We start from the raw sequence: 57,671 nt of genomic DNA on the forward strand, positions 1-57,671 counted from the left end.
TCTGCCGCAACACCCGGCAATGGAGCGTTACTCGCGCGCGACGACCTTCAGCCCGCCCATATAGGGCTGGAGCACGTCGGGGACCGCGATCGAGCCGTCCTCCTGCTGATAGGTCTCCATCACCGCGATCAGCGCGCGGCCAACCGCCGTGCCGGAGCCGTTCAGCGTGTGCACGAAGCGCGGTTTGCCGTCCGGCCCACGCGAGCGCGCATCCATGCGGCGTGCCTGGAAATCACCGCACACCGAGCAGCTTGAGATCTCGCGGAACGCGCCGCCGCCGCCCTGCCCGGGCATCCAGACCTCGATGTCATAGGTTTTTTGCGACGAAAAACCCATGTCTCCGGTGCACAGCGTCATCACGCGGTAGTGCAGGTCGAGCTTCCGGAGCACCTGCTCGGCACACGAAAGCATCCGCTCCAGCTCGTCCTTGCTCGTCTCCGGCGTCGTAATCGAGACCAGCTCGACCTTGGTGAACTGATGCTGGCGGATCATGCCGCGGGTGTCGCGCCCGGCAGCGCCGGCTTCGGCGCGGAAGCACGGCGTCAGCGCCGTCAGCCGCATCGGCAATTGCTTCTCGTCGAGGATGGATTCGCGCGCGAGATTTGTCAGCGAGACCTCCGCCGTCGGAATGAGCCAACGACGGTCAGGATTCTGCTTGTACTCAAAGCCTAACACTTCGTGCTTTGCTTCGCGTGCAGCCTGGACGCCGTTCCCTTCGGCAAAGTCCAGGATGTGCTGCTTAGCTAGTTCGAAATTTACGTAGGCGTTCCTTATTTGATCATCCTCAGTTTCTACTCGGAATTGATCCGCGCTGAACTTAGGTAGCTGTGCAGTGCCATACATCACTTCGTCGCGAACCATGAGCGGCGGATTGATCTCGGTGTAGCCGTGCTCGTTGGTGTGCAGGTCGAGCATGAACTGGCCGATCGCGCGCTCGAGGCGCGCCAGCCCCTTCTTCAGCACGACGAAGCGCGCGCCGGAGAGTTTTGCTGCCGTTTCGAAATCCATGTAGCCGAGCGCGGTGCCGAGGTCGTCATGCAGCTTCGGCGCAAACGCGTAGTTGCGCTTGGCGCCGAAGACGTGGTGCTGGACATTGCCGTGCTCGTCGACGCCATCGGGCACTTCGTCGAACGGCAGGTTCGGGATCGCGGACAGCTCTTTCGTCAGCTCCTCGTCGGCTGCCTTGGCGGCGGCCTCGAGCTGCGGCATCGTGGTCTTGAGCTCCGCCACCTCGGCCATCAGCATGGCCGCCCGCGCATCGTCCTTCGCCTTCTTGGCGTCGCCGATCTCCTTCGAGGCGGCATTGCGCCGTGCCTGCGCCTGCTCCGAGGCCAGGATCGCCGCCCGCCGCGTCTCGTCGATCGCGAGCAGCGAAGCCGACAGCGGCTTCGATCCCCGCCGGGCGAGGCCGGCGTCAAAAGCTTGCGGATTGTCGCGGATCGATTTGATGTCGTGCATGGCCGTGGTCCTGAGGCTGGTTGCAAACTTTCAGCTTCCGAGTTGCAAGTTTGCAGATAGCGGGTCTCCCTAGCACGGCTGTCATCGCCCGCGAAAGCGGGCGATCCAGTATTCCAGAGACGGCAGTGATTCTTCGAGGGGCCGCGGCGTACTGGATTCCCCGCTTTCGCGGGGAATGACATCGGGGCGGCGGCGCCCTACTCCGCCGGATTGGCGTCCGACGACGCGTCGGTGCCGGAGGGAGCCTTCGCGGCGGCTGCCTTCTTCTCCACCATCGAGACCGCAATGATCGAACCCTCATAGAGCGCGAGCAGCGGAATCGCGAGCGAGCACTGGCTGAGCACGTCCGGCGGCGTCAGCACTGCCGCGATGATGAACGCGACGACGATAAAATAGCGTCGCTTCTCGCGCAGCATTTTCGAGGAGATGATGCCGATGCGGCCGAGCAGCGTCAGGATTACCGGAAGCTGGAAGGCAATGCCGAAGGCGAAGATCAGCGACATCATCAGCGACAGATATTCGCCGACCTTGGGCAACAGCTGGATCTGCGCGGTCTCGTCACTGCCGGCCTGCTGCATACCGAGCGAGAAGCGGACCAGCATCGGCAGCACGACGAAATAGACCAGCGCCGCGCCCAGCACGAAGAAGAACGGTGTCGCGACCAGATACGGCAGGAAGGCCTGCTTCTCCTGCTTGTAAAGGCCCGGTGCCACGAACTTGTAGATCTGCGTGGCGACGATCGGGAACGAGATGAAGCCGGCGCCGAACAGCGCGAGCTTGAGCTGCGTGATGAAATATTCCAGCAGCGCCGTGTAGATGAATTTCGAGTTCTCCGGCCCAGCGATCCACACGAACGGCCAGACCAGCACGTTGTAGATCTGCTTGGCGAAGAAGAAGCAGAAGATGAAGGCCAGGCCGAAGCCAAGCAGCGCCTTGATCAGCCGCGAACGCAGCTCGATCAAATGGTCCATCAACGGCGCCTTGCTGGCTTCGATATCGGCGTCGCTCATGACGCTTTGGCGTCCTTGATCGCCTCGGATGGCGCGGTGTCCTGGCTGACCTCGGCCGGTTCGACCTCGCGGGCGATCGCGAGCGGCTCGTTCACCGCAGCGTACGCCTCGGCTTCCACAAACGTCTCGGGCGTCGGGGCTTCCGGCGTAGTCGGTGTGGCCGGCGCTTCACTTGATGAAGTCGCCGGCGCTTCACTCGGAGTCGCTGACGCTTCGACGGCAGCGGCCGTGGTCGTCTCGGCCGGCTTGTCGAGCGCATCGACGCGGAGCGCGTCGCTGACGTCCTTCTGGAGCGAGGTCATCAAATTGTTGCCGGCAAAGCCGGACGCGGCTTCCTTGACCTCGTCAAAGCTCTTCTTGAGGTCGGCCATCTCGGCCTCGCGCATCGCTTCCTGAAACTGGCCCTGGAATTCGGCGGCCATCTTGCGGGCCTTGCCCATCCATTGACCGACCATGCGCAGCACGCCCGGCAACTCTTTCGGGCCGATGGCGACCAGGGCCACGACCCCGATCAGGACCAGTTCACTCCACCCGATGTCGAACATGACGTCTTCCGTTCACGCGAAATCACGATCGGCCCAATCCCTCACGCGCAGGATCGGGGCCACTACCCGCGTCTCGCGTGCTCCTGGCTCAGACGGCCTTGCTGCCGACGTCGGTTCGCGCCGCGGTCGGCGCAGCCGTGTGCTCGATGGACTTGGACGGCTCGGGCTTGTCGGCGACCTTGTCGTCGTCCTGCATGCCCTTCTTGAAGGCCTTGATGCCCTGTGCCACGTCGCCCATGAGATCCGAAATCTTGCCACGGCCGAACAGCAGCAGGACGACTGCGATCACCAGGATCCAGTGCCAAATGCTAAGCGAACCCATCCTGCAACCCTCCAAACACGCATGGCCGGGGACCCCGGCCGATCTTCACCGAAACCTAGGCTTCGCAGGTGTCAAAAACAAGGACCAAGGCAGCGCCAATTCGCTGTTGGCGCTACGTAATCTTGCTAGTGTTAACTGGTCGCAGGGGCCCCGTAGAAGGCGAGGTTATCAGCCCTCTTCGCCACCCTCATTGCCGCCTTCTGGCGTCTCGGGTTCGACCGCAGGCGCCAGCGCGAGATCGAGATCCTCACCCGGTTCCAGCGGATCCTCGTCCTCGCGCAGCGTCGGGTCATCCGACGGCGTGGGGACGCTGAATCCGGTCGGCAGACGTGAATCCAGCAGGCCCGTGCCCTTCAGCTCCTCGAGGCCCGGCAGATCGCCGAGTTGTTCCAGGGTGAACTGCGACAGGAAGTCCTCGGTGGTTCCGAAAGTCAGCGGACGGCCGGGCGTCTTGCGACGGCCGCGCGGCTTGATCCAGCCGGTCTCCAGGAGCACGTCGAGCGTACCCTTCGAGGTGACGACGCCGCGGATCTCCTCGATCTCGGCACGCGTCACCGGCTGGTGATAGGCGATGATCGCCAGCACTTCGATCGCCGCACGCGACAGGCGCCGGGTCTCGGTGCTCTCACGCGTCATCAGCCAGGCGAGATCGCCGGCGGTGCGGAACGTCCATTTGTTGGCGACGCGCACGAGGTTCACCCCGCGCAACGCATATTCGGCCTGCAGCTGTTCGAGCGCGGCCTTGACGTCGATGCCCTCCGGCATGCGCTTGGCCAGCGTCGCGGTATCGAGCGGCTCATTCGAAGCAAACAGCAGCGCTTCGAGCAGTCGCAATTCTTCGGGGCGCGCCTGGGATTCATTCTCCATCGGCTCGACCTCTTCTACGCGAACTTCCGCCAAAGCCATGGCAGCTTCTCCTTCTTGCACTTAGCCGACCGGCGCATCGGGCGCAGGAGCTGCGTCCGGAACCGGTTGATGGCGCCCCTTCCGGAAATAGATGGGCGCAAACGCCTCTTTCTGGTTCAGCTCCAGCTGACCTTCACGCACCAGCTCGAGCGCGGCGGCAAAGCTCGAGGCGAGCACCGTCGCGCGCTGCGTCGGATCGGCGACGTGCCGGAGCAGATAGTCGTCGAGAACGCCCCAATCATCCTGTTCGGTGATACTGCCGACCAGCCGCTCCAGCGTGGCGCGCGCCTCAGCAAGCGACCACACCGTGCGCTTGGCGAGATGCACGCTCGCCAGCACGCGCGACTGGCGCTGCGAGGCGTAGGCCGTGAGCAGGTCGTACAGCGTCGCCGTATATTTCGGATGCCTGATCTCGGCGATGTGCTCGGGCTCGCCGCGCGGAAAGATGTCGCGCAGCAATTGCTGCCTGTTCATCAGCCGGTTGGCCGCTTCGCGAATGGCTTCCAGCCGGCGCAGACGGTTGGCAAGCGCGGTCGCCATCTCCTCCGCGCTCGGACCTTCCGCACTCGGCGGCTCCGGCAGCAGCAGGCGCGACTTCAGGAAGGCGAGCCAGGCCGCCATCACGAGATAGTCTGCGGCGAGCTCGAGCCGGATCTTTCGCGCAGCTTCGATGAAGTGGAGATACTGGTCGGCCAGCGCCAGGATCGAGATCTTGGACAGGTCGACCTTCTGCTGCCGCGCCAGCGCGAGCAACAGGTCGAGCGGGCCTTCATAGCCCTCGACATCGACCACCAATGCCGGCTCGCCCTCGGCGAGCTCTGCGGGCCGCCCGGTTTCAAACGATAGGATTTCTGCGGTCATGCGGATGCCGTGCTTGCCCGTGCGATCAATGCGTCCAGTTCCGCGCGTGCGGCCGCCCGGTCGAACGGCTGCGGCGCCTTGCGCGCGGCGAGTGCGGCGTTCGCCCGCGCCAGCGCCCGGCCCGACAATTCCGGCGTCTGGCCGGCAACGTCACGCATCTCCTCGATGTTGCCGTTACAATGAAGCGCCATGTCGCAGCCGGCCGCAAAGATGGCCCGGGTCCGCTCGGCGAGGTTGCCCGCCAGCGCGTTCATCGACACGTCATCACTCATTAACAAACCCTGGAACCCGATTGCGTGGCGAATCACCTGAGCGATCATTGTCGCAGAAGTCGTCGCCGGATGGACGGGGTCGACGGCGCTAAACACAACATGTGCAGTCATCGCCATCGGCAGATCCGCGAGCGGCTTGAATGCCGCGAAATCGGTCCGGTCCAGCTCGTCCCGCGGCGTATCGACGGTCGGCAGCTTGAAATGGGTGTCGGCGGTCGCCCGGCCATGGCCGGGAATGTGCTTCAGCACCGGCAGCACGCCGCCCTGCTCCAAGCCCTCCGTGACCGCGCGGGCGATGGCCGCGACCTTGCCCGGCTCGGTGCCGTAGGCGCGGTTCCCGATCACGGCGTCAGCGCCCGCAACCGGCACGTCAGCCAGCGGCAAGCAATCCACGGTAATGCCGAGATCGGCGAGATCGGCCGCGATCAGGCGGGCGCTGAGGCGGGCTGCGGCGAGCCCGAGCGCCGAATCAGTGTCGTACAAGTTCGCGAACACGGCGCCCGGCGGATAGACCGGCCAGTGCGGCGGCCCCAGCCGCTGCACCCGTCCGCCCTCCTGATCGATCAGGATTGGCGCGTCGGCAGCATGCGCGACGCTCCGTAATTCCGCAACAAGTGCAGCAACTTGAGCCGGCGTGTCGATATTGCGCTTGAAAAGGATGAAGCCCCATGGGCGCTCAGCACGGATGAACTCCCGCTCAGCGGCGGTCAGTCCCGTTCCGGAAACGCCGGTAATGAAGGCCCGCGTGCTCATAGGGCCGATTAACCCTGCCCCGTGAGAGGGTCAAGGAATCCGCCGCTAATTCCTCTGGACGAAGCACGACGGCAGGCCAGCAGACTTCAGATTGTTGCAGGCCTGCACCGCCTCATCGGCCGAGCCAAACGGCCCCGCGAAGGCGCGGTAGACGATTCCCTTGCCCTTGTCGGTCAGATCAACCCGCTTGATCACCGGGGAGCGCGAGCCGAGGACGCTGCCATATTTGCTCTGAAGCACCCGATACGAGGCCTGCGCGCTGTCCTCGCTCTGCTGCGAGGAGACCTGCACGACAAAGCCGCCACCGGCACCGCTGCTCGCAGGTGCAAGCTGCGTCGGATTGGTCGCGGCCATCCGCTGCGGCGGCTCGGACGGCGCTGCCTGCGGTGACAACGAGAGCGGCTGGTTGGCGCTGGCATTGGCCGAGGTCGGCGGCGTACGCGGCGCGGCCGGTGCTGCGACCGGCTTCAGCGGTGCTGCCGGCTTGGTGGCCGACGGCGCGGCGACTTGCGGAGCGGTGCCGTCGGTCTGATCGCCTCTCACGGCCACAGTCTTGATCGAGCGCGGCGCGCTGTTCGGCATCGTTCCGTTGCTTGGAATCGAACCGCCAGTCGGCGGCGGAACGGTGGACGGCGAGACGCTCGCGACCGGCGGCGGGTTCGCGTTCTGGTTCAACGGCGGGAACACCACGCGGGGACCGGCCGCCTTGGTGTTGACGTCGACAGGCGCCTCCTCGCGCGGCACGATTTTCTCGCTGCCGTCACCGCTCACCATGCGGTCCGGCACCTTGGCCGAGGAGTCCGCCGGCGCCGGCACGACCTTGGTCGGCGTGTTGTCGGCCTTGATGATCGGCGGCTCGCCGCTACGGGGCGAGCNNNGAGCCGATATAGGTCTTGTAGGCGAACGCGGCGCCGGTTCCGACAACTGCGAGCGCCAGGATTGCCGCAACCGTTATCATGCCGCCGCGCGACTTCCTGGGCTCTTCGAGATCGGCCTCGGGATAGTCGCTCTGGAACGCGTAGGGATCGTCCGGATAGGCCGGCTCGCGCTGGAAATCCTGCTCGCCCGCCTCGAGCCGGCCGTAGAGCGCATCATCGTAGCGCGCCGGATCGGGCTGCTCCTGTGGCTCCTGGTAGGCCTGCTCCTGATGGTAGGCTTGGGCTTGGTGCGCCTGGTCTTGGTAAGCGTGATCCTGATAGGCCTGCGGCTGATGAAGATCAGGCTCGGGCGCCGTCGGCTGGGCCGAATAGCGATGCAACGGATGAACCGGGTTCACAGAGACGGGATAGTCAGGCTCGGGAGCGGGTGCCGGCTGCACATTGGCGCGCCGCATCCATGACGGCGGCCCGGGCTGAGGCGGCGCGGCCTGCTCGGCATAGTCCTGCTGAGAGTCGTCCTGCGGATAATCGTCTTCCTGATAGCTCTGCGTGGGTGCAGGCGCTGCCGGTGGCCGTGCACTCGGCCGGCCTTGCGCGGCGAAGGGATCAGTTTGCCCGATTAGGCGGGCGAGTTCAGCCAAGGGATCGCTTTCCGCTCTCCCATGCTGATCGCCACCGCGACCAAAGTCATCGGAAGGAAACGGTCTGTCCTGATATCGATCGGCCATCGTGATGATGCGTCCCTTCGGGAAAGCCGCGCGCCCCTCGACCAAGGCGCGGCTTTCGACCCACAAGGCTTTCAACCAAGTCTAAGCGATCCGGCTTCTGCCGGTATCCCCAAAATTCCCCTTAAGTAGTTCACCCCAAACTACCGCATCTCGTCCGGGGCATGGACGCCGAGGATGGCGAGGCCCGATGCCAAGACTGAGACGACGCCCTGGACCATGGCCAGCCGCGCCTTCGTTAGATCTGCATCATTATTGATAATGAAGCGTAAATAGGGCAAATCGCGCCCCTTCGTCCAAAGTGCGTGAAATTCGCTCGCTAAGTCATAGAGATAGAAGGCAATTCGGTGCGGCTCGTGGGCGCTGGCTGCCGCTTCCAGCATGCGCGGAAAAATTGCGAGCCGCTTGAGAAGGTCGAGCTCCACCGGGTCAGACAGCCGCTCCACCGCCGACTCACGAAGCCAAGCGATGCGCTTGTCTGCATCCTCTGGCAGGTCTGGGAACACCTCGGTCCGCGCGTTGCGGAAGATCGAGTGGCCGCGGGCATGGCCGTACTGGACGTAGAACACCGGGTTGTCGCGGGACTGCTCCATGACCTTGGCGAGGTCGAAGTCGAGCACTGCGTCGTTCTTGCGGTAGAGCATCATGAAGCGGACGGCGTCCTGGCCGACTTCATCCACCACCTCACGCAAGGTGACGAAGTCTCCGCTCCGCTTGGACATTTTCACCGGCTCGCCATTGCGCAGCAGCTTGACCAGCTGGACGATCTTGACGTCGAGCGCGCCCTTGCCGGAGGTCGTGGCCTTCACCGCCGCCTGCATGCGCTTGATATAGCCGCCATGATCGGCGCCCCAGACGTCGATCATCTCCGCAAAACCGCGGTCGAACTTGTTCTTGTGGTAGGCGATGTCGGAGGCGAAGTAGGTGTAGGAATTGTCCGACTTGATCAGCGGACGATCGACGTCGTCGCCGTAAGCTGTGGCCTTGAACAGCAACTGCTCGCGGTCCTCCCAGTCCTCGACCGGCGCGCCCTTCGGCGGCGGCAGGCGCCCCTCGTAGACGTCGCCTTTGGCCTTCAGGAAATCGATGGTCTCGGCAACCTTGTTGTTGCCGGTCTCGATCAGCGAGCGCTCCGAGAAGAACACGTCGTGGCGGATGTTGAGAGCGGCGAGGTCGCCCTTGATCTCGTCCATCATCATCGCGATCGCCTTGGCACGCACCGTCGGCAGCCATTGCGCCTCGCTCATCGCGCGGAGCTTGTCGCCATGCTCCTTCGCCAGTGCCGCGCCGACAGGCTTGAGATAATCGCCGGGATAAAGCCCTTCCGGGATCGCGCCGATATCCTCGCCAAGCGCCTCGCGATACCTGAGGAAGGCGGAGCGCGCGAGCACGTCGACCTGCGCGCCAGCGTCGTTGATGTAATACTCGCGCGTAACATCGTGGCCGCCGAACTGGAGCAGGCTCGCCAAGGCGTCGCCGAACACAGCACCGCGGCAATGGCCGACATGCATCGGTCCGGTCGGATTGGCCGAGACGTATTCGACATTGACCTTGGAGCCGCCGCGGACGCGGCCGTAATCGGCGCCCTCGCGCAGCACCGTCCGCAGCGCCTCCGCCCAGGCGGCGGGCTTGAGCGTCAGATTGATAAAGCCGGGACCGGCGACATCGACCTTGGCGATCAGCGCGTCGGCACGGAGCCGTTCGGCGATCTGCTCGGCGAGGTCGCGCGGCTTCGCCTTTGCCTCTTTCGCAAGCACCATGGCGGCGTTGGTCGCCATGTCGCCATGGGAGGCATCGCGCGGCGGCTCGACCACCACGCGCGAGAAATCGATGCCCTCGGGCCAACTGGCGTCGGCCGCGAGCGCGCGGCAGACAGCGTGCACGCGCCCGAGCACGTCGGCGAACAAATGCAGGGATGAGGATGTGTCGGGCATGGCCGCCGCCTAACGCAAATCCGGGGTCGAGTCAAAGAGCCGCTGGTGCTCGGTCAGGGCGAAACGGTCGGTCATTCCGGCAATGAAATTGCCGATCCGGCGGGCCCGGTCGGCCTCGTCGTCCCCCTCCGCTTCCACCAGCCATTCCGGCGGCAGCTCGCCCGGCGATGTCAGGTATTTTGCGAACAGGTCGAACAGGATCTGCTCCGCCTCCGCCATCACCCGCATCACGCGCTTGTGGCGGTACATGTGCTGGAAGAGGAATCGCTTGATGGCGGCCTCCTCATCGGCGACCTCGGCCGGGAACGCGACCAGCGCCCGGCTCTGCTGCCGGACGTCCTGGGCCGATTGCGGTTTCACGGCGGCGAGGTTCCTCTTGGCTTCCGCGAAGACCGCGCCGATCAGGTGCGAGATCAGCTCGCGTACCAGCTCGGCGCCACGCCTGACGTCTTCGAGATCGGGATAATGCGCCGAGGTCTCGGCGATGATCTCTGCCGTGAGCGGCATCACCTTGAGATCGTCGAGGTGAAACAGGCCGGCGCGCAGGCCATCGTCGATGTCGTGGGCGTCGTAGGCGATGTCGTCGGCGATCGCGGCCACCTGCGCTTCGAGCGAGGCGAAGCTCCAGAGCTCGAGGTCGTATGACTTGATGTAGTCGGCGATCCCGACGGGAATGCCGTGCTCACGATAGCGCCCGACCGGCGCGCCGCTGCGATCCGCTAGCGGCCCGTTGTGCTTGACGATGCCTTCCAGCGACTCCCAGGTCAGGTTGAGCCCGTCGAATTCGGGGTAACGATGCTCCAACGAGGCTACGACGCGCAACGCCTGGGCGTTGTGGTCGAAGCCGCCAAAATCCCTCAGGCAGGCGTCCAGCGCCCTCTCGCCGGCGTGCCCGAACGGCGGATGACCGAGATCATGGGCGAGCGCCAGCGTTTCCGTGAGGTCCTCGTCGAGCCCGAGCTGCCGGGCCAGTGCGCGGGCGATCTGCGCCACTTCCAGCGAATGGGTCAGCCGGGTCCGGTAGTGGTCGCCCTCGTGGAACACGAACACCTGGGTCTTGTACTTCAGGCGGCGGAACGCGGTGGAATGGATGACCCGGTCACAATCTCGCCGGAACGGGCTGCGGGTCTGGCTCGGCGGTTCCGCGACCAGCCGGCCACGGCTGCGATCGGGGTCGCAGGCATAGGGCGCACGGGTGGCAGCCATTCCGACGGACACGGCGAATTTAGTCCCTATCCATTTGATTCTGCGTATGGTGACACTTAACTATGCCGGGTGCGGGATACCAAATGAATTGGGCAAATGAATTTGGTATGACCGCGGGACTAGCGGAGACGAAGATGACGACTGACGTGACCATCAGTGACAGGGCCGCACGCCGGATTGGGGAGATCCTCAAGGGTGAAGGGTCTGGCGCGATGCTGCGGATCTCCGTCGAGGGCGGTGGCTGCTCCGGCTTCCAGTACAAGTTCGACATCGACCGTGCCCGCACCGACGACGATCTCGTGATCGAGCAGGCGAATGCAGTGGTCCTGGTCGATTCCGCCTCCCAGCCGTTTTTGGCGGGATCGCAGGTCGATTTCGTGGACGATCTGATCGGCGCCTCGTTCCGCGTCAACAATCCGAATGCGACCGCCTCGTGCGGCTGCGGGACCAGCTTCTCGATCTAGCCCGATTCAAAATCTGAAAAACAACCCCATGCACAGTAGCCGGGACGCCGGCGCGGCCAGTTTCGGCTTTTGCGAAGTACATTTGACCCGTCGGGCAAAACAGGGGTAGGATGTGATCATCGCGATATCCCCAAGGGCTGGGAGCTAGACCGGGCACACCCACGATCGCGAAAGTTTTGTTTGAGCGAGTCTGCCGCAGCACATCAAGTGATTAGGTGTCAGTCGTGACGTGGTCCCACGCTTGTTCATTGTATCCGATAAGCCAGTTCAAAGCGTAGTGCCTTTCTTGCGTCACGCCAGGATCGAGACCCGCCGGTACCTCCTGTCCCCCAATACGGGCATTTCTAACAGCCCAGTGGTACCTGTAGATCAGATCGGCCTGATCAAGAATGTCGGCGATCGGACGAAGTTCGGAGTCTTCGATGAACTGAGAGGTTGTCCTTTCGGCCATTGTCCCAGCGGCGAATTCCACGTCGCAAATCTGAGCTGGCTTTCCTAATTGCGCCACGAAGCCCAATGCCCAAAGCAGAGTCCAGGCGGCTTCGTGCCTCCAAGTGAATTGAATCCGGTCGTGCTGCGAGGGGGAATGGTCGAGCACGAAGGCGAGCTCCTGGGGAGTCAGATGTGGCCGGAGTTCGTATGATTCCAGAAGTTGTTCAACTAGCTCTTCCCCAAGCCCTTCGCCCTTTGCAGCAACGAAAAGGACGCAAAGAGTGCGCAGCGCGACTTCTTCTTTTGATCGTTTCAGCGCCTCAGCCGCGCTCTCAATAACGGGTAATGTGGCAAGGACAGGTACGCCCTCGGCTCGAAGGATCCCTTCTGACCTGAGCCTTCTATCAATAGCTTCCGCTGAGACCCCGCCATTGTCCGCTGCCAGCCCCTCATTCATCGCGCCCCCCAACACTTGTTGAACCTGCAATATTACGAGGCACCTTCGGCAGCGACAAGATCGAGCATTCCCATCGCAGCCGCTTGGAGCGCATGCCAGACTGCGGCATCGCCGTGGCGCGCCAGTAGCGGAAGACAGTTATCCAATGCGCATGATCAATCGTCTGTTCTGTTGCCTCGTTCTATTCGTTGCAGTCGCTGCCGTCCCGGTGCTCCCCCTGCACGCTGCCGAAACATGCCCGTTCATCAGCGCCCAGGAGCTCGCCGGTGCGATGCCGACGCTCAAATGGTCGCTGATTTCAAATCAGGACGGCCGCGGCTGCATCTACCAGGCCGGGCGCGGCGATACGATGATGCTGACCGTGTTCCGCAATCCCGACAAGGACCGCGCCAGGGAATTGTACGCGACCTTCGTCAAGACGCTTGGCGAGCGCATGCCGCTTAACGCAGTGTCCGGGATCGGCGACGAAGGTCAGGGCGGAACGAGCGCCGCCGGCGCGGAGCGCCAGGAGGCCTCGGTCGTCGCCTTGTCCGGCGATTACATTCTGCAGATCAGCGTCTATCCGATCGGCCGCCGTGCCGACGACGCGCTGCTCGGACCGATCACCCAAGCCGCGCGCGTCGCCATTGGCAATGTGAGCAAGACCAGCGAGCGGTTCGGCACTTGCGAATGGCTCACGCCTGGGGATGCCGACGGCTTCCTCGACAAGAGCACGCTGCAGGTCCAGCGGACCGGCGCGGGCAGCTGCATGATGTTCGATCGTGAGGCCAACACCATGACAGTCGCGGTGATTGCGATCTCGCGCGACACGTTCATCAGCATGATGAAGCGCACGGGCCCGTGCAAGCACGTGGCCATCCCCGAGCTCGGCAGTGAAGCGTTCGGCGAGCATTCCTGCACCAAGGGCAACGGCAATGCCGTCAACATCTTTGTCTGGAAGAACGGCAGGCAGGCCTCGATCCTGTTCGCGCCGGTCAAGCCGCATCCGGAGTCCGGCTCGGTCGAGCGCCTGAAGGTGATCGCCGGGCGAGTCTATGGAAAGCTTTAGGCGCCCGTCATCTGCCTTTCCTCGTCCGTCCACTCCACCTCGTCAGGCATCAGCTCCGGCTGGAGCGGCGCGTCCTCCGCCATCACGTGTCCGTCCAGCGCACGCAGCAAGGCTGCCACCAGCGCCGGCTTGCGTAGCGGTTTTGCCAGAAAGTCCGACATGCCGGCCTCGCGGCAGATCCTGACGTCCTCGGGGAAGGCGTTGGCGGTGAGCGCGATGATCGGCAAGGCTTCGAAGCGTCCACCCTGCGCGCGGATCGCCCGGGTCGCGGCAAGGCCGTCCATGTCGGGCATGCGGACGTCCATCAACACGACATCGTAGTCGCCCTCGGAGGCCGCCTCGACGGCCTCGACGCCGTCGGTGACGACGCGCAAATCGACATCGAAGGCGCCAAGCATCTTGCTCACGACCATGCGATTGACGGCATCGTCCTCGGCGACCAGCACCTTCAGCGGCCGATCGAGGCCGGCGATACGGGCCTTGAGCTCATCGGCTTCATCGCGGTCTGCATTCTGGTCGGACGCCTGCGCCTGGCTCCAGGGCAGCACCAGCGTGAAGCGGAAGGTCGAGCCCTCACCCGACGTCGAAGTGACGCCGATGGTGCCGCCCATCTGCTCGATGATGCGGCGTGAGATCGCAAGCCCAAGCCCGGTGCCGCCGAAGCGGCGGCTGATCGAAGCGTCGGCCTGCGCGAAGTCGGAGAACAGCTGGCCGAGCTTCTCGGGCGCGATGCCGATGCCGCTGTCGGTCACGGTCCATTCAACGGTCGCGAGCAGGTCGCGGCGCGCCTGGCAGGTGGCCTTGATTGTCACCTCGCCTTCGTCGGTGAATTTTACCGCGTTGGACGCGAGGTTGAGCAGCACCTGCCGGATGCGGGCGACATCGCCACGCAGTGTCGGCGGCAAGTTTGGATCGAGCTCGACCTTGATCGCGAGCCCCTTGCTCTTGGCGCTTGCGCGCACGACGGTCGCGACCGTTTCCACCAGCGCTTGCGGGGCGAAGTCGATGGCCTCGAACGCGAAGCGCCCGGCCTCGAGCTTGGAGAGATCGAGGATGTCGTTGAGGATGCGCTGGAGATTGTCACCGGACTCGTGAATGCTGGTGACGGCCTCGTGCTGCTCCGGATCGAGCTTGGTCTCGAGCAGCATGCTGGCAAGCCCGAGCACGCCGTTCATGGGCGTGCGGATCTCATGGCTCATCACCGCCAGGAAGTCGGACTTGGCGCGGCTCTCGGCCTCGGCCTTCTCCGCGCGCCAGCGCTCGGTAATGTCGCGCCCGAAGCCGCGATAACCGAGGAATTGGCCGTCGCGGTCGTAGGCCGGCTTCGCCGTCAGCGACCATAGCCGCGCCTCGCCACCGGCGACGACCTTGAGGTTCATCTCGTGCAGCGGCTCGGCGTGCTCCATCAGGCCGACGACGTTGTAGGCGGCCGCCTTGTCTTCGGGGCAGAGCATGTCGAGCACGTCGGCGAAATGCGATCCCTTCAGCAGCGGAAGCGGCAGCTGCGCGACGTCGGCGAAGCGTTCAGGCACGTCGGTGAGATGCCCTTCGGCGTCGGTCTGCCACAGCCAGTCGCTGGCGTTCTCCTGGAAATCCTTCAGCAGCAGCGAGATGATTTCGGTCTGCCGTTCAAGCTCGAGCTGGGCCTTGAGATTGCCGAGAAACAGATTGCCCTGCGAGACGATGTTGCGCGCCATGAAGAACGCGAACAGCAGCAGGAACACTGCGGTCAGCGCATATGGACCAGCACCGCACAGCAGCATCGCTCCGGCGCAGGCAACCGTCATGGTCGCGAGATAGACGAGGCCGGCGCGCGGGAAGGTCGAGAGCGTGAAGGCACCACCCGACATCATGCCGACCATCAGGCAGGCCAGGATCAACTGGCTGGTCGGCCCGACCCGGCTGAACAGCGCCAGCGGCAGCGTGCCCCAGATCGCGGCGAGGAAGAATGCCTGCCGGAGCATCTGTCGCGCAGCGCGCGGTGAAGCTTCCTCCGGCGGGTTCTGATGCGAACGCCGCCACGCGCGCACCGCGAGCGACGCAGAGGTGGCGAGCGTCAGGCCCCAGATCGTGAGGAAGTCGTTCCAGCCCCTGCCCCAGAACAGGATCAGCACGATGGCGACGTTGAGCATGGTCACAGCCATCGTCACCGGAATCAGCCGCGTCACCGCGTCGATCTGCTTGGCGCGGATCCGGCGCAGCTCGCGCTCGCTGAGACCGGCGGTCAGGCCGTCCTCGATCTCGAAGCCGCCGAGCCAATACAGGAACGCGCCGATCAGGCCGTCATGCGGCTCAGTCTGTTGTGTGGATTTGTCCGGCCATCCCATCCGCGGAACCTTTTCCGCATCAATGGCCTGCGGCCTGCTTAAGCCGGGTTAATTTTGTGGGAGATTTTGCGGCGTCCTTGACGGGCGCGTTTACATTTTGTTCTAACGAGGCCCCGTTTGGAGCGCCCCGCAATGCCGATCAGAGTAGCCACCTGGAACGTGAATTCGGTCCGGCAGCGGATCGATCTTCTGCTGACCTGGCTCAGGGAGTGCCAGCCGGACATCGTCTGCCTCCAGGAGATCAAATGCGTCGACGAGGCCTTCCCGCGGCTGGAGATCGAGGCGCTCGGCTATAACGTGGTCACTCACGGGCAGAAGACGTTCAACGGCGTCGCCCTGTTGTCGAAATTGCCGTTCGACGAGACCAAATCGGGGCTGGCCGGCGACGACGAGGATGCGCATGCCCGCTTCCTCGAGGGTGTGGTGACACTCAAGCGCGGGGTGCTGCGCATCGCCTGTCTCTATCTGCCCAACGGTAACCCGGTCGGAACCGAGAAATATCCCTATAAGCTCAAATGGATGTCTCGGCTTCTTGAGTATTCGAAGGAGCGCCTTAAGACCGAGGAGCCGCTGATCCTCGCAGGCGACTTCAATGTCATCCCGGCTGCCCGCGACGTCCACAATCCCGCCGCCTGGACCGAGGACGCCCTGTTCAAGCCCGAGACGCGGGAGAGCTTTCAGTCGCTGCTTGGGCTCGGCCTGACCGATGCGCTGCGGGCGGTGACGGACGAGCCCGGGCTCTACACCTTCTGGGACTACCAGGCCGGCGCCTGGCAGAAGAACCACGGCCTGCGCATCGACCATCTGCTGCTGTCGCCGCAGGCCAGCGATCGGCTCGCCAATGTCGGGATCGACAGCTATGTGCGCAGCTGGGAGAAGCCGTCGGATCACGTGCCGGTGTGGGCGGATCTGGATCTAGAGGCGGCGTGACGCCGCCTCTACAGGCCTACTCGCGGCGGCCTTGCACCCACTGTTCCAGCATTTGCAGGCACATGGCGCGGTCGTCATCGGAGGCCTTGGAGAAGGCGCGGTTGTAGTTTTCCTTGATCCAGGTCTCGTCGGTTCCGGCGCTGTCACGCGCCAGGGTCAGCCACATCAGACCGCGTGCGGCCTGCCGCGGCAGGCGGTCACCGTTGAACAGCATCTGGCCCAGCAGCGCCTGGGCTTCATGCTGGCCCTTCTGGGCGGCCAGGCCGAGCCAACGCGCGCCGTAGCGGAAATCCTCGCGCGAGGCGTCCGGGGTCTTCAGATAGAGCCGGGCGAGATCGTATTGCGCATCCGCATTGCCGAAATAGGACGCGGCATAGGAGAACATCTCCCGCGCCCGGTCCGGATCCGGTTTGATCTTCGAGTTCGGGATGCCGCTCAGATAGTAGCGGCCGAGCGCGACGAAGGCATTGGCCACGACCTGCGCCTGCGGCGCCGACGGGCTGTCCTCGGCATGCGCATTCGCGATCCGGCTGAAATATTCGAAGGCGCGCACGTCGTCCTGGGCGACGCCGTCGCCATTGGCGTACATGCGGCCGAGCTTCCACTGCGCAATCGGGTGGCCGCCCTCGGCGGCATATTGCAGGGCGCTGAGCGAGGTTTCCTGGCCGGTCACGGCCGGCGGCGCAGCCTTGCGCACCGTGCCCGCGGCACCCGGCAAGGTGGTCACCACCGGGATGGTCGCATCCTTCTGGTTGACCGGCGCGCCGTCGAAGGCGAGCGCCGGCGCGGCCAGCGCGGTAGCCCCCAACACAAACGCAACGATGGTACGCCTAGATGTCCGCATAACACTGTTTCTCGTGCGCGCCGCCAGGATGGGTTACTGCCCCATCGACCGCTGGTCCAACCTGCTGAGCATATTTCCAGAGCGCACCCGACGTATGGTTAGTCGCGCGAGGGCTCCATTTGGTCTTGCGTTGCGCGAGCTCGGCGTCGCTCAATTTTACGTTAAGGATTCCGGCCACGGCGTCGATCTCGATGATGTCGCCATCCTGCAACAGTGCGATCGGGCCGCCGATGGCGGCCTCGGGCCCGACATGGCCGATGCAGAAGCCGCGGGTGGCACCGGAGAAGCGGCCGTCGGTGATGAGCGCGATCTTGCCGCCCATGCCCTGCCCGGTCAGCGCCGCGGTGGTCTGGAGCATCTCCCGCATGCCGGGGCCACCCTTGGGGCCCTCGTAGCGGATCACGATGACTTCGCCTTCGCGGTATGTGCGGTTCTGGACGGCCTCAAAGGCGTCCTCTTCCCGGTCAAAGCAACGCGCCGGACCGGTGAACCTCAGATTGGACATTCCCGCGACTTTCACGATCGCACCTTCTGGCGCCAAATTGCCCTTCAGACCGACCACACCGCCGGTGACGGTGATGGGGTGGTCTGCCGGGTGCACCACGTCCTGGTGCGGATTCCATTTAACGCTTTTGAGATTTTCGGCGATCGTTCGACCGGTGACCGTAATGCAGTCGCCGTGGAGAAATCCGTTGTCGAGCAGCGTCTTCATCAGAAGCGGTATGCCGCCAACTTCAAACATGTCTTTGGCGACATAACGGCCACCCGGCTTCAAATCCGCGACATATGGTGTCTTTTTGAAGATTTCGGCGACGTCGAACAGGTCGAACTTGATTCCGGCCTCGTGCGCGATCGCAGGCAGGTGCAGTGCAGCATTGGTCGAGCCGCCGGACGCGGCGACCACAGCGGCCGCATTCTCGAGCGCCTTGCGGGTGACGATGTCACGCGGCCGGATATTGGACGCGATCAACTCCATCACCTTCTCGCCCGCGGTCGTGCAGAAGGCGTCGCGGATTTCATACGGTGCCGGGGCACCGGCCGAGTACGGCAACGCCAGGCCAATCGCCTCGGAGACGGTCGCCATGGTGTTGGCGGTGAACTGCGCGCCGCAGGCGCCGGCCGAGGGGCATGCCACGCGCTCAATTTCGTCGAGATCCTCGTCCGACATGGCGCCGACCGAGTGCTTGCCGACCGCCTCGAACATGTCCTGCACGGTGACCTGCTGGCCGCGGAAATTGCCGGGCAGGATCGAGCCGCCATAGATGAAGATCGAGGGCACGTTGAGGCGGACCATCGCCATCATCATGCCCGGCAGCGACTTGTCGCAGCCGGCGAGCCCGACCAGCGCGTCATAGGCGTGGCCGCGGACGGTCAGCTCGACGGAGTCGGCGATGCATTCGCGCGACGGCAGCGAGGAGCGCATGCCGTCATGGCCCATGGCGATGCCGTCGGTGACGGTGATGGTGCAGAATTCGCGCGGCGTGCCGCCGGCCGACGCCACGCCCTTCTTCACCGCCTGCGCCTGGCGCATCAGGGAGATGTTGCAGGGCGCGGCCTCGTTCCAGCAGGAAGCGACGCCGACGAAGGGCTGGTGGATCTGCTCGGTGGTCAGACCCATGGCGTAGAAGTAGGAGCGATGGGGCGCGCGCGTAGGGCCTTCCGTCACGTGACGGCTTGGCAGCCTCTGCTTGATGTTGGTCTTCGCGTCCATGCGCCTAGTTTCCTTGGCGACCAGTTTCCTTGGCTAACCCTTGTCAGACCCGGAACATCAGACCCAAGATTTGAATCGACCTTGGGATTTCCCGTCGCCCTTCGCCGGCTGCCGTCGCCCCTAAACATTAGAGCGATTTTATTCATGTTCAGGTGTGGCCAAAAAGCGGCGTGGATGCGAACGGACTGCGATAAGGGTTAAATCGCGCGGGAATGTTGCATAGACAGCACAATCGTGGCCTGGAGGACACGAATAAGACTACTGCGATACCCTCACGGAGAGGGCAATCCACAACTTCAGATTTTGGAGCAGGCTCGGCGCGCCCGGCACTCAGCTCAATGAGGGGGTTCCTTGAGCTGAGTCGCGAGCGGCACTGCCAGCTCCGTCATTCCGGTGAGCGCTCATCGTCATTGTGAGCGCAGCGAAGCAATCCAGAATATTTCCGCGGAGGAGTGCGTGGTAACGTCGTTCATTTCCAACTCCCACCTTCCCTCGCAGACACACCTTCGCGTTCTCGCGGCCCAATTCGCCCGAGCTTTGCTTGATCTCTCCACCCTCTTATCCAAGAGGGCGCAGGGAAGGCCGGGTGCCGGCTGGCACCCACGGTCCGCTGTGCGCGGGTAGCGCAAAAGGAATTGCACAGCGGCATACAGGTGAAGCCGAACACACGGCCTTCCCTGCGCGATGGGTTGACGGCTTATGCCGTGCTCTCCCGGGAGCCGAGTTCGTTCTGGCCTCCCTCACCTTCGCGAAAGTCGCCGACACCGCGCCGGTTGACGCGAATGCCGCCTCCGCGAAAGCTTGACCGTAGCAACGACGGCCAGGACCACACGGTTTTGCCGTACGCGCGTTCGCTTGTTCGCCACAGAGCCCGACGGCGTGGTGCACACAGCCACCGGGATATTGGCGAGACGAACTCTCAGCGCCGCTCGTCGGCGTGAAGCCTCGGGCTCACGGAGAGCAATCCGCCCTGCCCGCACATCTCACGCCCGACGCTGCTGCGTCCACCGCAAGCCCGGCTCGCGAAAAATGACGACACATGATCGCCCCTCAAGGTCGAGCCGGGATGGCCGACACATACGACAAATCCGAATTTCGGTAAAGTGGAATATTTTCAGGCTCACGGCTTGACGGACTTCGCAAGTGTTTTGCCCGTCGGGCAACCGAGACAGCATCGTGAAGTCAGATCAGCCGCGGTGGGCCAAAACGAGGCCTAACCAGATCTAGACGCGCGCATCAGCACCATGATCGAAACGCGCGAAGATCGCGCTCGTCACCGCACCAAGCGAACTCCAGAACACCAGGCTGGTTACCGTGACAGCCGTGACGAACTGATGCGTGAGCGAGGACGGCACGTTGGTCTCGACCTGCGCGAGCTCGGGCGCACCGATCAAGTGGGGCAGGATCAGGAGGATCACGCCGGCAATGACCGCCGGCACCGAACGGCGGAACACGATCAACGCGAGGCCCGCAGCAGTCGCCAGCGCAGCCGCCGTCCACCAGATCTGGCGTGACACGAGCGGCGCGGCCGGCACGCCCGGCAACTCCGGCGCCAGGCCGAGGCCGGGGGCAATGGTGAAGACGGCAAAACCCGCCAATCCCCACATCAGTCCTTCGTGCCAGGAGACGCGCTCGCCGGTCGCACCGCTACGGACGGCGAAGAATCCGGCCAGCAGCAACGCGAAGCCGATCGCGGTCAGCACGTTGGCGGCAGCCGTGTAGGCGTTGCGCTCGAACCCGTCTCGCGGCTCCCACGCTTCAGCGCCATGATCATGAGAAGCGTGGTCATGACCTGCGTGTTCAGGGCTTGCATGGTCATGGCCAGCTGCGGCCGGCTGCGGCGCCGCCTCATGCTGATGGGTCTCCGTGGCCTTCTCGAAGACCTCGGCTTTCAGGATCAGGGGAACGGTGCCGAACTGCTGGGCGACCGTGACGAGGAGACCAACGATGAAACCGGCAATGACCGACGAGAAAACGATCGAACGAAACGTGCTCATGCCGCCCCGGTTAGTGGCAGGGGAAGGCGTTCGAATGGCGCACGTCGTGCGCGGCATTGTGGACGACGTCGATATGCGAGAAGCCGACGACTCCGACGACGAACAGGCCGAGCACCATGGCCATCAAGGCTTGCGAAAGCCGGCCCACCTGCCCGGCGGCGACCGGGAAATGCGTGACCTGAGCATTCGAGAGCTGGGATTGGCTCATGACTTTTCTCCGTTAGCGATTTGGTAGTCTTCTAGCAGCTTCCGGGCGACGTCGCGACTGGTAAGATGCAGGCTCATCCCCACAGAAATGCCCTTGCGGGCGATCTTGGCGCTGGCCGCCTCCCGGAATGCAGCCTCGAAACGGCGGAAATAGCCGAGGCAATCCTCCGGCGAGGGCTCTACGCCGATCAGGGTGCGGAATGCGCCGCGATGCACGGCGCAAATCGCGCCGTGTCCCCGGACCGGAAAGACCACGGACGCGATGTCGTCACGCCATCGGACTTCGTCGTTCAAGCCGACATCGCGCGGCCGCGCCCGAACGGATCGATCATACGGACGATCTCACAGGCAGCGACGAGGCCGCCGAGCCACACGGCGCTGGTCAGCCCAATCCGCGTCACGATGGCCAAGGTGAAGGCGCCCTCTCCGCCCAAAAACGGCGCCGCGGCCAGCAGCGTGAACTCATAAGCCGCATAGGCAACGACGAGGGTGAGCGCGAGCACCAGCGGTGTGCGGCCCTGTGGCAGCGCGCGGAGCATGGCCGACGATGCCGCAGTCGCGGCGAGCGCAGCGGCGCCGATGACAAAGCCCCAGGCGATCGTGCTGACGTCGATGGGATAGTGCAGCGCGCCGAAGCCGATGGTCTGGTTGACCAGCCACGCCCCGGTGACGACCAGCAGCGCCGGCCGCAGCGGCAGCATCGCCGGCGCAACCACCGCGAACGCCGCAAACGGTGTCGCGCAGGCGAGCGCGAAGCTTGCGAGCGCACATGAGATCGTCAGCAGCGCAAAGCAGAACATCGTGGCATGGCGCGGCGCGACCGGGTGAAGCCGGAAACGGTCGGCGTGGGACGAAAGCATGTCGGTGGCCATCATTGATCTCCTGACCGCGACGCTACCACATTTGCCGGGAGGTGAACCGCCCCGATGTGGCTCGCACGCGACCAGCGGACCGGCCCTAGGCGGACGTCCTCTCCGAGCGAGTCTTGATCACCGCCCGCTCGCCGGCATCGACGAGCTGGCCGAGACCGGTGCGGCCCGTGAGCGCGCAGCGGATGATGTTTTCGGCGACCGATTTGCGGAAGCCGTGATCGTCGCCGCTGGGGCGATTGCGGCAAATCCGATCAAGCGCCAGCTTCATGTTGATCCGTGTGCGGGTGTCGAAATGCTCGCTGATCATTCGCCCAGCCTCGATGTATTGATGTCAGGGCAGGAACGTCTGAGGGACGCCCGGGTTCCAAACCGGGATCACGCGAGGTCCGATGCACGGCTGCCTATGATCGCCCGCGCGGTCGCTGGGCCTGAGCCCAGGCTGTGGTGACGTCGCGCGGCGGAGTGTCGATGCGCCGGATCGGCGTCAATTCGCCAGAGGCGGAGACGATCGCGGTCTCCTCGCGGCAGCAGCGCGGGCACACGAAGCGGACCTCGTGCGGCTGCGCCGACCAGCTCGCACGTTTGACGTTGGCCGCCATCGGCCATGCCTCGCAATGCGAGCACGACACCAGAAATCGACCAGGATCGAGCATACCCATTTCATCGGACTCCGCGTCCTGCCTGCTCCTTCAATGACGATCTCATGGAAATCGTTCCGGTGCCGGGGCACCGTCAGCCTATCGGGTGGCGTCCCAGCGTCCGCTGTTCCCCGACCGCGGCCACATCCGCGCCAGTGTTCCATCGCGCGTCACCACGGCGTGCCAAGCGGTCGCAGCAATGTGCAACGCGACGGCGGCATAGACGACCCAGGCGAGCGCGTCGTGCGTCACCTCGCCGGCATGAGCAATCGCCGGACTATCGGTCACCAGCCGCGGCCAGCTGAATGTCCAAAAGTATTTCAGCGAGTAGCCGCCGGCCGAGGAGAACGCGTAGCCGGTGAGCGGCATCGCGAACAGGATGGCATAGAGCGCGACGTGATTGAGTCGCGCCGCGAAGCGCACCAGCGCGCCGAACGACGACGGCTCAGGCGGCACCTGCGTGGCCAGCCGCACCATCAGCCGCAGGGCCGACAGGAACAGCAACGTCATGCCGAGCGACTTGTGCACCTCCAGCAGTTCGCGGCGCGGCGACGTGCCCGGCGGCTGGAGGCCGCAATAGAAACCGATCAGCATGGCTGTGATGAACAGCACCGCCGTCGCCCAGTGAATCCTGCGCAGCAGCGGCGCATAGGCCGTCGTCTCATCCACCGGCATCAGGCTTCGTCGGCAATTCCGTTGCGCAGCAGGCCGACCTTGTCGATCTCGACCTCGACGACGTCACCGGCCTTCATCCAGATCGGCGGGGNGGGGTGCGCCGCGAGCCGACACCGCCGGGCGTGCCGGTGGCGATGACGTCGCCGGGCTCGAGCCGCGTGAACTGGGAGCAATATTCGATCTGGCGGGGGATATCGAAGATCATCTGGTCGATGGTGGTGTCCTGCACCAGCTCGCCGTTCAGCCGGGTTTGGAGCCGCAAGCGGCGGACATCGCCGACCTCGTCGGCCGTCACCAGATATGGGCCGAAGCCACCGGTTGCGGGAAAATTCTTGCCCGGCGTGAACTGGTGGGTGTGGCGCTGATAGTCACGCACGCTGCCCTCATTGTAGCAGGCATAGCCGGCGATATGGCCCCACGCCTCGCTGCGCGGGATGTAGCGGCCGGCCTTGCCGATCACGACCGCAAGCTCGCCCTCGAAGTCGAGCTGGGTCGAGACCTTCGGGCGGATGATATTGGTGAGATGCCCGGTCTGGCTGTTGGCGAAGCGGCCGAACACGGTGGGGTTCTCGACCTCCGTGCGCCCGGTCTCCTTGCGATGGTTTTCGTAGTTCAGGCCGATGCAGAGGATCTTGTCCGGGTTCGGGATCACCGGCAGGAAGGCGATCTTCGACAGCGGATGACGCTTGGCCTTGGCAGCGGAAGCTGCGGCCTCGGCCAGCGCGCCTGCGGCGATCGCCGATTTCAGGTCGGGGTAGCGGCTCCCCGGGACGGCACCGAGATCGGCGACGTCATTGCCCTCCACCAGGCCCCATGAGGCGGCGTTGTCGATTTCAAAGCTTGCGAATTTCATCCGATGTCCCCTGACGCTGGAACCAGCCTATCAGGTCGATCCATCCGGAACGATGGCGGCAGGGAGATGGCGCGGTTGCGATCCGTGCAACGATCCTTGCAAAGCCCCCGATGCGCCGCTCAGTGCGCACCCCTGAGCGTGCAGGAGGTGGTGCAAGTCACCGTATTGCCGTGGTCGCACGATTTGCAGGCATTGACGCACTGGTTCATGTCGCGGGCATTGTAGGAGCTGTAGTTCCGCACCGGGCAAGACGCGGTCGAGCCGGTGATATCCTGCTCCTGATTACACGCTGCCGTCATGAGGGCAAACACAATGACCACAAGGAGACGCATGGGACCGCACTCCGTGGGACTGCTGCATCGCAACGAGCCCCGGCATTCCCAACATGAGGAATTGCATGGGCATCCCTCACATCCGCATCGAGGATGCGTGCCAAACGTTAAGAACGGCTTGCGATCGCGCGAAATCCCGCAAAGGCAGGGATGCCCGGCATCGCGCCTCGATCCGACTGTCACCCTTCCGCGGCGTCAGGCTGCGGCCTTGGTCGCAATTGCCTGCCGCATATCCACCGCCAGCTGGCGGTATTGCTCGGAAAGTTTCAGGTAAAATTCGCGCTTCTTGCTGTCGGTGGCGAGCTTGGTGATCAACTCGCATTCGGCGGTGAGCGTCTCGAACCGTTCCAGCCTGTCCTCAAGATCTGTCATCGGCGTATCCCCATCAAACGCCTCAAGGACGACAAATCTAAGCCCGGGAAATAGGTCACGGCCAACATCATTATGGAGTAGAATCTCTTTTTGTCCGGAAAGACACACTTGGCAGGCGCGTTGCGCCGCAGGCATTCCCGATATTGACGCATCCCAAAGCAGGTGCCAGTTTCGTGATCGGTAGTGTCTGCAAGGACTCTCCAAGGGAATGCGGTGCGCCCGTCTCGGCGGGCTATTCCGCGGCTGCCCCCGCAACTGTAGGCGGATAGCCGACGACCAGAAAACCACTGGAGCCCGTTTGGGTCTCTGGGAAGGTGGTCGAAGGCAGTGACCCGCGAGCCAGGAAACCTGCTACCAGCCATGGTCACGCGCGAACGCATTGGGCGGGGTGCCTCGATGTCGGACAAGTAGCCGGTGCATCTGCCGCCTGGGGCGAAGGCAGATGACTAGGCAACCGCGGTGACATTTTGTTGCGTCGCCGCAGAGTATTGTTGTGCAAAATCCACATTTCGCTTCTGGCGTCACGCCAGGGTTTTCGCGTGCCTTCCTGATCGCCCTGCTCTCGTCCGCATCGCTGTCTTCCACGGCGATCGCGCAAAGTGCGACCCAGGATAAGCCCTCCCGGGAGGTCGGCCCGATCGTCGTCTCCCCGTCCGGTCCGAGGCCAGCTGCCGCCGTGAGCCCCGGCAATCAGAGATCACGTACAGCGCGCCGGGCCGCAGGGCGCAAGCCCACAGCTCCGGCCGTTGCGGCCCCGGCAAGTCTGCCTCCGAGCGGCACGGTGCAGACGCCGCTGAACACGGCCGCCGTCACTGACGTCGGCTCCCGGCTCGGGATCACGGCACGCGAGGCGCCGGCCACCGTCGAGGTCATCAGCCAGCAGACCATGCAGGACCGGGGCATCAGAACCACCACCGACGTTGCCAAGGCGGCGGTTGGCGTGACCGGCGGCGATGCACCTGGCGCGCCCGCCATCTTCTCGATGCGCGGCTTCAGCGGGGATCAGCTCACCACGCTCTACAACGGCATCCCGATCGGGCCGTCGACCATGACCGGCCGCCCCATGGACGTCGCCGGCTTGCAGCAAGTGGAGATCATCAAGGGACCGGACTCGCTGGTGGCGGGCCTCGGCGCAACCGGCGGCGCCGTCAACTACGTCACCAAGGCGCCGCACATAGGGCCGATCGTCAACGAGGCCTTCACCTCCTACGACTCATTCCACGGCTACCGCGCCGGCTACGGATCGGGCGGCAGCATGCTGGTCGACGGCCTCGACTATCGGTTCGACATCAGCCATTCCAACGACAAGGGCTTTATCGACGACACCTACTCCAAGCTCAGCAACGTCTCCGGCCAGCTGAATTATCGCGTCAATGAAAGCTTCAAGATCTGGGGCGCGGCCGAGTACAAGCAGGACAGCGACCGCTTCTATTGGGGAACGCCGCTGGTGCCGGTCAACGCACCGGGCATCGTGCCGACCAACGGCATCGTGTCGGGCCAGTGGAGCAACTATTATCTCGGCGGCGGCACGCCGGTCCCGGTCACCGTTGACGCGCGCACGCTGACAACGAACTACAATGTGCTCGACAATCACAGCGGCGCCAGCGAGCTCTGGCTGCGCAGCGGCTTTCAATGGGACATCACCAACAACATCTCGCTGAAGAGTCAGGTCTACGGCTATGATGCCCACCGGCACTGGTTCAACAACGAGATCTCGTCGTTCGACCAGACCGTAGGCAACTTCGCCGGCGCGCAAAGCATCTATCGCGAGCGCCTGGCGCTCGATCACGCACAGCGGCTCTACGGCAACATCACCGACCTGACGATCAATTCCAACATCGGCGGAATGGACAATCGATTTGTCGCCACCGTGGCGGCGAGCAGCAGCCAGTTCAACGTCTCGCAGGATACGCTGTTCTTCAATGATTACGTCGACCTCCTCAATCCGGACCGCGGCCTCTATGGGCCCCGCAGCGACGAGAAGATCTACACGCATCTCGACATGACGGCGCTGTCGTTCGAGGACCGGCTCAAGCTGACCTCGACCTTCGCCCTGATCGGCGGCATTCGCTTCGAGGATATCGAGCTGGCGCGGACCCGCTTCTTTCCCGACGGCACCCTGGAGTCGGCAAAGGGCTACCCGTTCTCGAAGAAATTCAATCCGATCACTGGACGGGTCGGCTACACCTGGGACATCGCGCCCGGCGTGATGCTGTACAGCCAGTATGCGACCGCCGCCGATCCGACCGTGGCCAACATCTTCATCCTCGCGCCGTCAGTGCCGCTGCTACTGACGACGTCGCGGACCTACGAGACCGGGGTGAAGGTGCAATCGGCCGACAAACGGGCGGAGTTCACGTTCTCGGCCTTCGATATCGAGCGCAAGAACGTCTATGTCCCCGAAAGCGGCATCGAGTTCAACGTGGCTGGCAAGATGGAATCCAAGGGCATCGAGATCGCAGGCGCGATCAACCCGGTTGGCGGGCTGAAGCTGTGGGGCAATGTCGCCTTCGTGCAGTCGCGGTTCATCGATTTCAACTATGTCGACGACAACGGGGTGTTCCAATCCTATTCCGGCAAGACGCCGCCAAACGTGCCGAACTTCATCGCCAATGCCGGTGCGTCCTATCGCTTCGACACAATACTGCCGGTGGAGATCGGGGGCTCGGTCCGTCACGTCGGCGACCGCTTCAACTTCCAGGACAATCTGGTCATCATGAACGCCTACACGATCTTCGACGCGTTCGCGTTCGTCGACATCCCGAAGGCCTATTTCCCTGGTGTCGACCAGACCCGGATCAGCTTCCGCGTGAAGAACCTGACCAACAAGCTTTACGCCGCCTGGGGCGACCCTGGATACACCGACCAGATCATCCTGGGCGCACCGCGCAGCTATGAGGTGGCCGCTTCGTTCAAGTGGTGATCTGCGCTCGGCCTGAATCGGTTATTTCTGCTCCATCCGCCAGGCGCCGTCCCAATCAGCAGCAGGCGGACTGGTGTCGAACTGCACAATGCGGGTGAGCATGGTTTGCGAGGGGCCGTCGCCGGGGACGCTCTCCAGCGCGGCGTTGAACGCCGTGCGCGCCTCATCGAAACAGCGCGCGCGATAGGCCGCGAGCCCCGTGGCATAGTGCTGCCGCAGGCTCTCCTGTGGCGCGGTCAGCGCACCCGTCCTGCCCATCACCTCGAAGACGGGTTGCGGTGCACTCTGGCCCACCACTGCGAGACGATCAATCTCGCGCAATTCGAGACGCGATCCGATCGCATCTGCGGTCGCCTGCGCGATCAGGATGCGGGTGCCGTAGACCTTGTTGGCTGCCTCCAGCCGCGAGGCGAGGTTCACCGCGTCGCCCATCACGGTAAAGCTCATCATCAGCTCAGAGCCGATGCTGCCGGTCAAGACCTCGCCGGTGGCGATGCCGATCCTCAGGTCGCAGAGCGCGGGCATGGCACGGATGCCGAGCAGATCCGGCAATTGCTTCTGGAGCGCCGGCACCTGCTCGATCATGTCGACGGCGGCAAGGCCTGCAAGAACGGCCTGCTCGTCCTCCTCGATGAAGGGCGGGCCCCAATAGGACATGATGGCGTCGCCGATATATTTGTCGATGACGCCGCGGTTGTTCCGGATCGGGCCGGACATCACCGTGAAATAGTGGTTCATCACTTTGACGAGGCCGCGCGGGGTCATGCCCTCGCTCATCGAGGTGAAGCCGCTCATGTCGCAGAACATGATGGTCATCACCCGGCGCTGGCCGTCGATGGCGACCTCCGGCCGGTCGATCAGGCCCTGCACCACCTTGGGATCGATGTAGCGGCCAAAGGTCTCGCGGATGCGCTCGTTCTGGCGCAACTGCTCGACCATGCGGTTGAAGGCAGCGGCAAGCTCACCGATCTCGTCCTGGGTCGAGACAGTGATGGCCTTGTCGAAGCGGCCGGCCTCGACCTCGCGGGTGCCGGCGAGCAGCAGCCGCACCGGACGGGTGATCCCGCTACTGACCAATAGCGCAAAGACAAATCCGACGATCGCCGCGAGCAGGGTCACGATGCCCGAGATGATGATCGCCTGCCGCTGGTGGCGGATCACCTGCGACGTAGAGGCGAAGACCTGCTTGAGCATGTCGGAACGGATCGCGTCGATCTTCTGGTTGAACTGGTCGCGCAGCGCGTCGATGTGCTCGAGCGTGCCCCTCGCCTCCGCCATCTGCTTGGCGTCGATCTGCTTGAGGAGCTTTGCATGGTCCTCGTTCTGGTCGCGGCGCAGCTCGGTGACGGCGGTCTCGATCCGGGTCTCGATCCGCGCCAGCGCGGCATTGTCGGAAGGCGTCCGTGTATCGTCGATGATCGCGTTGATGTGCTTGCGCGCGGCCTCGGCCTCCTCGTCGATCTTCCGGTCCGCCTCCTCGAACTCGCGAAGACGCGCCGCATAGGCCTCCTCCTCGGAAGGCGCCTGCATCTTCATCATGACCATGCGCCGCAGTGCGACCGATCGCTCCAGCGAACGGATATTGGCGCGCGCCAGATCCCCATAGGCCGGGATGTAGCGGTCGGTCAGCTCGTCAAGGAGGATTCCGACCTGGCTCGACATCACCATCGACAGGATCGAGGTGACCAGCATCAGGACGATCAATCCGAGGGCGATGCCGACGATTTTGCGCCGGATCGTCTGGTTGAAAATCGGCATATGTGCGGAACAAAAGCTGAAAAAGGACGGGTCCGGGAACTCATTACACCGGTTTTTGGTGCGGGAATATGCGCAATCTGGCCATTCGTGGCGCCCTCGACCGCCCACAACCGTCGCGCCAGCCTTAATCGTTAACAAAGATTAAAGGCCTCATTCTATCCCCCGTTGCACAAGTTCCCGCGTTCCATCCGTATTTTGCCGCATTGTTGCGACAGCGTGAGGAATGCGAAACGATGCTGTGTCACGGTTTTTGATAGCGTTCTGATTCTCGAGCCGCATGTCGTCGCGGACTTTGGTTTGTACTGGTTTCGCAGGGGGACCACGGAATGAACCAGTGCCTACGCTCGCTCGCGTGTGTCATTGCCATGGCCGCTGTGGCGCTCCTTCCGACGGAGCTGGCAGCGAAGAGCAGTCACAAATCGTCAGCGTCAAAGAAGACGCATGAGGCCAAGGCCGGCAAGCACGGCAAACATGCCGAGGCCAAACGCAAGTCGAAGAAGCAGGACGACGAGCCCGCAGACAAGCCGGCACCGCCGCCGCTCACCGGCGACCTCGCCGCGCTGAAGGACGCCATCGACCTCGCGCGCAAGGGCAAGACCGATGACGCGAGCGCGGCACGCGACCGGATCGCCGATCCGGCCGGGCAAAAACTCGCCGACTGGTTCATGCTGCGCCATTCCGAGAGCACCGCGAATTTCAAGCGCTACGCCGGCTTCCTCGCCGCCAATCCGGACTGGCCGAGCAGCGCACTGCTGCGCCGGCGCGCCGAGGCGCGGCTGTGGCAGGAGAAGAGCGACGCGGCCACCGTGCACAAATTCACGATGGATCGGCCGACCAGCGCCAAGGGCAAGTTTGCGCTCGCCCGCGTGCTGCTCACGGAAGGCGACAGCGACAGGGCCACGCGTCTCGTCCGCGAAGCCTGGCGCATGGATGAATTGTCCGAGCGCAGCGAAGAGGATTCCTACGAAGCATTCCACGATCTCCTGACCGCGGACGACCATCGCGCACGCATGGACAAACGTCTGGGCGCCAAGGACTACGCCGGTGCGCGGCGCGTGGCAAAACGTCTCGGCGAGGATGCGCTCGCGATCGTCAAGGCCTGCGCTGCGGTCAATGGCAAGGAAAACAAGGCCAAGGATTATCTCGACGACGTATCAGCCGATGCGCGCCGCGACCTCGGCTACGTTCTGTGCCGCACGCAATGGCACCTCCAGAAGGACCGCATCGACGATGCGGCCGAAGTGATTTTGGCCGCATCGCCCGACACGATGGCGGCGCAGGATACGGACGCCTGGTGGCGCGAGCGGCGCCTGCTCGCGCGAAAACTGCTCGACCAGGGCAAGTCGAGGACCGCCTATGACGTGGTGCGCGCCGCCGCGGTGCCGGAGATGGAGGTCTACCGCGTCGACTATCACTTCATGTGCGGCTGGATCGCGTTGCGCTATCTCGACGATCCCAAAACCGCATTAATGCACTTCGCCGCGATCGACGAGGGCTCGGCCAATCCGATCGCATTGTCTCGGGCGCATTATTGGCGCGGCCGAGCGGCGGAGGCGATGAACGCAACGGCCGACGCACGCCTGAGCTATCAGGCCGCCGCGCGCTATCCGACCGCCTATTACGGCCAGCTCGCGCGCGCAAGGCTTGGCCTCGACCGGATCGAGCTGCGCCCGCCCTCGCCTGTGCTGGCTTCAGCCGACACGCCACCCGCGGACGAACGCGTGCGTGCCGCCGACATGCTGTACGGGATCGGCGAGCGCGACACGGTGTTCTATTATGCCGAGGACTTTGCCAAGGAGAGCACCGACGTCGCAGCCCTCGAAGGGCTCGGCGAACTCGCCGGCCAACGCAATGACGCGCGCGTCATGCTCGAGATCGGCAAGTCGGCGCTGGCGCGCGGGCTCGCGCTCGACCATTACGCCTTCCCGACCATCGGTATCCCCGAGCACAAGCAGGTTGCGCCGGCCATCGAGACCAGCGTGATCTATTCGGTGGCGCGCACCGAAAGCTCGTTCAACCAGCGTGACAAGTCGGCCGCCAACGCGGTCGGACTGATGCAGGTGACGCCGGAAGCCGGCCGCGACACCGCCAAGCGCTTCGGCGTGACCTATGACTGGGACAGGATGGTCTCCGATCCCGTCTACAACACGCAGATGGGCGCAGCCGAGCTCAGCGCTCTGCTGTCGGAATATCGCGGCGACCAGATCATGACCTTCGCCGGCTACAATGCCGGCCGCGGTCGTGTGCGCGAATGGGTGCAGGCGCATGGCGACCCCAGGGATCCCAAGGTCGATCCGGTCGACTGGGTCGAGCGCATCCCGCTGTCGGAGACGCGCAACTATGTGCAGCGCGTGATCGAGAATGTGCTGGTCTACCGCGCGCGGTTCGAGGGCAGCGGTGCGATGGCCGGCAAGAGCGATCAGCGCGTGGTGACGCAGGATGCCGCTGCCGCCCCGCGCGCTGCGGCGACGCCAGTGGGGTTTACGGGATCGGAGTGAGGTCGAACTCCTCATCCTGAGGAGCCTGCGCAGCAGGCGTCTCGAAGGATGAAGGCCCTGCTGTCGCGCACATCCATCCTTCGAGACGGCCGCTACGCGGCCTCCTCAGGATGAGGTCCGAGAATGAGGCGACATAGCTGAGCGCGCCTCACTCCACCGTAATATTCGCCGCCTTGATGATCGGCCACCACTTTGCAATCTCGGCCTTCTGGCGAGTGCCGAGCGCATCAGGCGTGAGCTGATCCTGCGGCGTCATCTCCAGGCCCTGGCTCTCGAGCTGCTTCTTCACGGCTGGATCGTTCAGCGCCTCCACGGCGGCGGCGTTGAGCTTCGTCACGATCTCCTTCGGCGTGCCCTTGGGCACCCACATGCCCGACCACAGCGTCATGTTGAAGCCCTTCAGCCCCGCCTCCGCCGCGGTCGGAATCTCTGGCGCCGACGCGAGGCGCTTGTCGTCGGTGATGGCATAGGCGCGGATGGTGCCGGCGCGGACCTGGTTGATGGAATTAGAGGTCTGGTCGACGATGACGTCGATCTGGCCAGCGATCAGATCGTTCAATGCAGGCGCCGTGCCGCGATAGGGCACGTATTGCAGCTTGATGCCGGAGACACTCTCGAAATAGACGCCGGCGATGTGGCTGCCGGAACCGGCCCCGGCTGTACCGGCCGTTGGCGGCGACGGGCGCGACTTCAGCCAAGCCATCAGCTCCTTCAGCGAGGTCGCGGGCACGGCGTTCTTGCTGACGACGATCATCGGGTTGCTCGGCAGCAGCACCACCGGCTCGAGATCGGCGACGAGATCATAATTGAGCTTGTAGACGGCGCCGTTGGCCACATGGGTGCCGAGATGGCCGAACGAGATGGTGTAGCCGTCGGGCGGTGAATGCACGGCGCGGCCGACGCCGATCGAGCCGCCGGCGCCGGTCACGTTCTCGATCACCAGCGGCTGGCCGAGCGTCACGCGCATGCGCTCAGCAAGGACCCGCGCCATTGCATCCGACGGGCCGCCGGCCGCAAACGGGACGATGATGGTGATGGGATGCGAAGGATAATCGTCGGCGCGCGCCGTGCCTGCGAACGCGACAATGCCGATCAGCGCAGCCCAGACGGCTTTCTTCATGGTGTCCTCCCGACGACGTCATTCTTATTTTTGCCCTCTCCCCGCAAACGGGAAGAGGGGTCGTTGGTGACGTATTGCCGCGCTAGAACTGGGAGAAGTCGATCGGCTTGTGGCGGTCCAGCGTGCGCGTGACCGGCGGCAGCGGATATTTCAGGCCGGTCGCGCAGTTGAACAGCATAACGCGGTCGGTCTTGCTGACGCGGCCGTCGGCGAGGCTGTCCTTATAGGCGGCGTAGGTCGCGGCGCCCTCGGGGCACAGCAACAGCCCCTCCTCACGCGCGACCTCGTTCAGCGCCGACGAGATCTTGTCGTCGTCGACGGCGATGGCAAAGCCCTTGCTCTCGCGCACGGCACGCAGGATCAGGAAATCGCCGATCGCCTGCGGCACCCGGATGCCGGAGGCGATGGTGTGGGCATCCTCCCAGCGCGTCGCATGCTCGGTGCCGGCTTCATAGGCCCGCACCATCGGCGCGCAGCCGGACGCCTGCACCGCGACCATGCGCGGGCGTTTTGAACCGATAAAACCGATCTTTTCGAGCTCGTCAAAAGCCTTCCACATGCCGATCAGGCCGGTGCCGCCGCCGGTCGGATAGAAGATCACGTCGGGCACGTCCCAGCCAAGCTGCTCGGCGAGCTCCAGCCCCATCGTCTTCTTACCTTCGATGCGATACGGCTCCTTTAGCGTCGAGGTATCGAACCAGCCGACCTTGGCCTTGCCCTCGCCGACGATCTTGCCGCAATCGTCGATATAGCCGTTGACGCGATAGACCGTCGCGCCCTGGAGCTCGATCTCGCTGACATTCACCTCCGGCGTGTCGGCCGGGCAGAAGATCGTGGTCTTGATTCCGCAGGAGGTCGCATAGGCCGCGAGCGCCGCGCCGGCATTGCCGTTGGTCGGCATCGCCATGTGCTTGATGCCAAGCGCCTTGCCCATCGACACCGCCATGACGAGGCCGCGCGCCTTGAACGAGCCGGTCGGCAGCCGTCCCTCGTCCTTCACGATGATCTCGCCGCCGCCGAGCTTCGCGCCGAGCTTGGGCAGCCGGATCAAGGGCGTCGTCACCTCACCGAGCGAGACGATGTCCTTGCATTTGCGCACCGGCAGCAGCTCGCGGTAGCGCCACATGTCGGCGGGGCGCTGCGCCAGCGCATCCTTGGTCAGCGTTTTCTTCACGCCGGCGAGGTCATAGCGCACCAGCAGCGGCTTGCCGACCTTGGAGAGATTATGGACCTCATCGGCCGCGTAATGATCGCCCTCCATCGCGCATTCGAGATGGGTGACGAAGGTGGGGCGTTCGATGGTGAGGTTGTCGTTGTCGTGCATGGGGTGAGCCCTCTTCTTGTTCTGATCCGTTCGGTATTAGACCGTCACTCTGAAGTGCGAGCCATGCGGCGCAACGCGCCGGATGGGGAGCCTCGAAGGGCGACAGCCCGGCTGCTACGTCTCGGCCGTTCATCCTTCGAGGCTCGGCCAACGGTGCTCCGCACCGCTGACCTCGCACCTCAGGATGACGGGTCTGACGGGTGCCTCGCGCACCCATCAAATATTCAACACCCGCCCGTAAGCATCGAGCACGGCTTCCTTCATCATCTCCGACAGCGTCGGATGCGGGAACACCGTGTGCATCAGCTCTTCTTCCGTCGTCTCCAAATTCATGGCGACGACGTAACCCTGGATCAGCTCGGTCACTTCCGCACCGACCATGTGGGCGCCGAGGAGCTGGCCGGTCTTCTTATCGAAGATCACCTTGACCAGACCCTGGTCTTCGCCAAGCGCGATGGCCTTGCCGTTGCCGACGAAGGGGAAGCGACCGACGCGGATCTCGCGGCCACCTTCCTTGGCCTTGGCTTCCGTCAAACCAACCGAGGCGACCTGCGGGTTGCAATAGGTGCAGCCGGGGATCAGGAGCTTGTCCATGGGATGCGGGTGCAGACCCTTGATCGCTTCGACGCAGACCACGCCTTCGTGTTCGGCCTTGTGGGCCAGCATCGGCGGACCTGCGACGTCGCCGATGGCATAGATGCCGGGGATGTTGGTCTTGCCGTAGCCGTCGATCACGATACAGCCGCGATCGGTTTTGACGCCGAGCTTTTCCAGGCCGAGATTTTCGATGTTGCCTACGACGCCGACCGCCGAGATCACGCGCTCGAACTCGGTCGTGACCGGCTTGCCCTTGCCGTCGTCGATGGTGGCGACTACGCTGTCGGCCTTCTTCTCGAGCTTCGTCACCTTGGTCGAGGACATGATCTTGAGGCCCTGCTTCTCGAGGCGCTTGCGGGCAAGCCCCGCGATCTCGGCGTCCTCGACCGGCAGGATCTGTGGCAGCACCTCGACCACGGTCACGTCCGAACCCATGGTGTGGAAGAAGGAGGCGAACTCGATGCCGATCGCGCCGGAGCCGACCACCAGCAGCGACTTCGGCATCTTCTCCGGCACCATCGCCTCAAAGTAGGTCCAGATCAGCTTCTTGTCGGGCTCGAGCCCCGGCAGCACGCGCGGGCGCGCGCCGGTCGCGATGATGATGTGCTTGGCCTGATAGGCGCCCTCGCCCAGCGCGCCCTTGGGCGCCTCGACGTCGGACTTCTTCACTGTGACCTTGCCGGGCGCGTCGATCGAAGCGGCGCCCCAGATCACGCTGACCTTGTTCTTCTTCATCAGGAAGCCGACGCCGTCGTTCAGCCGCTTCGAGACGCCGCGCGAGCGCTGCACCACGGCCTTCGGATCGAACGAGACGTTGTCGGCCGACAGCCCGTAATCCTTGGCATGCTGCATGTAGTGATAGATCTCGGCCGAGCGCAGCAGCGCCTTAGTCGGAATGCAGCCCCAGTTCAGGCAGATGCCGCCGAGATAGGATTTCTCGACGATCGCGACCTTGAAGCCGAGCTGGGCGGCACGGATCGCGGTGACATAGCCGCCGGGACCAGAGCCGATGATTATGACGTCGAAGGATGTGTCGGCCATTGCGGCTCCCATTCAACTGAACTTCGTAGGGTGGGCAAAGCGAAGCGCGCCCACCGCCTTCCAACGCTATGAAATAGGGTGGGCACGGCGCCTTGCGCCTTTGCCCACCCTACGTATTCACCGTCCGCGGCTCACACCATCATCATGACGGGGTTTTCGATCAGCTGCTTGAACGCACCGATCAGCTCGGCGCCGAGCGCGCCGTCGATGGCGCGGTGATCGCAGGAGAGCGTCACGCTCATCATGTTCGCGATCTCGATCTTGCCCCCGCGCACGACGGGGCGCTCCTCGCTGGTGCCGACCGCAAGGATGGTCGCATGCGGCGGGTTGATCACGGCGGTGAAGTGGCTGATGCCGAACATGCCGAGGTTGGAGACCGCGGTGGTGCCGCCCTGGTACTCTTCCGGCTTCAGCTTGCGCGAGCGGGCCCGCGCCGCAAAATCCTTCATCTCGTTGGAGATGGTCGACAGCGTCTTGGTCTCGGCCTTGCGGATGATCGGCGTGATCAGGCCGCCAGGCATCGCCACGGCGACGCCGACGTCGGAATGGTGGTGCTTGACCATTCCGCTTTCAGTCCAGCTCACGTTGCAGTTCGGAATCTTCTGGAGCGCGACCGCCATCGCCTTGATGACGAAGTCGTTGACCGAGATCTTGTGGAGCGGCTTCTTCTCCTTGTCCTTCGGCGCGGCGGCGTTGATCTCCTCGCGTGCGGCGAGCAGCTTGCCGATGTCGCAGTCGATGGTGAGATAGAAGTGCGGGACGTTCTGGATCGATGCGGTCAGGCGCTGCGCGATGGTGCGGCGCATGCCGTCATGCGGGACGACCTCGTAGGAGCCGGGCTCGAACAGCGACAGGATCTGCTTGTCCGACATGGTCGGCGCGACCGAGGGCGCGGCGGACGGAGCTGCCGCGGGTGCCTTGAGGCCCTTGCCGGATTTGGCCTGCTCGACGTCGCGCGCGACCACGCGACCGTGCGGGCCACTGCCGGTGACCATCGCAACATCGATGCCGGCGTCCTTGGCGAGACGGCGTGCCAGCGGCGACGAGAACACGCGGCCGCCATGGCCGTTGCTCTGTGCGGCCGGTGCGGCAGCCTGCGGTGCCGGAGCAGCAGGCGGCGGCGCAGCCTTGGGCGCGGCCGGCGCGGGCGCCGGTGCGGCAGCAGGAGCCTGAGCAGCCTTTGGCGGTGCAGCCGCGGCGCTGGGCTTCGCAGCTCCGGCACTAGCGGCCTTCACGTCCTCGCCTTCGCCGGCCAGCACCGCGATCACGTCGTTGACCGGGACGTCCTGCGTGCCCTCGGGCACCAGGATCTTGGCGATCGTGCCCTCGTCGATGGCCTCGACCTCCATGGTCGCCTTATCGGTCTCGATCTCGGCGATGACATCGCCGGATTTGACCTTGTCGCCTTCCTTCTTCAGCCACTTGGCGAGGTTGCCCTTCTCCATCGTTGGCGAGAGAGCGGGCATCAGGATGTTGATGGGCATGCTGACCTCAAGAAGAACTTTGCAAAAATCCGTCTCCGACAGCGAAGACGAACAGACCAGGTTTAGTTGCCGATGTCGCCCTGCCACAGGCGCTCATTGGCAGGGATGGAACGCCAATTCTTCATCATGGTGATGGAGCGGTCGTCGGCAAGGTCGATCCAGGGGATTCCGAACTTGTCGAGGATGTCCTTGGAGCCCGGGAAGGTAACGGATTCCCCGATCACCACCAGTTGGACCTTGAACAAAGCGAGCGCGCCGGCACACATCGAGCATGGCGACAGCGTGGTGTACATGACGGTATCGTGGAATGTGATCGCGCCGGCCTCGCGCAGGCAGCTCATCTCGCCGTGCAGGATCACGTTGTTCTCCTGCACGCGGTTGTTGTGGCCGCGGGCGATGATCTTGTTGTCGCGGGTCAGCACGGCGCCGATCGGCAAGCCGCCCTGCGCGATCGAGGCTTCCGCCTCGCGGATCGCCTCGAGCATAAGATCGAAATGATGGGCTTCGATCGCCACTGTCAGTGCCCCTTCCCGCGCGGTGTCGTGGTGCCGGTGTCGGTCGGCCGCTCGATCTCGGCCTGGAACATATCGAGGATCCGGTTCATGGCGTCCTCCTCGGTATATTCGCTCTCGCGCGCATAAGCACGCGCGGCGTGGCGGGCGAGATCGACCAGCAGCAGGCCCCACATGTCGGGCTCCTCGAAGGCCCGCTGGAACGCCATCGACAGCCCGCCGTCCAGCACGAATACGCGCAGAATCTCGACCGCATCATCGCGGGCGAGGACGTCGGGCGGCAATGGCTGCTCCTTCGGGCCCGCCATGGCCTACCTGTAGCAGACAGCTTTGGCGGCCTCGACAACTTCGGCCACTGACGGCAGCGCGAGCTTTTCCAGGTTCGCGGCATAGGGCATCGGCACGTCCTTGCCGGTGACACGCGCGACCGGTGCATCCAGATAGTCGAACGCGTTTTCCATGATGCGCGTGGCAATCTCGGCGCCGACGCCGCTCTGGGCCCAGCCCTCTTCCACCGTGACGGCGCGACCGGTCTTCTTGACCGAGTTGATGATGGTCTCGGTGTCCATCGGCCGCAGCGTGCGCAGATCGATCACCTCGGCCTCGATGCCGTCCTTCGCAAGCTCGTCAGCCGCCTTCAGCGCATAGGACATGCCGTTCGACCAGGAGATGATCGTGACATGGCTGCCTGAGCGGACGATGCGCGCCTTGCCGATCGGGATCACGAAGTCGTCGAGCTTCGGCACCTCGCCGGTGTGGCCGTAGAGCATCTCGTTCTCGAGGAAGATCACCGGATTGGGATCGCGGATCGCAGCCTTGAGCAGGCCCTTGTAATCGGCGGCCGAGAACGGCGCGACGACCTTTAGGCCCGGGATGTTGGAGTACCAGGACGCGTAATCCTGGCTGTGCTGGGCGGCGACGCGCGCGGCAGCGCCGTTCGGGCCGCGGAACACGATCGAGCAGCCCATCTGGCCGCCGGACATGTAGAGCGTCTTGGCGGCGGAGTTGATGATCTGGTCGATCGCCTGCATGGCGAAGTTGAAGGTCATGAACTCGACGATCGGCTTCAGCCCGGTCATCGCGGCGCCAACGCCGATGCCGGCAAAGCCGTGCTCGGTGATCGGCGTATCGATCACGCGCTTGGCGCCGAACTCCTGGAGCAAGCCTTGCGTCACCTTGTAGGCGCCCTGATATTCGGCGACCTCTTCGCCCATCACGAAGACGTCCGCATCGCGGCGCATTTCTTCGGCCATGGCATCGCGCAGCGCTTCGCGGATGGTCTGCGTCACCATCTCGGTGCCGGCGGGCACTTCCGGATCGGGCTCGGCGACGTGCGGCGCGGGGGCAGCCTTGGGTGCAGGCGCCTCAGCCTTTGCGGCGGCCGGTGCTGCGGACTCCGCAGCCTTCTCTGGCTTGGCCGGTGCGGGCGCTTTCGCAAGATCAGCCGCGGTCTCGCCATCGGCAAGAATGGTCGCGATCGGCGTGTTGACGGGAACGTCGGCGGTGCCCTCGGCGATCAGGATCTTGCCGAGCGTGCCCTCATCGGTCGCCTCGACCTCCATGGTGGCCTTGTCGGTCTCGATCTCGGCGATGACATCGCCGGACTTGATCGTCTCACCCTCTTTTTTCAGCCACTTGGCAAGGTTGCCCTTTTCCATCGTGGGCGACAACGCGGGCATCAGCACTTGAATTGGCATATCGACTCCAAAAGAAAGCTTGCGCGCGTTCAGCGATAAACGTCGGTCCAGAGCTCGGCGGCATCCGGCTCGGGATCATGTTGGGCAAAGTCGGCAGACGCGTTGACGATGTCGCGCACCTCGGCGTCGATCGCCTTCAGGTCGGCCTCGCTCACCTTGGCAGCCAGGAGGCGATTACGGACCTGCTCGATCGGATCCTGATCGTGGCGGACCTTCTCGACTTCCTCACGCGTGCGGTATTTTGCAGGGTCGGACATCGAGTGGCCGCGATAGCGGTAGGTCTGCATTTCCAGGATCATCGGTCCCTTGCCGGCGCGGCACCAGGCGGCAGCTTCGTCGCCGGCGGCTTTCACGGCGCGGACGTCCATGCCGTCAACCTGCATGCCGGGAATGTTGAAGGATGCGCCGCGCTTGGAGAAATCTTGCTGCGCGGAGGCGCGCGACACCGCGGTGCCCATGGCATAGCGGTTGTTCTCGATGACATAGATCACCGGCAGCTTCCAGAGCTCCGCCATGTTGAAGCTCTCATAGACTTGGCCCTGGTTGGCCGCACCGTCGCCGAAATAGGTGACGCTGACATTGCCGTTACTGCGATAATTGTTGGCAAACGCGAGACCGGTGCCGAGCGAGACCTGCGCGCCGACGATGCCGTGGCCGCCGTAAAAGTGCTTCTCCTTGCTGAACATGTGCATGGAGCCGCCCTTGCCCTTGGAATAGCCGCCGCGCCGGCCGGTCAGCTCGGCCATGACGCCGTTGGCTTCCATGCCGGTGGCCAGCATATGGCCGTGATCGCGATAGCCGGTTATGACCTGATCGCCCTGCTTCAGGGCCATCTGCATGCCGACCACCACGGCCTCCTGGCCGATATAGAGATGGCAGAAGCCGCCGATGGCGCCCATGCCGTAGAGCTGGCCGGCCTTTTCCTCGAATCGCCGGATCCGGAGCATGTCGCGGAGCGCCTTGAACTCCTGCTCCTTGGTGAATTCCGGGGGAGAACCGCCGTTGATCTTGTCCTGTGGTGCGCTTGCGGCGGCTTTCTTGAGTGCGGCCATGGGAATTCCGGGTCAGAGAAATCTAAGTCCTCTCTAACCTAACTCAATCGCGCGCGAAAGCGCTGCGGCGGCATGGCACGACTTTCATTATGCCGCACTGCAACGTGGTCGAAATTTTGCAAAACCTTTGACGCCGATCAGGCAACATTAGCTCCGCCGCGAAGCCGGGCTCACCAGCCCAGCTCTCGCAGATAGGCTGTGCGGGCACCAACGCCGGTATGCGTGAAGTCGGTGAAGACCCCATCGACGCCGAGACGGAAGAATTTGAGATATTCTTGGGCCGGATCGGCGTGATAGTCGGCGGCCAGATATTTCTTCTCGTTCCGGAACGTGAAGACATGCACGAACAGGCCGAGCTTGTGCGCATCGGCAATCAGGCTGGTCGGCTCCTGCGTCGAAGCCTCCGGCGTTGATCCCTTGTAGGGCGTGCCGTCGGCATTGCTGTCCTTCCACGGCGCAATCTTGAGCGGAACGATGTAAGCCTTCCACGGCCCGATGCCGTCGGCATAGGTCTTGATCTCCGCTAGGCCCTCCGGGGTCAGCATTGCATCGTACAGGCGCGGGTCACCGGACACCGTCCAGTCGAACGGACGGGAATTGGTGATGTTGTTGAGCAGGACCTTGCCAGTCTTGAAGTCGATGCCGTTGCCGTCGACGAGCTGGACCTGCCGCGTCTCCAGGCCATGGCCGCGCATATATTTGAGGCTGCCGGGCTCGAAGCTCTGAACAAGGATAGGCGCGTCCTTCGTATTGAGGCCGTTCTCCTTGATGATCTTGATCAGGGCATCCTCGAGCGGATGGCTGCCGGACGCGCCGCAGCCATTGGCGATCGCCTGGGCATTGTTCCAGGTCGGATTCTTGGTTTCGGGATAGACGAGGATGGAACGCCCCGTCTCCTTGCTCTTGGCCTTGGCGATGTCGATGATGTCCTGGAAGCTGATGACCGGGAACTTGCCGTTAAAGACCTTCGGCCTTTCGTTGGCCGCATCATAGGTGGTGCCGGCGATCCAGCTCTTCAGCTCGGCCATGGTGAAGTCGGTGATCGACCAGTCGTTGGTATGGTCTTCGCCGTCGACGATCAATGACTTCAGCACCGATTTGGGATCGGCCGGATCGGTGAGATCGATGAGGTAGTCAGCGGGCCCATTGGTGGGGGCCGGCGCCTTGACGCGCACACCGGGCACCGTGCGCTTGCGGGCCGCCACGGCCGCATTGGTCTTCGCCACTTCGGCAACATTGGTGTTGTCGGCCAGCCAGGGGTTGTGGCGAGCAACCAGCACGCAATCCTTGGTGAGATGCAGGTCTTCTTCGAGCGCGTCAGTCCCCAGCGCCGCGGCGAGCTCGTACGACGCCTCGGTCTCCTCGGGCATCAGCCCGGGCACGCCGCGATGTCCGAGAATCAACGGTGCTTTTCCGTCAACGGTCAGGAAGTGCTTGGCGCTGGCCGGCGCCGGGCCAGTCTGTGCGAAGGCCATCGACGATGGAAGCAACGCCAGGGCCGCCGCGCCGAGCAGCATCGCTCCAATATGTACCTTCCGCTGCAAACGATTGTCCCGCATCACAAGCCTCCATCTTCACGGCATCGCATCGAATGCCGGGCTTGTCGTCTTGTCTCACTTCTCTGACAGGCAGATGACGAAAAGGGGCGAAAACGAGCCTTCGCTTGCGACGGGGACGCTCTGTTCAGTTCGCCGGGGTCATCCGAACGAGATCATGCGGATTGGCATAGTCGAGCTGATAGCGCGCCCGCTCGTCCAGCATGTCGGGATCGATCTTCTCGGAGCGCAGCAGCGACACGCGCTGCTCATTCCTGGCGCGCTCGCGCTTGAGCTGCGCCAGCTCGCTCGTCAGCGCGATGATCTCCCGGTCGAGTTCCTGGCGGGCGTTGAGGCCGTATTTGCCGGTATAGGCGTTGACGCCGAAATAGCCGACGATGGCGGCCGCCATCGCGTAGAGGGCGAGACCGGTCAGGATCGATTTCAGACGCGCGCGGGAGACCATTTTGGCAAGATGGGGCAGCTTGGTTAAGGGAGTGCTAATGTCCCCTGCCCGGCCTCGCTCCGATGCCCCGCCCCAAACGTCATGCCCGGCCTTGTGCCGGGCATGACGGAGAGCGCGTCCTCAGCCGTGATGCTTCGCCACGTGCGCAGCGAAGGCGTCGATATACGCCTGGAGCACGGGCTTCAGGGACTCCTTGGCCAGATTGCCGTCGGCATCGAAGGCATCGCCGACCGCGTTCAGATAGATCTCCGGCTGCTGCATGATCGGGCCGGTGATGCCCGGCAGGATGTTCTGGAGCGTCTTGGCGGCGCTGACGCCACCAAGCGGGCCCGGCGAGTTGGAGACGATGCCGACCGGCTTGCCGTTGAACGAGCTCTTGCCATAGGGCCGCGAGGCGACGTCGATAGCGTTCTTCAGAACGCCCGGGATCGCGCGGTTGTATTCCGGCGTGACGAAGATAACGCCGTCCGACTTCTGGAGCTTATCGCGGAAAGCCAGCCAGTCCGCGGGCGGCGCGCCCTCGAGATCCTGATTGAAGAACGAGATGCCTGCCAGTGTGACGACCTCGAGCTTGAGCGAGGCCGGCGCGAGCTTTGTCAGCGCATTGGCGATCTTCAGCGAAAAGCTGTCCTTGCGCAGGCTGCCGGCGATTACGACGATGTTGTAGGCCATGGGTTGTCCTCGAAGTCTTGAGCGGGAGTGCCGGGGCGGCACTTAAGCGATCCCGGCCAATGGATGCAAGTGCATGTACCGGCTGGATTTGGAAACCCAGCGTTTCACGAAAGCAGACGGTCGCTCAAAACAATCAGGCCGCCAAGAGGCGGCCCGATCTTTAGCGCAACTGCGTCACCTCGATCAGATCGTTGGATTCCACGCCGACGGGATCAGGCGGTATTTGGCACCGTCCTTCTCGACATGTCCAACCGAGGGGAAGGTGAAGTGGAAGCCGATCACAGTTGCCTTCTCGGCCGCCGCCATGTCGTAGAACTTGTGGCGCGTCTGCTGCGCCAGGGGACCGTCGGTATCGAACGCAACGTGCCAGTCCGGATTGCGCAGAAAGAACTCCGGGATGTTGGTGACGTCGGACTGGATCAGCACTTTTGCGTCGCCCGAAGCGATCGCGAAAGAGGTGTGACCGGGCGTATGGCCCGGCGTCCCGATCGAGGTGATGCCTGGCGCGACCTCCTTGCCCCAATCATACTTCGTCACCTTGGATTCGAGGCCGGCGAAGGTCTTCTTCACGTTGGCAAAGTAGCCCTTCATCATCGCATTGGACTCGGCTTTGGCGGCGTTGTCTTCGCTGGTCCAGAATTCCCAGTCCTTGCCCGGCACCATGATCTCGGCATTCGGGAAGGCGAGCGCGCCGTCGGCCAGGCGGATGCCGTTGGTGTGGTCAGGATGCAGATGCGACAGCAGCACGGCATCGATCGTCTTGGGATCGACGCCGGCAGCCTGAAGGTTTTGCAGCGTGCGGCCGACCGCGCCCTTGCTCGCCTCGAGATTGGTGACGCCGTTGCCGGTATCGATCAGCACGAGCTTGGAGCCGGTGTTGATGAGCTGCGGATTGAACGGCACGGTCACCATGCCCTTTGGCATGTAGGCAGCATCGGCCGCGGCGAGGGCTTCTTCCTTCGGGATGTTGACGACGAACTTGTCGGGCATCGGGAACGAACGCGCACCGTCATTGATCGAGGTGCACTCGTAGGACCCGACCTTGTAGCGGTAGAAGCCCGGCGCCTGCGCGCCGCTTTGCGGCACCGCCGCATTGGTTGCAATTGGTCGCAGTCCGGTCACGGCAGCTGCGCCGACAGCGGCGGCGCCTGCGAGCAGGTGACGGCGTTTGAGATCTATCATGGAGATGTCCCCTTCTGAGCGCTGTGCGGTTTTTCCGCTTTTAACGCGGCGGAATAATCTCCCGCTTCGCTCAGAAGGCAAGACCTTCTTTCGGTGATGTGCCGTCGTACATCACGAAGATTTATTCGGGTTGATGAGGAATTTTTCGCCGGTGGCACGTTTGGCGTAGACCGCGATGTTGGCCGGTTCGAGCGTCTCCTGCAACGACACCACCTTGGTGTAATGGCTAGCGAAGGTCGTCTTCAACTCGTCGACCACGCGCTGGCGAAGTTTCGCGCCGTCCGCCTGCCCGATCTTCATCAGGAACGGAAACAGCAGCCAGCCGCCGACGCCCCAGGCCATGCCGAAGCCGCGTGGCAATTCGATCGGGCGGATATCGAGTCCGCCGTAAACATAGACCTGCTTGTGCACGTTGGAGCCGTAGCGGCTGTATTCCTTCGCGGTCTTGTTGATCGCGACTTCCATGCAGTTGAGGATATCGCCCGCGAGCTTGCCGCCGCCAATGGCGTCGAAGGCGATGGTGGCGCCGGTCTCGACCAGCGCGTTGGTGAGATCGCCGAGGAAACTCGGTGCAGAGGAGTCGACGACATATTTGGCACCGATCTTGTGCAGGATGTCGGCCTGCTCCTTGCTGCGCACGATGTTGACCAGAGGAATGCCGTCCTTGATGCAGATCTTGTTCAGCATCTGGCCGAGATTGGAGGCGGCCGCGGTGTGCACCAGTGCCTTGTGGCCCTCGCGCCGCATGGTCTCGGTCATGCCGAGCGCCGTCAGCGGATTGACGAAGCATGAAGCGCCTTCCGCCGGCGTGGTGCCTGATGGTAGCGGCAGGCACTCGCGCACCTTGAGAGTGCGATACTGGGCATACATCGCGCCGCCGATCATGGCGACGGTCTTGCCCAGGAGCGCCTTCGCTGCATCGGACGAGCCGGTCCTGATGACGACGCCCGCGCCCTCGTTTCCGACTGGCATCGATTCATCGAGGCGAGCCGCCATCGCCCGCATCGCACCCTCCGGCACCTTCGCGGTGATGACCGGAGCGTCCTTCGTGCCGGAGGCCTTCGTCGTGCTCATGTCGGCGGCGCCGACCAGAAGCCCGAGGTCGGATGGGTTGATCGGCGCCGCCTCGACGCGGACGACGACCTCGTCCGGGCCAGGCTCGGGGGTCGGCACGTCGACGAGCGAGATCTCGAGCTCTCCGCTTGTCTTGATCAGCGAACGCAGTTGCAGGCCGCTCTTGCCGTCGCTCATGTCGATCCTCCCTTGTTGCCTATTCGAGGCGCTGGCTTATGCCAGCGCCTTCAGTGCCGCCTTGCCGCCGTAGAGCGCCTGCTTGCCGAGCTGCTGCTCGATGCGCAGGAGCTGGTTGTATTTGGCGGTGCGATCGGAACGTGCAAGGGAGCCGGTCTTGATCTGTCCGCAATTGGTGGCGACCGCGAGGTCGGCGATGGTGGAATCCTCGGTCTCGCCGGAGCGGTGCGACATGACCGAAGTGTAGCCGGCCTTGTGGGCCATCTCGACGGCGGCGAGCGTCTCGGTCAGCGTGCCGATCTGGTTGACCTTGATCAGGATCGAATTGGCGCGACCGGCCTTGATGCCGTCTGCCAGGCGCTTGACATTGGTGACGAAGAGATCGTCGCCGACCAGCTGGCACTTGTTACCGATGAGGTCGGTGAGCTCCTTCCAGCCGTCCATGTCGTCTTCGGACATGCCGTCCTCGATGGTAACGATCGGATAGCGGCCGACGAGGTCGGCAAGATATTTGGCCTGCTCGGAGATCGAACGGGTCTTGCCCTCGCCTTCATAGACGTACTTGCCGTCCTTGAAGAACTCGGTCGAGGCACAGTCGAGCCCGATCACGATGTCGGAGCCAGCCTTGTAGCCGGCTTTGCCGATCGCGTTCATGACGAACTCGAGCGCGGCATCCGCCGACGGCAGGTTCGGCGCAAAGCCGCCTTCGTCGCCGACATTGGTGTTATGACCGGCCTTCTTCAGCTCGGACTTCAGCGTGTGGAAGACTTCCGCGCCGCAGCGCAGGGCCTCGGCAAAGCTCGAAGCGCCGACCGGCAGGATCATGAACTCCTGGAAGTCGATCGGGTTATCAGCGTGCATGCCGCCATTGATGATGTTCATCATCGGCACCGGCAAGAGCCGCGCCGAGGTGCCGCCGACGTAGCGATAGAGCGGCATGTCGAGCGAGTTCGCGGCCGCCTTGGCGACGGCGAGCGAGACGCCGAGGATGGCATTGGCGCCGAGCCGGCTCTTGTTCGCGGTACCATCGAGATCGATCATGATCTGGTCGATCTGGACCTGCTGCTCGGCATCGATGCCGCTCAGGGCCTCGAAGATCTCGCCATTGACGGCGCCGACCGCCTTGGTGACGCCCTTGCCGAGATAGCGGGCCTTGTCACCGTCGCGCAGTTCCACGGCCTCATGGGCGCCCGTGGAGGCGCCGGACGGCACCGCCGCGCGGCCAAGCGCGCCGTCTTCCAGCACGACGTCGACCTCGACGGTGGGATTGCCGCGGCTATCCAGGATTTCGCGTCCGATGATGTCGACGATGGCGGTCATGAGGGCCTCTTTTCGGGGAACGGAGGGGGCAGTTGGCGGTGCTTCTACCGCAATGCATCGGAGCGGAAAAGGCCGGGTGACGGCCGCGCGATGATTGGCTAAGAGGGCCACCACGGAGGCGGCCTGATGTCGAAAAAGCCCAGCAAATCGAAGACCTCACCTGCAAACTCACCTTCTTTGCAGCTAGGACGTGCCGTGGAATGGCCGGATGCGCCCGAAAAGGCGAAGCTCGACCGCGTGCCGAATCCGCAAGGAGGGACGGATTACCTGGTCCGTTTCACCGTGCCGGAATTCACCTCGCTCTGCCCGGTCACCGGCCAGCCGGATTTCGCCCATCTGATGATCGACTACGCGCCCGGCCAATGGCTGCTGGAGTCGAAATCGCTCAAGCTTTACATCGCGAGCTTCCGCAACCACGGCGCCTTCCACGAAGACTGCACCGTGATGATCGGCAAGCGCATCGCGTCCGAGATCAAGCCAAAATGGCTTCGCATCGGCGGCTATTGGTATCCGCGCGGCGGCATCCCGATCGACGTGTTCTGGCAGACCGGCCGCGTGCCGAAGGGCCTGTGGGTGCCGGAGCAAGGCGTCGCGCCCTATCGCGGGCGGGGTTAACCAGGCCAGAGCGATTATCTCAGAGGCCGCCGCTTGGTCGCCCGCTTTGGCGCTGTCGGCCCTTTCTTCCGCGCGACGCGACGTGCCGCCGCCAGCGCCGAGCGCGCCCAGGTAACGAGTTCATCGGGTTCATCGAAAAGCCGCTCGGGCGCTCGCCAGAACGAGAGATCGATCGAGCCGCCCCGCTTCTCATAATTGAGCGGCGGAAACGACTCCGCTTCCTTGAAAGCCACCCGGTTGTCGTCATCAACCCGGAAGTAGAGCGTGTTGTCACGGACCATCCCGAGCATGAATCCATCACAGAACACGCCGGTCTTGCCGAACATGCGCCGCACATTGATGTGTCCGAGCGGAGCGAGCTGCTCGCGCAGGAACTCGACGAAGCTGTCGCTGGCAACCATCTCCAGTCCTCGGCGGGGCGGCTCGAACTCGAGGCCTCGTTTCGCCTGACGATATGGGCCCCACGTTGGATTTGTGACAGGATTCCGCGTCGTCTCAAGCAGGAATCGCCGCACCCCGATGCCGCGCGGGTCTTCCTGACTTGTGCTTCTGCCCGGCAGCCTTACGCCACCGCACGCACCTTGGTGATGAAGCTGTCCACCTCGCCCGTGAGCGAGGACGACTGGCTCGACAAATTGGCGGCGGCCTTCAGCACGCCCGACGCGGCGCGGCCGGTCTCGTTCGCCGCTGACGAGACGCTGGCGATATTGCGCGTCACGGTCGAGGTCGCTTCTGCGGTGTGCTGGACGGTGTTGGCAATCTCGGCGGTCGCCTTGTTCTGCTCCTCGATGGCGGCAGCGATGGTGCGATTGATGCTCGAGACTTCCTCGATGGTCTTGACGATGCCGTCGATGGCGGAGACCGCCTTCTGCGTCGCGCCCTGGATCTCCGTGATCTGGGCGCTGATCTCTTCGGTGGCTTTCGCCGTCTGCGACGCGAGGTTCTTCACCTCGCTTGCCACGACCGCAAAGCCGCGCCCGGATTCGCCGGCGCGCGCGGCCTCGATCGTCGCGTTCAGTGCCAAGAGATTGGTCTGGCCCGCGATCGAGGTGATGAGACCAATGACCTCGCCGATGCGGTCGGCGCCGTCGGCGAGTGCGCGCATGGTGCTGTCGGTCTCCTTGACGGTGACGACCGCCTGCTCGGTGGCGCGGCTTGCCTGCTCGACCTGGCGATTGATCTCGCGGATGGAGGCATTGAGCTCCTCGGCCGCGGCCGCGACCGTCTGCACGCCGCCGCCGACCTGGTCGGCCAGCGTCGAGGCCGAGCCGGCCTGGGTCTGGGCTTCCGCCGCCGTGCCCGACATCGAGCGTGCCGTCGTCTCAAGCTCGCTGGAGGCGCTCGACAGCGTCTGTACCATCTGGCCGATCCGGCTTTCGAACTGCCGCACCAGGCCCGAGAGCTCGGACGCGCGCTTCTCCTTGTCGGCGCGTTCGACGGCCTGATCACCCGACAGACGCTCGGCGTTGATCATGGCATCCTTGAACACCTGCAAGGCCGCGGCCATGCGGCCGATCTCGTCATTGCGGTCGAGGCCCGGCACCTCACTGGCGAAATCATGCGCTGCGAAGCGGGTCATGATGCCGGTGATCGCGGTCAGCGGCCGGGTGACGCGGTTGCGCATCAGCATCAGCCCGCCAATCGTCAGCGCGAGAGAGGCCGGCAGCAGGAGCCCGAACAGGATCAGGCCGATGCGCGCTTGCGCTGTGTCCTCTTCCGCACGCGAGATCATGTTGGCGAGCGCAGACTGGGTGGCAATGACGAGCTTCTCGGCGCCGGCAAGCTGGCGGTTGCGGAAATCGAGACCGGTGATGCCGGCGGGCTCGCCCTTCAACAAGCGGGCTGCAACGGTGTTACGCTCATCATAGAGTTCGCCGGACATGTTTGGCTCGGCATCGCGGATCGCCTGCAACAGCGCAGGCGACGCGGCATTCACGCTCAGATTCCGCACGATGCTCCAGGCCGCCTGCGAGCGCCCGCGCAGATCGGCGAAATCGGTGCCGTCGGAGGCGGCCCAAGACTTGTTCGCCAGGATCGTGCTGAACTGCGACAGGATGGTCTGGCCGACCGTCGCGCGGGTCAGCCAGGCCGACTGCTTGACCAGCAGCAGGCGGTCGACGACCGGATCGATCAGGGTCATGCTGTTGTCCAGATGCGCGGTCACCTCGCCGATCGCATCCATGTAGGCGTCGGAGGCCTTGGCCCAGGCCGGGGTCAGGGTCGCATCACGCGCCGCCTTCTCCTGGCGCAGGGCAGCCGTGGAGCGCGCCCGCAGGCCGTCCACGTCCTGCCAGGTGCCTCGCAGCTTCTGCACGCGCTCGGCGAGGCCGGCCAGATCGAGCTGCTCGAGGGTCTGGAGCGCCTGCCCATAGTTCTTGACGGCTGCTGCGCGCATGTCGGCGATGGCGCTGAGCGTGTTCTCAGGGGTCGGCACGGGCGCCGACAGATTGCTCAGCGTATCTCCGCGCTCGAGCCGGAACACCACCAGCGCATTGGTCATGTCACGGCTCGCGATCGCAAGCGACACGATGCGGTTGCTGTCGGCATAGCGGCTGACCGCCTGCTTCAGGCTGTAAGCGCAGATGAGGACGAGGACGATACCGAGAGAACCGACCACTGCCCCGAGAATGCGGGCGACCGAGCGTTGCTTTTGCATCTGGCGATCCGATGGAGTGATGCCGCAACCGACGGCTTGGCGGCACTCTAGGGATCGAAGGGTGAGATTTGATTTAAGATTGAAGGGATGCCGCTACCGTTATTTCCCGGAAAAATACGGACATCGGTAATTCGATACTTCCGTCAGGCCCGCGCGTCGGACGGCGCCCGCTGTTTGAGCAGCCGGGCACAGACGAAGCCCAGCGCCATCATGATCGCGGCGCTGGCGAGCAACGTCAACACCTTGCCGCCGTGCTGAAGGCCAAGGCCATAGGCAAGCGGTCCGACGGTCTGTCCCATGAAGAAGAAGAACGAATGCAGCGACATCGCCGTCGCCCGCGCTCCGATCGACAGCTCGCTGGCGAACACCTGCAAACAGCCATGGATCATGTAGAAGCCCCAGCCCATTGCCAGCATGCTGACGAACTGAAGCTTCCAGCCGGGACCGAAGGCGAGCGCACCGAGCTGGAGCGCCACAAGGCTCGCGCCCGCGATCATCATGCCCTTGACGCCGAGCAGCGGCAGGAAGCGCGATACCGTGAAGGTGTAGAACAGCCCGCCAATTGCAAAACCCGCGATCACGATGCCCGCGATCGACAGCGACTTCTCACCGAGATCAAACAGAAGCGCGGCGATGAAGGGAAACAGGCCGAACACGCAGCAGCCCTCGACGAACACGGCCGAGTAGCAGTAGCGCGTGTTGGGATTGGCAAAGATGGTGCGGTAGCCCTGCCGCAAGGTCTTGAAGTCGGTCTTCGGCGGAGCGGCAAGTGCGGCACCGCGAAAGCCCGCCGCCACCGCCGCGGCCGCGATCAGGCCGAGCGCACCGAGAACCACCAGCACACCTCGCCAGCCGATGAGATCGCCGATGATGCCGGAGGCCGACGCGCCAAGGAGATTGCCGGTCATTGAACCCGCCATCGTGCGCCCGATCGCGACCTGCCGCTTGGCCGGCGCGACGAGGTCGGCGGTCAGGCCGAGGGCGACCGGAAACACGCCGCCCGATGCGATCCCGGCCAGGATGCGGCTCGCGAACAGGCCGGAGAAGGACGTGGCGAGCGCGCCCAGGATGCAGGCCACGCCGAGCAGCGCCAGACACAGCGTCATCAATCGCGCCTTGCCGAACAGATCGGCGGCGGCGCCGACAGCCGGCTGAACCAGCGCGTAGATCAAGGCGAAGCCGGCCGCGACGCTCGCCGCTGTCGTGATGCTGACCGCAAAATCCTCCGCGACATGCGGCAGGACGGGATCAAGCGCTCGCGTCGACAACGCCGCCGAGAATCCGGCGAGCGCGATGATGTTGATCGCGGGTGGAAACTTCTGGTCGGACGACGGCCCGGTCACAGGCTGGTGCATCAGCGCGGAGTGCTCTTGGCCAGCGCGTCGAACGCCATCAGCTTGCGGATGAGCCCCTCGAACTCGCGCAGCGGCACCATGTTGGGCCCGTCCGAAGGCGCATGATCGGGATCGGGATGGGTCTCGATGAAGACACCGGCGACGCCGACCGCCACGGCCGCGCGCGCCAGCACCGGTACGAATTCGCGCTCGCCGCCTGAGGATGCCCCCTTCCCGCCCGGCTGCTGCACCGAATGAGTGGCGTCAAAGATCACGGGCGCACCGGTGGTGCGCGCCAGGATTGGCAGCGCGCGCATGTCCGAGACGAGCGTGTTGTAGCCGAAGGACGCGCCGCGTTCGGTGACGAGCACATTGGGATTGTTCGCGCCGGTGATTTTGGCGACGACATTCGCCATGTCCCAGGGCGCAAGAAACTGCCCCTTCTTGACGTTGACGACCTTGCCGGTTGCGGCCGCCGCGAGCAGCAGATCGGTCTGGCGGCACAGGAAGGCCGGGATCTGCAACACGTCCACCGCCTGCGCCACCTCGGCGCATTGCGCGGCGTCGTGCACGTCGGTCAGCACGGGTAGTCCAAGCGATGAACGGATCTCGGCGAAGATCGGCAGTGACGGCGCAAGCCCGAGGCCGCGCGCCGCCGAAGCGCTGGTGCGGTTGGCCTTGTCGAACGAGGTCTTGTAGACGAGGCCGACGTTCAGCCGCGCCGCGATCTCCTTCAGCGCTGAGGCCACCTCCAGCGCATGCTGGCGGCTTTCGAGCTGGCATGGCCCCGCAATGATCGAGATCGGCAGATCATTGCCGAATTTGACCGTGCCAATGGTAACGACCGGGGCCGCTGAATTCGAAGAGCTCAAGGCCAATATCCCTCGTTTCGCCGCGACCATAGCGGCGATGAGGGGGCGATCAACCCCATTCGTCCGGGGCAATCAGAATATCAGGGTTGCGCGAGGGGGCCCCGCCACAACCCATGCCGGACAGCCGCTACTTGACCGACGAGAAGGCGGTCGGTGTCAGGAACTGACTGACGATGTTGCCGACGATCTGGCCGTCCGCTTCGCTCTCGGCGCGCGCTTTCATCCAGTCCGGGTCGGTCATGAACTTGCCCCACTTCGCTTCGCGATCGGCAAGCGACTCCCAGGCCAGGAAATAGGTCAGCTCCTGGTTGGATTCACCGATCAGCGTGGTGAAGAAGCCGGCCTGCTTGATGCCGTGCTTCTCCCACAGCTTCAGCGTCACCGTCTCGAACCGCTTCAACAGCGCCGGCAAGCGGCCGGGCACACAGCGATAGACGCGCATTTCGTAGATCATTGGAATTCACTCCCAGTATTGTTGTTCTTGCGGCAGCGAGTTGTCGCAACAAATTGCGCGATCGTCAAAGGCCGAGAAAGAGCTACACCAGCCGCGACTGCACCATCGCCGCCTGAATGAAGGATGCAAACAGCGGGTGCGGCTCGAAGGGGCGCGACTTCAGCTCGGGGTGGAACTGGACGCCGATGAACCAGGGATGATCCTCGTACTCGACGATCTCCGGCAGCACGCCGTCGGGCGAGAGGCCGGAGAATTTCAGGCCGTGCTGCTCGAGGCGGTCCTTGTAGGCGGTGTTGACCTCGTAGCGGTGGCGGTGGCGCTCGGAAATCTCGGTCGCGCCGCCATAGACCTGCGAGACGCGGCTGCCGCGATTGAGCGCCGCTGGATAGGCGCCAAGCCGCATCGTGCCGCCGAGATCGCCGGCGTTGGTGCGCTTCTCGAGCTCGTTGCCGCGCAGCCATTCCGTCATCAGGCCAACCAAGGGCTCCTTGGTCGGGCCGAACTCGGTGGAGTTGGCCTCCTCGATGCCGACGAGATTTCGTGCAGCTTCGATCACCGCCATCTGCATGCCGAAGCAGATGCCGAAATACGGCACGTCGCGCTCACGCGCGAACTGCGCCGCGCGGATCTTGCCTTCCGCGCCGCGCTGGCCGAAGCCGCCCGGCACCAGGATGCCGTTGACGTGCTCGAGGAACGGCGCCGGATCTTCCTTCTCGAAAATCTCGCTTTCGATCCAGTCGAGATTGACCTTCACCTTGTTGGCGATGCCGCCATGCGAGAGCGCCTCGATCAGCGACTTATACGCATCCTTCATGCCGGTATATTTGCCGACGATGGCGATGGTGACGTTGCCCTCGGGATTGCGGACGCGTTCGTTGATCTTCTGCCAGCTCTGGAGCTGCGGTGGAATCCGCGAGCCGATGCCGAAGGCGGCGAGCACTTCGTCGTCGAGGCCGGCGTTGTGGTAGGCCTCGGGGACAGCGTAGATGTTGTCGACGTCGCGCGCCTCGATCACGGCGCTTTCGCGCACGTTGCAGAACAGGCCGAGCTTGCGCCGCTCCTCCTTCGGGATCTCGCGATCGGTGCGGCAAAGCAGGATGTCCGGCTGGATGCCGATCGAACGCAGCTCCTTCACCGAGTGCTGCGTCGGCTTTGTCTTCAGCTCGCCGGCGCTCGGGATGTACGGGAGCAGCGTCAAATGGATGTAGACGGCGTGGTCGCGCGGCAGCTCGTTCTTGAGCTGGCGGATCGCCTCGAAGAACGGCAGGCCCTCGATGTCACCGACCGTGCCGCCGATCTCGACCAGCACGAAGTCGTAGTCGTCGTTACCGGAGAGAACGAATTCCTTGATGGCGTTGGTGACGTGCGGAACCACCTGGATGGTCGCGCCGAGATAATCGCCACGACGCTCCTTGGTGATGATGTCCTGATAGATGCGGCCCGTGGTGATGTTGTCCTGCTTTGTCGCAGGCCGCCCGGTGAAGCGCTCGTAGTGACCGAGATCGAGATCGGTCTCCGCGCCGTCATCCGTCACGAACACTTCGCCGTGCTGATACGGCGACATCGTTCCGGGATCGAGGTTGAGATAGGGGTCGAGCTTGCGGAGGCGGACCTTGTAGCCCCGGGCCTGCAACAGAGCACCGAGTGCCGCTGAAGCCAAACCCTTGCCGAGCGAAGAAACCACGCCGCCGGTGATGAATATGTACCGCGCCATGGGGCTTAACCTCTAATCCCTCGAATTCGATTCGCCAAAGCGATTCGTATTCCGCCCCAAAGAATCTGCGGGCCTGTGGGTGAGCCAAAACTAAGAGTGGTGACAGGGTCTTGATGGGGATTGTTGATGCAGGACGGTAGAAGCCGCCCTGCATGGCCCCCCTGCTTTATTGCGAGCGCGGCACCTGCGGGCCGCTCGGCGCTGCCGGGGCCTGCTGCTGCTCGTCCGCCTTCTTCAGCGAATCCAGGATGCCGCCCGAGGTCGGCGGTACGATTGGCCCGCCTCCGGCCGGCTGGGTCTGCGATGCCGGCGCCCCGATGATCGACGAGGGCGCACGGTTGTAGCCAGCGTACCAGGACAGGAACAGGCTGGTCACAAAGAAGCCCGCGGCCAGGATCGCGGTCGTGCGCGACAAGAGATTCGCGGTGCCGCGGCTCGACATGAAGCCCGCGCCTCCGCCCATGCCGAGGCCGCCGCCTTCCGATTTCTGAAGCAGGACGGCACCGATCATGACGGCAACAATCATGAGGTGGATGACGATGACAACAGTCTGCATATTATCCTTCCGTCACAAGCCGACAGCGCCGGTACCGGCAGCCGATCGCGCTTCGCGGGTTTTCCTGAAGTTGCGCGGTGTTACACGATCGGAAACGGCAATGCCACCCCCGATCGGTCCCGATCGCGCCCCGAGCTTAGCTAGGGACAGCCCTTGGCGATCGCAAGGAAATCGGCCGCTTTCAGGCTGGCGCCGCCGACCAGCGCACCATTGACGTTCTTGACCGCCATCAGCTCGGCCGCATTCGACGGCTTGACCGAGCCGCCATAGAGGATGCGCATCCTGGCACCGTCCGCCTTGAACCGGGAGGTCAGGAATTCCCGGATAAAGCCATGAATCTGCTCAACATCCTCAGCGGTGGGGGTGAGACCCGTGCCAATCGCCCAGACCGGCTCGTAGGCCACAACCAAATTGGCGGCCGTGGAGCCGTCCGGCAGCGAGCCATTGAGCTGGCCGCGCAGGATGTCGAGGGTCTGGCCGGCATCGCGCTGGCTCTGCGTCTCGCCGATGCAGACGATCGCAACCACCCCTGCCCGCCAGGCAGCCTCGGCCTTCTGCTTCACCAGGGCGTCGCTCTCGCCATGGTCGGCGCGGCGCTCGGAATGGCCGACAATGATGGCGCTCGCGCCCGCATCCGCCAGCATTTCGGCAGCGATATCGCCGGTATGAGCGCCTGAGGTCTTGGGATGGCAGTCTTGCGCCCCAACGGTCACCGCCTTGCCGCGCGCCTTCTCGGCGAAGGCCGCAATCAGGGTTGCCGGCGGGCAGACCAGCAGATCGGCCTTGCCGGCCACCTCTGCCGCACCGTTGAGCATGGCGTCGAATTCGGCAATCGAGGCCTTGAGGCCGTTCATTTTCCAGTTGCCGGCAATCAGCGGTCGGATGGCGTCGGTCATGTCAATTCCAGCAAAATGAGGTTTGTCCATGCGCTAGCAGAGGTGCCGCGGCAGTTCCAGAGACCAGGGGCTTTTAACCGCAGGACCAGGCACCGGCCTGACCTGAGGTTGCGGGGGGAAAGCCGCCACTTTATGATGCCATATCAATTTGGTGACGCGCTCTTGCGGAATCTGCATTAAGACGCGCTCCCGTTCCCCTCCTGCCAAACAAGTTGGACCAAATGCTTCGAGGAATGCGCAAGGCCTCATCAAACTGGGTCGGCAAGACCATTATGGCCGTGGTGATGGGTGTATTGATCATCAGCTTCGGCGTCTGGGGCATCGCCGACATCTTCAAGGGCTTCGGGCAGTCCACGGTGGCCAAGGTGGGCAACACCGAGATTTCGCTGAACGAGTTCCGCCAGATCTACACCGACCGCCTCCAGCAGATCAGCCGCCAGTTCGGCCGCCCGCTCACGCCTGACCAGGCGCGCGCCTTCGGCCTCGACCGCCAGGTGCTCCAGCAGACCATTGCGGAAGCAGCGCTTGACGAAGAGGCGCGCCGGCTCGGGCTCGGCCAGTCCGACGACCAGATCCGCCAGCTCATCATGAACGATCCGAACTTCAAGGGCGTCGGCGGCGCCTTTGATGCGAACCGCTTCCAGGCCATGATCCGCAATTTCGGCTACACCGAGCAGCGCTACGTGGCCGAGCAGCGCAAGGTGTCGCTGCGCCGGCAGATCACCGGCACGATCGGCGCCGGGCTCGAGCCGCCGAAGGCCATGCTCGAGGTGCTGACGCGTTTCCAGAACGAGCAGCGCGCGATCGAGTTCGTCAAGCTCGACGCAGCGCAGGCGGGCACCATCGACGCGCCCTCGCCCGAGGCGCTTGCCGCCTATTTCGAGGACCACAAGGTCCAGTTCCGCGCGCCTGAATTTCGCAAGATCGCCTTCGTCGTGATCTCGCCGGAAGAGATCGGCAAGTGGAGCCAGGTCTCCGACGACGATGCGAAAAAACTGTTCGACCAGCGCAAGAACCAGCTCGGCACGCCGGAGAAGCGCCAGATCCACCAGATCGTATTCCCGAACGCCGCCGAGGCGCAGGCCGCGCGCGAGCGCCTCGCCGGCGGGCTGT

Annotated in this window: 52 protein-coding genes, 3 pseudogenes and 1 riboswitch (1 of these 56 cut by a window edge); of the genes and pseudogenes, 7 read left to right on the top strand and 48 right to left on the bottom strand. The window is 64.0% G+C overall.

Features of this window, described 5'->3' with window-relative positions; all coding sequences use genetic code 11:
• Positions 1-27: 27 nt before the first annotated feature.
• The 11 genes and pseudogenes from serS to UP06_RS31335 form a co-directional block, all read right to left on the bottom strand.
• Positions 28-1,458, bottom strand: coding sequence for a serine--tRNA ligase (gene serS, locus UP06_RS31290; protein ID WP_045007524.1), 1,431 nt, complete (start codon positions 1,456-1,458; stop codon positions 28-30).
• A gap of 197 nt (positions 1,459-1,655) precedes the next feature.
• Positions 1,656-2,468, bottom strand: coding sequence for a twin-arginine translocase subunit TatC (gene tatC / locus UP06_RS31295; RefSeq protein WP_045007525.1), 813 nt, complete (start codon positions 2,466-2,468; stop codon positions 1,656-1,658).
• Positions 2,465-3,013: a Sec-independent protein translocase protein TatB gene (gene tatB, locus UP06_RS31300; RefSeq protein WP_045007526.1), complete on the bottom strand. Its 549-nt coding sequence runs from the start codon at positions 3,011-3,013 to the stop codon at positions 2,465-2,467. The genes tatC and tatB overlap by 4 nt, the downstream gene beginning before the upstream one ends.
• Before the next feature lie 88 nt (positions 3,014-3,101).
• Positions 3,102-3,335 carry a twin-arginine translocase TatA/TatE family subunit gene (locus UP06_RS31305; protein WP_045007527.1) on the bottom strand — a complete coding sequence of 78 codons (234 nt, stop codon included), beginning with the start codon at positions 3,333-3,335 and terminating at the stop codon, positions 3,102-3,104.
• Positions 3,336-3,503: 168 nt separating this feature from the next.
• Positions 3,504-4,241 carry an SMC-Scp complex subunit ScpB gene (gene scpB / locus UP06_RS31310; RefSeq protein ID WP_045007528.1) on the bottom strand — a complete coding sequence of 246 codons (738 nt, stop codon included), beginning with the start codon at positions 4,239-4,241 and terminating at the stop codon, positions 3,504-3,506.
• 21 nt (positions 4,242-4,262) lie between these two features.
• Complete coding sequence (locus tag UP06_RS31315; RefSeq protein ID WP_045007529.1) at positions 4,263-5,102, bottom strand: segregation and condensation protein A; 840 nt, start codon at positions 5,100-5,102, stop codon at positions 4,263-4,265.
• Complete coding sequence (gene nagZ / locus UP06_RS31320; protein ID WP_045007530.1) at positions 5,099-6,127, bottom strand: beta-N-acetylhexosaminidase; 1,029 nt, start codon at positions 6,125-6,127, stop codon at positions 5,099-5,101. Before nagZ ends, UP06_RS31315 begins: the two co-directional genes overlap by 4 nt.
• 45 nt (positions 6,128-6,172) lie before the next feature.
• Positions 6,173-7,002, bottom strand: an 830-nt coding sequence (locus UP06_RS42260; protein ID WP_245305594.1) for an SPOR domain-containing protein, incomplete at its 5' end; no start/stop codon positions are given.
• Between the two features lie 3 nt (positions 7,003-7,005).
• Positions 7,006-7,733, bottom strand: a pseudogene (locus tag UP06_RS42265) (SPOR domain-containing protein); the annotation flags it as partial.
• 140 nt (positions 7,734-7,873) lie between these two features.
• Positions 7,874-9,664: an arginine--tRNA ligase gene (gene argS, locus UP06_RS31330; RefSeq protein WP_045007531.1), complete on the bottom strand. Its 1,791-nt coding sequence runs from the start codon at positions 9,662-9,664 to the stop codon at positions 7,874-7,876.
• A 9-nt stretch (positions 9,665-9,673) separates the two neighbouring features.
• Entirely contained in the window at positions 9,674-10,882 is a 1,209-nt protein-coding gene (locus tag UP06_RS31335; RefSeq protein WP_156163348.1) for a deoxyguanosinetriphosphate triphosphohydrolase, read from the bottom strand.
• A 122-nt stretch (positions 10,883-11,004) separates the two neighbouring features.
• Between UP06_RS31335 and erpA the strand changes: the two genes are divergently transcribed.
• The gene (gene erpA, locus UP06_RS31340) at positions 11,005-11,334 is read left to right on the top strand and encodes an iron-sulfur cluster insertion protein ErpA (protein WP_045007646.1); all 330 of its coding nucleotides are present in this window, start codon (positions 11,005-11,007) and stop codon (positions 11,332-11,334) included.
• A 211-nt stretch (positions 11,335-11,545) separates the two neighbouring features.
• On the opposite strand, the gene UP06_RS31345 is transcribed toward erpA, so the two are convergent.
• Positions 11,546-12,223, bottom strand: a complete 678-nt coding sequence (locus UP06_RS31345) for a DUF4272 domain-containing protein (protein ID WP_045007647.1) — start codon at positions 12,221-12,223, stop codon at positions 11,546-11,548.
• A 145-nt stretch (positions 12,224-12,368) separates the two neighbouring features.
• On the opposite strand from UP06_RS31345, the gene UP06_RS31350 reads away from it, so the two are divergent.
• Positions 12,369-13,271, top strand: a complete 903-nt coding sequence (locus UP06_RS31350) for a hypothetical protein (RefSeq protein ID WP_045007533.1) — start codon at positions 12,369-12,371, stop codon at positions 13,269-13,271.
• Here the strand turns inward: UP06_RS31350 and UP06_RS31355 are convergent.
• On the bottom strand, positions 13,268-15,598 hold the full coding sequence (locus tag UP06_RS31355; protein WP_045007534.1) for a hybrid sensor histidine kinase/response regulator: 2,331 nt from the start codon (positions 15,596-15,598) through the stop codon (positions 13,268-13,270). The genes UP06_RS31350 and UP06_RS31355 overlap by 4 nt on opposite strands.
• Positions 15,599-15,730: 132 nt before the next feature.
• Here UP06_RS31355 and xth point away from each other — a divergent pair, with 132 nt between their 5' ends.
• The gene (gene xth, locus UP06_RS31360) at positions 15,731-16,528 is read left to right on the top strand and encodes an exodeoxyribonuclease III (protein WP_045007535.1); all 798 of its coding nucleotides are present in this window, start codon (positions 15,731-15,733) and stop codon (positions 16,526-16,528) included.
• Between the two features lie 16 nt (positions 16,529-16,544).
• Here xth and UP06_RS31365 read toward each other — a convergent pair whose 3' ends face one another.
• The 12 genes and pseudogenes from UP06_RS31365 to UP06_RS41725 form a co-directional block, all read right to left on the bottom strand.
• A complete protein-coding gene (locus tag UP06_RS31365) occupies positions 16,545-17,372 on the bottom strand; it encodes a tetratricopeptide repeat protein (protein WP_045007536.1) in 828 nt (275 codons plus the stop codon).
• Entirely contained in the window at positions 17,359-19,083 is a 1,725-nt protein-coding gene (gene ilvD, locus UP06_RS31370) for a dihydroxy-acid dehydratase (RefSeq protein WP_045007537.1), read from the bottom strand. Before ilvD ends, UP06_RS31365 begins: the two co-directional genes overlap by 14 nt.
• 1,223 nt (positions 19,084-20,306) lie before the next feature.
• Positions 20,307-21,080 (bottom strand): CbtA family protein, encoded by a 774-nt coding sequence (locus UP06_RS31375; protein WP_045007538.1) that lies wholly within the window; start codon positions 21,078-21,080, stop codon positions 20,307-20,309.
• Between the two features lie 10 nt (positions 21,081-21,090).
• On the bottom strand, positions 21,091-21,288 hold the full coding sequence (locus UP06_RS31380; RefSeq protein WP_045007539.1) for a CbtB domain-containing protein: 198 nt from the start codon (positions 21,286-21,288) through the stop codon (positions 21,091-21,093).
• On the bottom strand, positions 21,285-21,581 hold the full coding sequence (locus UP06_RS31385; protein ID WP_045007540.1) for a DUF1488 family protein: 297 nt from the start codon (positions 21,579-21,581) through the stop codon (positions 21,285-21,287). The genes UP06_RS31380 and UP06_RS31385 overlap by 4 nt, the downstream gene beginning before the upstream one ends.
• Positions 21,578-22,159 (bottom strand): hypothetical protein, encoded by a 582-nt coding sequence (locus UP06_RS31390; RefSeq protein WP_045007648.1) that lies wholly within the window; start codon positions 22,157-22,159, stop codon positions 21,578-21,580. The genes UP06_RS31385 and UP06_RS31390 overlap by 4 nt, the downstream gene beginning before the upstream one ends.
• An 85-nt stretch (positions 22,160-22,244) precedes the next feature.
• Positions 22,245-22,466, bottom strand: a complete 222-nt coding sequence (locus tag UP06_RS31395) for a hypothetical protein (RefSeq protein WP_045007541.1) — start codon at positions 22,464-22,466, stop codon at positions 22,245-22,247.
• A 94-nt stretch (positions 22,467-22,560) separates the two neighbouring features.
• Positions 22,561-22,818 (bottom strand): hypothetical protein, encoded by a 258-nt coding sequence (locus UP06_RS41720; protein ID WP_045007542.1) that lies wholly within the window; start codon positions 22,816-22,818, stop codon positions 22,561-22,563.
• Positions 22,819-22,896: 78 nt separating this feature from the next.
• Complete coding sequence (locus UP06_RS31405) at positions 22,897-23,472, bottom strand: cytochrome b (protein ID WP_045007543.1); 576 nt, start codon at positions 23,470-23,472, stop codon at positions 22,897-22,899.
• Positions 23,472-23,563, bottom strand: a pseudogene (locus tag UP06_RS42270) (fumarylacetoacetate hydrolase family protein); the annotation flags it as partial. The pseudogene UP06_RS42270 and the gene UP06_RS31405, both read right to left, overlap by 1 nt.
• Before the next feature lies 1 nt (position 23,564).
• Positions 23,565-24,325, bottom strand: a pseudogene (locus UP06_RS31410) (fumarylacetoacetate hydrolase family protein); the annotation flags it as partial.
• A 527-nt stretch (positions 24,326-24,852) separates the two neighbouring features.
• On the bottom strand, positions 24,853-25,029 hold the full coding sequence (locus tag UP06_RS41725; protein ID WP_197087431.1) for a hypothetical protein: 177 nt from the start codon (positions 25,027-25,029) through the stop codon (positions 24,853-24,855).
• Positions 25,030-25,193: 164 nt separating this feature from the next.
• Positions 25,194-25,399: riboswitch (cobalamin riboswitch) on the top strand.
• 123 nt (positions 25,400-25,522) lie between these two features.
• On the opposite strand from UP06_RS41725, the gene UP06_RS31415 reads away from it, so the two are divergent.
• Complete coding sequence (locus UP06_RS31415) at positions 25,523-27,952, top strand: TonB-dependent receptor (protein ID WP_045007544.1); 2,430 nt, start codon at positions 25,523-25,525, stop codon at positions 27,950-27,952.
• 21 nt (positions 27,953-27,973) lie between these two features.
• Here the strand turns inward: UP06_RS31415 and UP06_RS31420 are convergent, their stop codons facing one another.
• Positions 27,974-29,710, bottom strand: a complete 1,737-nt coding sequence (locus UP06_RS31420; protein ID WP_045007545.1) for an adenylate/guanylate cyclase domain-containing protein — start codon at positions 29,708-29,710, stop codon at positions 27,974-27,976.
• Positions 29,711-30,036: 326 nt separating this feature from the next.
• On the opposite strand from UP06_RS31420, the gene UP06_RS31425 reads away from it, so the two are divergent.
• A complete protein-coding gene (locus UP06_RS31425) occupies positions 30,037-32,208 on the top strand; it encodes a lytic transglycosylase domain-containing protein (RefSeq protein ID WP_045007546.1) in 2,172 nt (723 codons plus the stop codon).
• A 148-nt stretch (positions 32,209-32,356) separates the two neighbouring features.
• Here the strand turns inward: UP06_RS31425 and UP06_RS31430 are convergent, their stop codons facing one another.
• The 14 genes from UP06_RS31430 to eno all read right to left on the bottom strand — a co-directional run bounded on the left by UP06_RS31430 (position 32,357) and on the right by eno (position 47,461).
• Positions 32,357-33,328, bottom strand: coding sequence for a tripartite tricarboxylate transporter substrate binding protein BugD (locus UP06_RS31430; RefSeq protein WP_045007547.1), 972 nt, complete (start codon positions 33,326-33,328; stop codon positions 32,357-32,359).
• 82 nt (positions 33,329-33,410) lie between these two features.
• Positions 33,411-34,652 (bottom strand): threonine synthase, encoded by a 1,242-nt coding sequence (locus UP06_RS31435; RefSeq protein WP_045007548.1) that lies wholly within the window; start codon positions 34,650-34,652, stop codon positions 33,411-33,413.
• Between the two features lie 216 nt (positions 34,653-34,868).
• Positions 34,869-36,290, bottom strand: a complete 1,422-nt coding sequence (gene lpdA / locus UP06_RS31440) for a dihydrolipoyl dehydrogenase (protein WP_045007549.1) — start codon at positions 36,288-36,290, stop codon at positions 34,869-34,871.
• Between the two features lie 131 nt (positions 36,291-36,421).
• Positions 36,422-37,774: a pyruvate dehydrogenase complex dihydrolipoamide acetyltransferase gene (locus UP06_RS31445; protein ID WP_045007550.1), complete on the bottom strand. Its 1,353-nt coding sequence runs from the start codon at positions 37,772-37,774 to the stop codon at positions 36,422-36,424.
• Positions 37,775-37,836: 62 nt separating this feature from the next.
• A complete protein-coding gene (locus UP06_RS31450) occupies positions 37,837-38,289 on the bottom strand; it encodes a nucleoside deaminase (protein WP_050032285.1) in 453 nt (150 codons plus the stop codon).
• A 2-nt stretch (positions 38,290-38,291) separates the two neighbouring features.
• On the bottom strand, positions 38,292-38,594 hold the full coding sequence (locus UP06_RS31455) for a DUF5076 domain-containing protein (RefSeq protein ID WP_045007551.1): 303 nt from the start codon (positions 38,592-38,594) through the stop codon (positions 38,292-38,294).
• A gap of 3 nt (positions 38,595-38,597) precedes the next feature.
• The gene (locus tag UP06_RS31460; protein WP_045007552.1) at positions 38,598-39,983 is read right to left on the bottom strand and encodes a pyruvate dehydrogenase complex E1 component subunit beta; all 1,386 of its coding nucleotides are present in this window, start codon (positions 39,981-39,983) and stop codon (positions 38,598-38,600) included.
• 29 nt (positions 39,984-40,012) lie between these two features.
• Entirely contained in the window at positions 40,013-41,035 is a 1,023-nt protein-coding gene (pdhA, locus tag UP06_RS31465; protein WP_045007553.1) for a pyruvate dehydrogenase (acetyl-transferring) E1 component subunit alpha, read from the bottom strand.
• 170 nt (positions 41,036-41,205) lie between these two features.
• Positions 41,206-42,594 carry a glycerophosphodiester phosphodiesterase family protein gene (locus tag UP06_RS31470; RefSeq protein WP_050032286.1) on the bottom strand — a complete coding sequence of 463 codons (1,389 nt, stop codon included), beginning with the start codon at positions 42,592-42,594 and terminating at the stop codon, positions 41,206-41,208.
• A 124-nt stretch (positions 42,595-42,718) separates the two neighbouring features.
• Positions 42,719-43,036 carry an FtsB family cell division protein gene (locus UP06_RS31475; RefSeq protein ID WP_045007554.1) on the bottom strand — a complete coding sequence of 106 codons (318 nt, stop codon included), beginning with the start codon at positions 43,034-43,036 and terminating at the stop codon, positions 42,719-42,721.
• Between the two features lie 120 nt (positions 43,037-43,156).
• Positions 43,157-43,708: an NADPH-dependent FMN reductase gene (locus UP06_RS31480; protein ID WP_045007555.1), complete on the bottom strand. Its 552-nt coding sequence runs from the start codon at positions 43,706-43,708 to the stop codon at positions 43,157-43,159.
• Between the two features lie 183 nt (positions 43,709-43,891).
• Entirely contained in the window at positions 43,892-44,890 is a 999-nt protein-coding gene (locus tag UP06_RS31485; RefSeq protein WP_045007556.1) for an MBL fold metallo-hydrolase, read from the bottom strand.
• Positions 44,891-45,001: 111 nt separating this feature from the next.
• A complete protein-coding gene (locus UP06_RS31490; RefSeq protein ID WP_045007557.1) occupies positions 45,002-46,141 on the bottom strand; it encodes a zinc-binding dehydrogenase in 1,140 nt (379 codons plus the stop codon).
• A 36-nt stretch (positions 46,142-46,177) separates the two neighbouring features.
• Entirely contained in the window at positions 46,178-47,461 is a 1,284-nt protein-coding gene (eno, locus tag UP06_RS31495; protein ID WP_045007558.1) for a phosphopyruvate hydratase, read from the bottom strand.
• A 126-nt stretch (positions 47,462-47,587) separates the two neighbouring features.
• Between eno and queF the strand changes: the two genes are divergently transcribed.
• Positions 47,588-48,076, top strand: coding sequence for a preQ(1) synthase (gene queF, locus UP06_RS31500; RefSeq protein WP_045007559.1), 489 nt, complete (start codon positions 47,588-47,590; stop codon positions 48,074-48,076).
• A gap of 14 nt (positions 48,077-48,090) precedes the next feature.
• Here queF and UP06_RS31505 read toward each other — a convergent pair whose 3' ends face one another.
• The 8 genes from UP06_RS31505 to tpiA form a co-directional block, all read right to left on the bottom strand.
• The gene (locus UP06_RS31505) at positions 48,091-48,477 is read right to left on the bottom strand and encodes a TfoX/Sxy family protein (protein ID WP_045007560.1); all 387 of its coding nucleotides are present in this window, start codon (positions 48,475-48,477) and stop codon (positions 48,091-48,093) included.
• Between the two features lie 161 nt (positions 48,478-48,638).
• Positions 48,639-50,732: a methyl-accepting chemotaxis protein gene (locus tag UP06_RS31510; RefSeq protein WP_045007561.1), complete on the bottom strand. Its 2,094-nt coding sequence runs from the start codon at positions 50,730-50,732 to the stop codon at positions 48,639-48,641.
• Between the two features lie 143 nt (positions 50,733-50,875).
• A complete protein-coding gene (locus UP06_RS31515) occupies positions 50,876-52,087 on the bottom strand; it encodes an MFS transporter (protein ID WP_045007562.1) in 1,212 nt (403 codons plus the stop codon).
• On the bottom strand, positions 52,087-52,938 hold the full coding sequence (gene kdsA, locus UP06_RS31520) for a 3-deoxy-8-phosphooctulonate synthase (protein ID WP_045007563.1): 852 nt from the start codon (positions 52,936-52,938) through the stop codon (positions 52,087-52,089). The genes UP06_RS31515 and kdsA overlap by 1 nt, the downstream gene beginning before the upstream one ends.
• A 127-nt stretch (positions 52,939-53,065) precedes the next feature.
• On the bottom strand, positions 53,066-53,392 hold the full coding sequence (locus UP06_RS31525; protein WP_045007564.1) for an NIPSNAP family protein: 327 nt from the start codon (positions 53,390-53,392) through the stop codon (positions 53,066-53,068).
• Between the two features lie 82 nt (positions 53,393-53,474).
• Complete coding sequence (pyrG, locus tag UP06_RS31530; protein WP_045007565.1) at positions 53,475-55,106, bottom strand: CTP synthase; 1,632 nt, start codon at positions 55,104-55,106, stop codon at positions 53,475-53,477.
• Between the two features lie 166 nt (positions 55,107-55,272).
• Entirely contained in the window at positions 55,273-55,662 is a 390-nt protein-coding gene (gene secG / locus UP06_RS31535) for a preprotein translocase subunit SecG (protein ID WP_045007566.1), read from the bottom strand.
• Between the two features lie 140 nt (positions 55,663-55,802).
• Positions 55,803-56,558, bottom strand: coding sequence for a triose-phosphate isomerase (gene tpiA / locus UP06_RS31540; RefSeq protein ID WP_045007567.1), 756 nt, complete (start codon positions 56,556-56,558; stop codon positions 55,803-55,805).
• A 221-nt stretch (positions 56,559-56,779) separates the two neighbouring features.
• On the opposite strand from tpiA, the gene UP06_RS31545 reads away from it, so the two are divergent.
• A protein-coding gene (locus tag UP06_RS31545; RefSeq protein WP_045007568.1) for a peptidylprolyl isomerase crosses the window boundary here: on the top strand, positions 56,780-57,671 show its 5' portion. It continues 1,007 nt past the right edge of the window; the window shows 892 of its 1,899 coding nt (coding positions 1-892); the start codon lies at positions 56,780-56,782; the stop codon falls past the right edge of the window.

It is taken from the genome of Bradyrhizobium sp. LTSP857, assembly GCF_000938285.1.
Classification (GTDB): Bacteria; Pseudomonadota; Alphaproteobacteria; order Rhizobiales; family Xanthobacteraceae; genus Bradyrhizobium.

Coding starts and splice junctions, on each gene's coding strand:
- serS (WP_045007524.1), bottom strand. CDS start 1,458: ATGCACGACATCAAATCGATCCGCGACAATCCGCAAGCTTTTGACGCC.
- tatC (WP_045007525.1), bottom strand. CDS start 2,468: ATGAGCGACGCCGATATCGAAGCCAGCAAGGCGCCGTTGATGGACCAT.
- tatB (WP_045007526.1), bottom strand. CDS start 3,013: ATGTTCGACATCGGGTGGAGTGAACTGGTCCTGATCGGGGTCGTGGCC.
- UP06_RS31305 (WP_045007527.1), bottom strand. CDS start 3,335: ATGGGTTCGCTTAGCATTTGGCACTGGATCCTGGTGATCGCAGTCGTC.
- scpB (WP_045007528.1), bottom strand. CDS start 4,241: ATGGCTTTGGCGGAAGTTCGCGTAGAAGAGGTCGAGCCGATGGAGAAT.
- UP06_RS31315 (WP_045007529.1), bottom strand. CDS start 5,102: ATGACCGCAGAAATCCTATCGTTTGAAACCGGGCGGCCCGCAGAGCTC.
- nagZ (WP_045007530.1), bottom strand. CDS start 6,127: ATGAGCACGCGGGCCTTCATTACCGGCGTTTCCGGAACGGGACTGACC.
- argS (WP_045007531.1), bottom strand. CDS start 9,664: ATGCCCGACACATCCTCATCCCTGCATTTGTTCGCCGACGTGCTCGGG.
- erpA (WP_045007646.1), top strand. CDS start 11,005: ATGACGACTGACGTGACCATCAGTGACAGGGCCGCACGCCGGATTGGG.
- UP06_RS31345 (WP_045007647.1), bottom strand. CDS start 12,223: ATGAATGAGGGGCTGGCAGCGGACAATGGCGGGGTCTCAGCGGAAGCT.
- UP06_RS31350 (WP_045007533.1), top strand. CDS start 12,369: ATGCGCATGATCAATCGTCTGTTCTGTTGCCTCGTTCTATTCGTTGCA.
- UP06_RS31355 (WP_045007534.1), bottom strand. CDS start 15,598: ATGGGATGGCCGGACAAATCCACACAACAGACTGAGCCGCATGACGGC.
- xth (WP_045007535.1), top strand. CDS start 15,731: ATGCCGATCAGAGTAGCCACCTGGAACGTGAATTCGGTCCGGCAGCGG.
- UP06_RS31365 (WP_045007536.1), bottom strand. CDS start 17,372: ATGCGGACATCTAGGCGTACCATCGTTGCGTTTGTGTTGGGGGCTACC.
- ilvD (WP_045007537.1), bottom strand. CDS start 19,083: ATGGACGCGAAGACCAACATCAAGCAGAGGCTGCCAAGCCGTCACGTG.
- UP06_RS31375 (WP_045007538.1), bottom strand. CDS start 21,080: ATGAGCACGTTTCGTTCGATCGTTTTCTCGTCGGTCATTGCCGGTTTC.
- UP06_RS31380 (WP_045007539.1), bottom strand. CDS start 21,288: ATGAGCCAATCCCAGCTCTCGAATGCTCAGGTCACGCATTTCCCGGTC.
- UP06_RS31390 (WP_045007648.1), bottom strand. CDS start 22,159: ATGGCCACCGACATGCTTTCGTCCCACGCCGACCGTTTCCGGCTTCAC.
- UP06_RS31395 (WP_045007541.1), bottom strand. CDS start 22,466: ATGATCAGCGAGCATTTCGACACCCGCACACGGATCAACATGAAGCTG.
- UP06_RS41720 (WP_045007542.1), bottom strand. CDS start 22,818: ATGGGTATGCTCGATCCTGGTCGATTTCTGGTGTCGTGCTCGCATTGC.
- UP06_RS31405 (WP_045007543.1), bottom strand. CDS start 23,472: ATGCCGGTGGATGAGACGACGGCCTATGCGCCGCTGCTGCGCAGGATT.
- UP06_RS41725 (WP_197087431.1), bottom strand. CDS start 25,029: ATGACAGATCTTGAGGACAGGCTGGAACGGTTCGAGACGCTCACCGCC.
- UP06_RS31420 (WP_045007545.1), bottom strand. CDS start 29,710: ATGCCGATTTTCAACCAGACGATCCGGCGCAAAATCGTCGGCATCGCC.
- UP06_RS31425 (WP_045007546.1), top strand. CDS start 30,037: ATGAACCAGTGCCTACGCTCGCTCGCGTGTGTCATTGCCATGGCCGCT.
- UP06_RS31430 (WP_045007547.1), bottom strand. CDS start 33,328: ATGAAGAAAGCCGTCTGGGCTGCGCTGATCGGCATTGTCGCGTTCGCA.
- UP06_RS31435 (WP_045007548.1), bottom strand. CDS start 34,652: ATGCACGACAACGACAACCTCACCATCGAACGCCCCACCTTCGTCACC.
- lpdA (WP_045007549.1), bottom strand. CDS start 36,290: ATGGCCGACACATCCTTCGACGTCATAATCATCGGCTCTGGTCCCGGC.
- UP06_RS31445 (WP_045007550.1), bottom strand. CDS start 37,774: ATGCCCATCAACATCCTGATGCCCGCTCTCTCGCCAACGATGGAGAAG.
- UP06_RS31455 (WP_045007551.1), bottom strand. CDS start 38,594: ATGGCGGGCCCGAAGGAGCAGCCATTGCCGCCCGACGTCCTCGCCCGC.
- UP06_RS31460 (WP_045007552.1), bottom strand. CDS start 39,983: ATGCCAATTCAAGTGCTGATGCCCGCGTTGTCGCCCACGATGGAAAAG.
- pdhA (WP_045007553.1), bottom strand. CDS start 41,035: ATGGCCGCACTCAAGAAAGCCGCCGCAAGCGCACCACAGGACAAGATC.
- UP06_RS31470 (WP_050032286.1), bottom strand. CDS start 42,594: ATGCGGGACAATCGTTTGCAGCGGAAGGTACATATTGGAGCGATGCTG.
- UP06_RS31475 (WP_045007554.1), bottom strand. CDS start 43,036: ATGGTCTCCCGCGCGCGTCTGAAATCGATCCTGACCGGTCTCGCCCTC.
- UP06_RS31480 (WP_045007555.1), bottom strand. CDS start 43,708: ATGGCCTACAACATCGTCGTAATCGCCGGCAGCCTGCGCAAGGACAGC.
- UP06_RS31485 (WP_045007556.1), bottom strand. CDS start 44,890: ATGATAGATCTCAAACGCCGTCACCTGCTCGCAGGCGCCGCCGCTGTC.
- UP06_RS31490 (WP_045007557.1), bottom strand. CDS start 46,141: ATGAGCGACGGCAAGAGCGGCCTGCAACTGCGTTCGCTGATCAAGACA.
- eno (WP_045007558.1), bottom strand. CDS start 47,461: ATGACCGCCATCGTCGACATCATCGGACGCGAAATCCTGGATAGCCGC.
- queF (WP_045007559.1), top strand. CDS start 47,588: ATGTCGAAAAAGCCCAGCAAATCGAAGACCTCACCTGCAAACTCACCT.
- UP06_RS31505 (WP_045007560.1), bottom strand. CDS start 48,477: ATGGTTGCCAGCGACAGCTTCGTCGAGTTCCTGCGCGAGCAGCTCGCT.
- UP06_RS31510 (WP_045007561.1), bottom strand. CDS start 50,732: ATGCAAAAGCAACGCTCGGTCGCCCGCATTCTCGGGGCAGTGGTCGGT.
- UP06_RS31515 (WP_045007562.1), bottom strand. CDS start 52,087: ATGCACCAGCCTGTGACCGGGCCGTCGTCCGACCAGAAGTTTCCACCC.
- UP06_RS31525 (WP_045007564.1), bottom strand. CDS start 53,392: ATGATCTACGAAATGCGCGTCTATCGCTGTGTGCCCGGCCGCTTGCCG.
- pyrG (WP_045007565.1), bottom strand. CDS start 55,106: ATGGCGCGGTACATATTCATCACCGGCGGCGTGGTTTCTTCGCTCGGC.
- secG (WP_045007566.1), bottom strand. CDS start 55,662: ATGCAGACTGTTGTCATCGTCATCCACCTCATGATTGTTGCCGTCATG.
- tpiA (WP_045007567.1), bottom strand. CDS start 56,558: ATGACCGACGCCATCCGACCGCTGATTGCCGGCAACTGGAAAATGAAC.